The 57671-nt window shown below is 74.6% G+C and carries 42 protein-coding genes, 1 pseudogene and 1 riboswitch (1 of these 44 running past the window's edge); of the genes and pseudogenes, 19 read left to right on the top strand and 24 right to left on the bottom strand.

What is annotated here, in order from left to right:
• On the top strand, positions 1-649 hold the 3' end of the coding sequence (locus tag ABZ721_RS30435; protein WP_358791974.1) for an MAB_1171c family putative transporter. It extends 767 nt beyond the left edge of the window; only the last 649 of its 1416 coding nucleotides appear in the window; its start codon lies beyond the left edge, outside the window; the stop codon is at positions 647-649.
• 22 nt (positions 650-671) lie between these two features.
• Here ABZ721_RS30435 and ABZ721_RS30430 read toward each other — a convergent pair whose 3' ends face one another.
• From ABZ721_RS30430 to ABZ721_RS30420, 3 genes are all read right to left on the bottom strand, one after another.
• Positions 672-1079, bottom strand: coding sequence for a (2Fe-2S) ferredoxin domain-containing protein (locus tag ABZ721_RS30430; protein WP_358791973.1), 408 nt, complete (start codon positions 1077-1079; stop codon positions 672-674).
• A 92-nt stretch (positions 1080-1171) separates the two neighbouring features.
• Entirely contained in the window at positions 1172-1954 is a 783-nt protein-coding gene (locus tag ABZ721_RS30425; RefSeq protein ID WP_358791972.1) for a CbtA family protein, read from the bottom strand.
• Positions 1955-1969: 15 nt separating this feature from the next.
• Positions 1970-2191 carry a CbtB-domain containing protein gene (locus ABZ721_RS30420; RefSeq protein ID WP_358791971.1) on the bottom strand — a complete coding sequence of 74 codons (222 nt, stop codon included), beginning with the start codon at positions 2189-2191 and terminating at the stop codon, positions 1970-1972.
• Positions 2192-2250: 59 nt separating this feature from the next.
• Positions 2251-2316: riboswitch (cobalamin riboswitch) on the bottom strand.
• Positions 2317-2454: 138 nt separating this feature from the next.
• Here ABZ721_RS30420 and ABZ721_RS30415 point away from each other — a divergent pair.
• Entirely contained in the window at positions 2455-3027 is a 573-nt protein-coding gene (locus tag ABZ721_RS30415; protein ID WP_358791970.1) for a histidine phosphatase family protein, read from the top strand.
• Positions 3028-3085: 58 nt separating this feature from the next.
• On the opposite strand, the gene ABZ721_RS30410 is transcribed toward ABZ721_RS30415, so the two are convergent.
• Positions 3086-4069, bottom strand: a complete 984-nt coding sequence (locus tag ABZ721_RS30410) for a LuxR C-terminal-related transcriptional regulator (protein WP_358791969.1) — start codon at positions 4067-4069, stop codon at positions 3086-3088.
• 759 nt (positions 4070-4828) lie between these two features.
• On the opposite strand from ABZ721_RS30410, the gene ABZ721_RS30405 reads away from it, so the two are divergent.
• Together ABZ721_RS30405 and ABZ721_RS30400 are read left to right on the top strand one after the other, a co-directional pair.
• Positions 4829-4990 carry a hypothetical protein gene (locus ABZ721_RS30405; RefSeq protein WP_358791968.1) on the top strand — a complete coding sequence of 54 codons (162 nt, stop codon included), beginning with the start codon at positions 4829-4831 and terminating at the stop codon, positions 4988-4990.
• Between the two features lie 39 nt (positions 4991-5029).
• On the top strand, positions 5030-5713 hold the full coding sequence (locus ABZ721_RS30400; RefSeq protein ID WP_358791967.1) for a response regulator transcription factor: 684 nt from the start codon (positions 5030-5032) through the stop codon (positions 5711-5713).
• A gap of 22 nt (positions 5714-5735) precedes the next feature.
• On the opposite strand, the gene ABZ721_RS30395 is transcribed toward ABZ721_RS30400, so the two are convergent.
• From ABZ721_RS30395 to ABZ721_RS30360, 8 genes are all read right to left on the bottom strand, one after another.
• Positions 5736-7301 carry a SagB family peptide dehydrogenase gene (locus ABZ721_RS30395; RefSeq protein ID WP_358791966.1) on the bottom strand — a complete coding sequence of 522 codons (1566 nt, stop codon included), beginning with the start codon at positions 7299-7301 and terminating at the stop codon, positions 5736-5738.
• Between the two features lie 21 nt (positions 7302-7322).
• Positions 7323-9644, bottom strand: a complete 2322-nt coding sequence (locus ABZ721_RS30390; protein WP_358791965.1) for a TOMM precursor leader peptide-binding protein — start codon at positions 9642-9644, stop codon at positions 7323-7325.
• 70 nt (positions 9645-9714) lie between these two features.
• Positions 9715-13113 carry a type 2 lanthipeptide synthetase LanM gene (locus ABZ721_RS30385; RefSeq protein WP_358791964.1) on the bottom strand — a complete coding sequence of 1133 codons (3399 nt, stop codon included), beginning with the start codon at positions 13111-13113 and terminating at the stop codon, positions 9715-9717.
• Position 13114: 1 nt separating this feature from the next.
• A complete protein-coding gene (locus ABZ721_RS30380) occupies positions 13115-15370 on the bottom strand; it encodes an ATP-binding cassette domain-containing protein (protein ID WP_358791963.1) in 2256 nt (751 codons plus the stop codon).
• A complete protein-coding gene (locus tag ABZ721_RS30375) occupies positions 15367-17685 on the bottom strand; it encodes an ATP-binding cassette domain-containing protein (protein WP_358791962.1) in 2319 nt (772 codons plus the stop codon). The genes ABZ721_RS30380 and ABZ721_RS30375 overlap by 4 nt, the downstream gene beginning before the upstream one ends.
• On the bottom strand, positions 17682-18545 hold the full coding sequence (locus ABZ721_RS30370) for an HlyD family efflux transporter periplasmic adaptor subunit (RefSeq protein ID WP_358791961.1): 864 nt from the start codon (positions 18543-18545) through the stop codon (positions 17682-17684). The genes ABZ721_RS30375 and ABZ721_RS30370 overlap by 4 nt, the downstream gene beginning before the upstream one ends.
• Before the next feature lie 5 nt (positions 18546-18550).
• On the bottom strand, positions 18551-19786 hold the full coding sequence (locus tag ABZ721_RS30365) for a cytochrome P450 (protein WP_358791960.1): 1236 nt from the start codon (positions 19784-19786) through the stop codon (positions 18551-18553).
• Positions 19787-20035: 249 nt separating this feature from the next.
• Positions 20036-20197: a hypothetical protein gene (locus tag ABZ721_RS30360; protein ID WP_164292920.1), complete on the bottom strand. Its 162-nt coding sequence runs from the start codon at positions 20195-20197 to the stop codon at positions 20036-20038.
• Between the two features lie 281 nt (positions 20198-20478).
• Between ABZ721_RS30360 and ABZ721_RS30355 the strand changes: the two genes are divergently transcribed.
• Entirely contained in the window at positions 20479-21450 is a 972-nt protein-coding gene (locus tag ABZ721_RS30355; protein WP_358791959.1) for an ABC transporter ATP-binding protein, read from the top strand.
• The gene (locus ABZ721_RS30350; RefSeq protein ID WP_358791958.1) at positions 21447-22256 is read left to right on the top strand and encodes an ABC transporter permease; all 810 of its coding nucleotides are present in this window, start codon (positions 21447-21449) and stop codon (positions 22254-22256) included. Before ABZ721_RS30355 ends, ABZ721_RS30350 begins: the two co-directional genes overlap by 4 nt.
• A 23-nt stretch (positions 22257-22279) precedes the next feature.
• Here ABZ721_RS30350 and ABZ721_RS30345 read toward each other — a convergent pair whose 3' ends face one another.
• The 4 genes from ABZ721_RS30345 to ABZ721_RS30330 all read right to left on the bottom strand — a co-directional run bounded on the left by ABZ721_RS30345 (position 22280) and on the right by ABZ721_RS30330 (position 31065).
• On the bottom strand, positions 22280-23284 hold the full coding sequence (locus ABZ721_RS30345; RefSeq protein WP_358791957.1) for an alpha/beta hydrolase family protein: 1005 nt from the start codon (positions 23282-23284) through the stop codon (positions 22280-22282).
• Positions 23284-27633 (bottom strand): beta-ketoacyl synthase N-terminal-like domain-containing protein, encoded by a 4350-nt coding sequence (locus tag ABZ721_RS30340; protein ID WP_358791956.1) that lies wholly within the window; start codon positions 27631-27633, stop codon positions 23284-23286. The genes ABZ721_RS30345 and ABZ721_RS30340 overlap by 1 nt, the downstream gene beginning before the upstream one ends.
• Positions 27626-29431, bottom strand: coding sequence for a fatty acyl-AMP ligase (locus ABZ721_RS30335; protein ID WP_358791955.1), 1806 nt, complete (start codon positions 29429-29431; stop codon positions 27626-27628). Before ABZ721_RS30335 ends, ABZ721_RS30340 begins: the two co-directional genes overlap by 8 nt.
• 86 nt (positions 29432-29517) lie before the next feature.
• The gene (locus ABZ721_RS30330; RefSeq protein ID WP_358791954.1) at positions 29518-31065 is read right to left on the bottom strand and encodes an acyl-CoA carboxylase subunit beta; all 1548 of its coding nucleotides are present in this window, start codon (positions 31063-31065) and stop codon (positions 29518-29520) included.
• Positions 31066-31291: 226 nt separating this feature from the next.
• Between ABZ721_RS30330 and ABZ721_RS30325 the strand changes: the two genes are divergently transcribed.
• The 4 genes from ABZ721_RS30325 to ABZ721_RS30310 all read left to right on the top strand — a co-directional run bounded on the left by ABZ721_RS30325 (position 31292) and on the right by ABZ721_RS30310 (position 36054).
• The gene (locus tag ABZ721_RS30325; protein WP_358791953.1) at positions 31292-32752 is read left to right on the top strand and encodes an MFS transporter; all 1461 of its coding nucleotides are present in this window, start codon (positions 31292-31294) and stop codon (positions 32750-32752) included.
• A 104-nt stretch (positions 32753-32856) separates the two neighbouring features.
• A complete protein-coding gene (locus ABZ721_RS30320; protein ID WP_358791952.1) occupies positions 32857-34047 on the top strand; it encodes a helix-turn-helix domain-containing protein in 1191 nt (396 codons plus the stop codon).
• Positions 34048-34234: 187 nt separating this feature from the next.
• On the top strand, positions 34235-35206 hold the full coding sequence (locus tag ABZ721_RS30315; RefSeq protein ID WP_358791951.1) for a fatty acid desaturase: 972 nt from the start codon (positions 34235-34237) through the stop codon (positions 35204-35206).
• Positions 35207-35307: 101 nt separating this feature from the next.
• Entirely contained in the window at positions 35308-36054 is a 747-nt protein-coding gene (locus ABZ721_RS30310; protein WP_358791950.1) for a DUF4232 domain-containing protein, read from the top strand.
• On the opposite strand, the gene ABZ721_RS30305 is transcribed toward ABZ721_RS30310, so the two are convergent.
• From ABZ721_RS30305 to ABZ721_RS30275, 7 genes are all read right to left on the bottom strand, one after another.
• The gene (locus tag ABZ721_RS30305; RefSeq protein WP_358791949.1) at positions 36035-36703 is read right to left on the bottom strand and encodes a class F sortase; all 669 of its coding nucleotides are present in this window, start codon (positions 36701-36703) and stop codon (positions 36035-36037) included. The two genes, ABZ721_RS30310 and ABZ721_RS30305, sit on opposite strands and share 20 nt — an antisense overlap.
• A gap of 5 nt (positions 36704-36708) precedes the next feature.
• Positions 36709-37560: a DUF4397 domain-containing protein gene (locus ABZ721_RS30300; protein WP_358791948.1), complete on the bottom strand. Its 852-nt coding sequence runs from the start codon at positions 37558-37560 to the stop codon at positions 36709-36711.
• A 42-nt stretch (positions 37561-37602) separates the two neighbouring features.
• Complete coding sequence (locus ABZ721_RS30295) at positions 37603-38793, bottom strand: hypothetical protein (protein ID WP_358791947.1); 1191 nt, start codon at positions 38791-38793, stop codon at positions 37603-37605.
• Between the two features lie 183 nt (positions 38794-38976).
• Positions 38977-39426: a hemerythrin domain-containing protein gene (locus ABZ721_RS30290; protein WP_358791946.1), complete on the bottom strand. Its 450-nt coding sequence runs from the start codon at positions 39424-39426 to the stop codon at positions 38977-38979.
• Positions 39427-39564: 138 nt separating this feature from the next.
• Positions 39565-40614, bottom strand: a complete 1050-nt coding sequence (locus ABZ721_RS30285) for a TolB-like translocation protein (RefSeq protein WP_358791945.1) — start codon at positions 40612-40614, stop codon at positions 39565-39567.
• Between the two features lie 71 nt (positions 40615-40685).
• Positions 40686-42062: an MFS transporter gene (locus ABZ721_RS30280; protein WP_358791944.1), complete on the bottom strand. Its 1377-nt coding sequence runs from the start codon at positions 42060-42062 to the stop codon at positions 40686-40688.
• A gap of 206 nt (positions 42063-42268) precedes the next feature.
• Entirely contained in the window at positions 42269-43153 is an 885-nt protein-coding gene (locus ABZ721_RS30275) for a glycosyltransferase (protein WP_358791943.1), read from the bottom strand.
• A gap of 801 nt (positions 43154-43954) precedes the next feature.
• Between ABZ721_RS30275 and ABZ721_RS30270 the strand changes: the two genes are divergently transcribed.
• The 7 genes from ABZ721_RS30270 (at position 43955) to ABZ721_RS30240 (ending at position 53898) form a co-directional block, all read left to right on the top strand.
• Positions 43955-45067 carry a Gfo/Idh/MocA family oxidoreductase gene (locus ABZ721_RS30270; protein WP_358791942.1) on the top strand — a complete coding sequence of 371 codons (1113 nt, stop codon included), beginning with the start codon at positions 43955-43957 and terminating at the stop codon, positions 45065-45067.
• Between the two features lie 52 nt (positions 45068-45119).
• A complete protein-coding gene (locus ABZ721_RS30265) occupies positions 45120-46142 on the top strand; it encodes an NAD-dependent epimerase/dehydratase family protein (RefSeq protein WP_358791941.1) in 1023 nt (340 codons plus the stop codon).
• 8 nt (positions 46143-46150) lie between these two features.
• Complete coding sequence (locus ABZ721_RS30260; protein ID WP_358791940.1) at positions 46151-47296, top strand: DegT/DnrJ/EryC1/StrS family aminotransferase; 1146 nt, start codon at positions 46151-46153, stop codon at positions 47294-47296.
• Complete coding sequence (locus ABZ721_RS30255) at positions 47293-48114, top strand: NeuD/PglB/VioB family sugar acetyltransferase (RefSeq protein WP_358791939.1); 822 nt, start codon at positions 47293-47295, stop codon at positions 48112-48114. Before ABZ721_RS30260 ends, ABZ721_RS30255 begins: the two co-directional genes overlap by 4 nt.
• Positions 48111-49226 (top strand): DegT/DnrJ/EryC1/StrS family aminotransferase, encoded by a 1116-nt coding sequence (locus tag ABZ721_RS30250; protein WP_358791938.1) that lies wholly within the window; start codon positions 48111-48113, stop codon positions 49224-49226. The genes ABZ721_RS30255 and ABZ721_RS30250 overlap by 4 nt, the downstream gene beginning before the upstream one ends.
• A gap of 183 nt (positions 49227-49409) precedes the next feature.
• A complete protein-coding gene (locus ABZ721_RS30245; protein ID WP_358791937.1) occupies positions 49410-52706 on the top strand; it encodes a DUF4082 domain-containing protein in 3297 nt (1098 codons plus the stop codon).
• Between the two features lie 145 nt (positions 52707-52851).
• Positions 52852-53898: a glycosyltransferase gene (locus tag ABZ721_RS30240; protein ID WP_358791936.1), complete on the top strand. Its 1047-nt coding sequence runs from the start codon at positions 52852-52854 to the stop codon at positions 53896-53898.
• Positions 53899-53933: 35 nt separating this feature from the next.
• On the opposite strand, the gene ABZ721_RS30235 is transcribed toward ABZ721_RS30240, so the two are convergent.
• Positions 53934-54617: a hypothetical protein gene (locus tag ABZ721_RS30235; RefSeq protein ID WP_358791935.1), complete on the bottom strand. Its 684-nt coding sequence runs from the start codon at positions 54615-54617 to the stop codon at positions 53934-53936.
• A 74-nt stretch (positions 54618-54691) separates the two neighbouring features.
• On the opposite strand from ABZ721_RS30235, the gene ABZ721_RS30230 reads away from it, so the two are divergent.
• Positions 54692-56740 carry an O-antigen ligase family protein gene (locus ABZ721_RS30230; RefSeq protein ID WP_358791934.1) on the top strand — a complete coding sequence of 683 codons (2049 nt, stop codon included), beginning with the start codon at positions 54692-54694 and terminating at the stop codon, positions 56738-56740.
• Positions 56740-57483, top strand: a pseudogene (locus ABZ721_RS30225) (glycosyltransferase family 2 protein); the annotation flags it as partial. The gene ABZ721_RS30230 and the pseudogene ABZ721_RS30225, both read left to right, overlap by 1 nt.
• Between the last annotated feature and the right edge of the window lie 188 nt (positions 57484-57671).

Raw genomic sequence — 57671 nt, 5'->3', positions numbered from 1 at the left:
CTACCGCTGGATCGGGCCGCCCTGGAGCGCGGCGCACCAAGCGGCCGCCGGGTTGCGGCACCTGATGCCGTCCGGGCGGTCGCTGCCCACCCCGGGCGGCTGGCTGCGCGCGTGGCACGGCTACCGCAGGATCGGCCCGCTGTGGACCGCGATGCACGCCGCGCTGCCGGAGATCTCCCTGACCGGGCCCGCCCTGCGGCTGGGCCTCATGCTGCCGCTCGGTGCCCGGTTCGCGCTGTACCGCCGCATCATCGAGATCCGGGACGGGCACCTGGCGCTGCGCCCGTACTTCCATCCTGAGGTCGCGGCCTGGACCGCCGAGGCGGAGGGCGCGGACCTCGGCACGGACGCGGAACGGCTGGCCCCCATCGTGGAGGCGGCGACCATCGCCGCCGCCCTGGAGGCCGCCCGCGCGGGCCGCCGCTCCACGGCGGGCGGTTGCGAGGCGTACGTCCCGCCGCAGGTCCGGGCGAGCGTCGAGGCGGAGACGGCCTGGCTCATCCAGGTCTCGGACGCCTTCGTGGGCTCCCCCGCGGTCGAGCTGGTGCGCGCCCGCGTCAGAGCGGGCCTCGGCGCCGGACCCGGGGGCTCCGAACCGCACCCGGCCACGCTCCCGGCCGCCGACATCGCGGCCCCCCAGCGTTCCTGACGGCCTCCGGCGGACACGCCGCTCAGCGGCTGCGGCGTGACGGGGTGGCGGGGCGCGGGGTCACGATCTGCAGGGCGAGGGTGGCGGGCGGGGCGGTCTCGCCGGGGCCGCCGGCGGCCACCCAGGCGAGGATGTCGTCGGTCGAGCCGTCGTCGGTGGCGAAGCCGATCCACACCGCCCGGCCGCCCTTGCGGCGGCCTTCGGCGGACGGCTGGACGACGACGATGTTCGCCTGGTCGCACGGGCCGAGGCAGTCGGTGGTGCGCAGGGCGAGCCGGCCGCCGGAGTCGGCGGCCGCAGCACGCAGCCGGTCCAACTGCCCCTGGTGGTCGGTGCCCGGGTGCTTGCCGGCGTTGCCGCAGCAGCACCCCCGGCAGACCACCAGGGTGCAGGGCCGGGCCGCGAAAGGCCGGGAGAGGGGGGTGGTCACGCGGGCTCCTTCGGCGCGGTGCCGGGGCGCGGCAGGGCGCGACGGCAGCCCGCCGGGGTGGCCCCGGCGGGCTGCGGTCGTGTCGGTCGGTGTCAGCCGGCGGAGGCGGCCGTGCGGGCGGCGGTGCTGCTCTCGCCGTTCACGTCCGCGTCCGCGCTCCGGGCGGGCCGGGGCGTGAGCACGCGCTCGGCGAGGTAGCCGAAGGTGAGGGCGAAAGCGGTCCACAAGGTGAGTTGGACCGCGATGGCGGACACCCGGAACTGCCACAGCACCGTGGGTGGGAAGTCCGCGGGCACTTCGTTGATCGCGGGCAGGAAGACGTAGGCCAGCCCGATGGCGACCAGGTACGCGGCCCCGGCAGCGACACTGGCGTTCCAACTGCCCAGCCGCGGTGCCAGCCGCTTGCCGAGGATGACGGCGGCCACCGCGAGGAGCACGCTCAGCGCGATCATCAGGAAGTACAGGGTGGTCCGTTTGGCGATCGTGTCGTGGTCACCGACCGCCGGCGGGTTGGCCGGGTACTTCAGGAACGGCACCAGGAAGACGGTCAGGAGCGCCGCGCCCGAGATGAGCACGGCGGTCGCCCGCGGGGTGAAGCGGCCGACGCGGCCCAGGGCGAAGCAGAACGCGAGGGCCGCGATCCCGCCCAGGCAGACGCCGAAGACCAGCACACCGGTCGCCAGTCCTGCCGTGGACTGCAGGGAGCGGCTGACGATCTCCATCTCGTGTTCGTGGGAGTGGGAGTCCTCGAAGGCGATGGCCGCGTCGATCCGCGGTTCGCCCAGGAAGTAGGCGACGACGAGGGCCAGCAGGCCCGCGCCGAGGCCGGCGAGCATCCCCCGGACCAGCAGGGAGCGCACTGTGGTGGAGTTCATCGGTGCGGCTTCCGATCAGTGGCAGGGGAAGCCGAGCAGGTGGCGTCCGTCGTGGACCCACTCGTGAACGCCCGTTCCGGCGACCAGGGACGTGGCGCCCTGCTCCGCACCGACGAAGTACAGCAGGACGAGCGCCAGCATGCCGAAGAACACGGCCCAGGGCAGGATCGCCTTGAGCGGCAGCGGGGTGATCGGTAGGGCCGGACTGGCGGCCGCGGGTGCAGCGGACTGGGCCATGGCAGTGCCTCCTCGGGAACACGCGTCCCACTTGGTGGTGCTGATGACGAAGGTGCCGGGTCTGACTTACCGGGCTGGGCCGGGTTCACAGTGGCGCGACCGTGCCGGATTCTCACCGGGCTTCCGTTCACACCGTCGTCGTGTCGGGCTGAACCGTACCGTGTAGCCCTACCCGCGGCCAAGGCCGTGCACACGGCGTTACGCGCCAACCTGCGACGATGTGCTCCACTGCGGGGCTGCTGGGGCAAGGGAGGGCGGCGGGGATGACGGTGCGTGTGTTCTTGGTCTCGTCGGCGGAGAGCGAGGCCTTCGGGCAGGCGCGCTTCGACGACGGAACGAGCCCGCTGACGGCCGCCGGAGAGCGGCGGGCGCGTGCGGGAGCGTCCGAACTGCCGGGCGCGGGCGCGTACTCGACCGCCTCGTCGGTGCGCTGCCGCCGCACGGCGCACCTCCTCGGGGTCGACGCCGCGGAGCAGCCGGCCTTGCGGGACTGGGACTTGGGCCGCTGGCGGGGGCTCCGGCTGGACGAGGTCTCGGCCGCGGAGCCGGAGGGCGTGGCCGACTGGCTGGCGGACCCCGGCGCGGCCCCGCACGGCGGCGAGGCGCTGGCGGAGCTGTGCGCCCGGGTCGGCGGCTGGCTGGACGGCCGGGCGCCGGACGGCGGGCGGGTGCTCGCGGTCGTGGAGCCCGCCGTCGTGCGCGCCGCCGTCGTGCACGGCCTCGGCCTGCCGCCGCAGGCGTTCTGGCGCATGGACGTGCTGCCGCTGACGGTCACCGAGCTCTCCGGCCGCGCGGGCCGGTGGAACCTGCGGTGCGGGCGGCCGCTGACCGGCTGACGGCGGGGGGTCGGTCCCGCCGGCGCCCGCCCGCCGGCAGAGCGGCCGCCGCCCGCCGTCACTCCACGGGCACCGCGGCGATGTCGACGCCGAGCGGGGCGGGTGCGCGGGCACCGAGCCAGCCCATGGCCGCGATCTGCACGCCCGCCTGGAAGCGGCTGCGCGCGTCCACGCGGGTCATCAGGTCCGCCATCATGCGGCGGATCGTGCGCAGCGAGACCCCCAGCCGCTGCGCGGCCCGCTCGTCCGTCAGGCCGCACGCGAGCAGCCGCAGTAACTGGCGTTCCTGGACGGTCAGTCCGGTCGTGTCCCGGGTCGGGGTCTCACCGAGCGCCCGCGCCTGGTCCCACACCTGCTCGAACAGGGCCCGCAGCGCCGCGATGACCCCCGGGCTGTGCAGCAGCACCGCGCCCTTGCGCGGGTCCTCGGGGTCGACGGGGACCACGGCGGTCCTGCCGTCCACGATGATCATGCGCAGCGGCAGGGTCGGCGTCGTCCTGACGCTGCCGCCCAACTCGCTGAGCCAGCGCGCGTACTGCACGGTGGCGGGGTCGTTGCGGACGCTGTCGAGGTAGACGGTCCGCATCCGCACCCCGCGGTCGAGCGTCTCCTGGTCCAGGTCGCGGCTGGCCTCCATGACGTGCGCGGGCTGCGGCCCGCCGGGAGCGAAGGAGAGCACCTCACCGGCCGCGTCGGCCGCCAGTTCCTCCAGCCGGACCCGCACCTCCCCCAGGTCGCAGAGGATCTCGACCCCGGAGGAGCTGTTGGCTGGCCGCGCCGTCGCGAACTCGGTGATCAGACTGGCCATCGCGTTGCGACTGCGGTCCATCTCGTGCTGCCTGCGCTGTGCCTCCGCCTCCTGGCGGGCCAGCATGGCGGCCAGCCCCAACTCCGGATTCACCGCTCGCCAGCGCCCGGCCGGTCCTGCCGGGCGGACCAGCGCGAGGTCAGCGAGCTGGTCCAGCGAACCGTGTATGGCTTCCACCGACTGCTCCAGCAGGTCGGCCACGTCGGGGATGTCCAACTCGGGATGCATGAGCATCGTCCGATAGACCCCCTCGGCCACCGCGTCAAGAACTAGCCGTTCACTCAACTGGTACCCCCCGAGCTCCCCTGGGTGGCCAGCTTTCGACGCACCCGCCCGTGACAAAAACGCCGCCGAGGAACACCCCGCTGAAGGTGTTCGACGCACGACTCAGGGCGTCAGCGTAGCCGTACAGCAACCTTAGGTGAGGGCTTCGGAAGCTCGGATTCTGGGGAAAACGCGTGGCCGGACGGGGTGCGCGGACATATCGATCCCGGGCCGCCCGCGGGCGCGCGGTAAAGACGCAGTTCAGAGAGTTGTAAAGGGAACCCCTTCTACCGCTCCTGCACCCCCTGTTCCCCCGCGGTGTCACCTTCCTGCCATACGCCATGGACCGGCCACTGTGGGGGCTTCGGCGCGGGGGCTTGGGACGGGTGGTGTTCGTGGTGTTCCAGGGGTGGTTGGGGCCCCAGGGCCGTTCGAGCCGCTCGTCCGGCGTTCGAGGCTGGCCCGAGAGTGCCAGTGCAGCTTGGTGACAGCTCTGGCTACTGACAGCCGGGCCGCCCGCGGGCCACTCTCATGGTGTCGGAAGAACGGCACGGCAGCCGGATCATCCGCAGCGGGAACCACCAGCACCACCAGCCGGTTTCACACCGGTTCGACCATGACCCCGGCGGGAGTCCGGGATCCCCACGAACGGAAGGCTCGGGCATTCCTATGCGCAAGCTCGCGGTATCCATCGCCTCTGTCGCTGTCATCCTCGGTGCGTCCGTCTCCGTGGGAAGCTCCCTGGGCGCCGCGTCCCCCGCCACCGCTCCCGCCCACTCCGTCAGCGTCGTCGCCGACGGCCCCACCCCGGCACCGACGCCCACCCCGGCGCCCACCCACCCGCCGGTCACGCCCGACCCGACGCACCCGGACACCTGGGGCTGGGGCTGAGCAGCGGTTCGCATCCGGGGACGAAGGGAGCAGGGACACATGACCACGGCACTCGACCGACCGCAGGACCTCCCGCCCATCCCGCAGGCCCCGAGCACGGTCGCCGCGCCGACCACGACCACGAGCGTCCTGCTCGCCGACGGGCACCACCTCTTCCGCTCGGGCCTGAGCGCCCTGCTCGACCGCGAACCGGACCTCACCGTCAGCTCCGAGGCGTGCGACGCGGACAGCGCCGTCGCCCAGGCCGCCGGGGGCCGGCCCGACATCGCGATCGTCGACCTCGACGTACCGGGAGCGGGCGGACTGCGGACCGCCGAACTGATCCGGTCGCTCTCCCCGCGCACCGCCGTCCTGCTGCTCGGTGCGGCGCCCCGCGCCGACGAGGTGCAGCGCGCCTACGCCGACGGGGTGCACGGCATGCTCCGCAAGGACGTCCGGCCCGAACGGCTCATCGGCACGGTCCGCGAACTCGCCGCGGGGCGCCGGGTCTTCGACCCGGAACTGGTGCTGGTGGCGATCCGGCCGAGCCCCGGCACCCCGACCCGCAGGGAACTCGCCGTCCTGCGGCTGGTGGCCGCCGGCAGCACCATCGGCGAGGTCGCCCACCAGCTGTCGCTGTCCCCGGGGACGGTGCGCAACTACGTCTCGTCGGCCATCGCCAGGACCGGCGCCCGGAACCGGTGCGACGCCATACGGATCGCCCGCGAGAACGACTGGCTGTAGGGCGGCCCGCCCCGGCCCCGCCTCAGCCCTGCTCCCGCGTCGTGTCGACGATGTCGCAGAAGCCCTGCGGCAGGCTGCCGGACCCCGACGCGGGGCGGCTGCCGATCAGGAACTCCCCCACCGAGGACTCCGACGTCCAGTCGAGCCCCAGGGCGCGCGCCGCCGCGTCGGTGTCGCCGGAACCCAGGCCGCACGGCGCCAGCCCCATCGCCGTCGCCACCAGGTACAGCGTCTGGTAGAGCACTCCCACGTGCTTGAGCGTCAGCGCGTACGCGATCTGGCTGTACTTCCACGACAGCCGGCCGAACCGCGAGGTCACCGTCAGCAGCACCTGCGGGTTCACCGTGCAGTTGGTCGCCCGCCAGGCGGCCGTCAGCAGTTCCCTGAAGGCCGCCTCGTCAGCCGCGCCGTTCCAACGGCGCGGCTGCAGCCGGTGGGCGGCCGCGTCGTAGCGGTAGACCCCGGTCGGCAGCCCCTCGCAGGCGGCGACCGACAGGTAGATCTCCAGCTCGCCGGTGGCGCCGCCCGCCGGGTAGGGGCGGTCGATCGCGTCGTAGGAGTTCGGGGAGGACGGGTCGCGCGGGATCACCTGCCGCACCCGTGCCGCCCGGTAGAGCAGTTCGGCGAGCTGCTCCAGCGTCACCGGGGTCTCCGCGTAGGTGCGGATCGACCGGCGCCCCTCCAGCACCTCGGTCAGCCGCGGGTCGCGGCCCGTCACCTCGTCCCAGTCCGGCACCGGAAGGTCGATGCCGGGCTCGTCCTCGTTGCTGCCGGCGCCCGGCAGCGCCGGCGGGTGCGGTACGTCCTGGTGGGCGAAGACGCCGCCGCTGGTGTAGTCGTGCCGCCCGGCCCGGCTGCGGGAGTGGAAGAGCAGGTCGTGGAAGTCCCACAGCGGCGGGTCCGCTGCCGGCAGCGCCGGGACGGCGTCCACCGCGGCACCGGCGGCCGGCTCCATGAACCCCGTCCCCGCCAGCAGCGCGGCCAGTGCCGCGCCCGACTGCTCGGGCAGCCCGGCCAGCGTGGCGGCCTCCGCCACCGTGCGCGGTGTGGTCAGTGCCGCGACGAACGCCGCCGCGGCGGGCTGGTGCAGCGTCACCCGGTAGGGCGCCAGCGGGGATTCCATGACGCAGCCCTGGCCGATGGTGCCCCCGACGCCGTCGGCGGGGCCGTCGGGCAGCCGGCGCAGGTACGCGAACCGGGACAGCACCACGGCGGCGCCGCCCAGGTCCGGTGCGCCGGGGGTGGCCGCCGAGCGGGCGATCGGCACGGCGGTGGCGAGCGGTCCGGTCAGCGGGTCGTCGAGGATGCTGGTCACCAGATAGGGGAAGCGCCCCAGCAGGCTCAGCAGCCGGCCGGCCCCGCGGTCCGCGGCCAGCGCGTCGGCGTCGACCGGGCCGACGCCGAGCGCCAGCAGCCGGTCCACGGTGGGGGCGCCGAGCGCGTGCACGCGCTGGCGGCCCCAGGGGTGGGTGAGTTCCACGTCGTCGCCCTCCGCCGCCACCTTCACGTCCTGGCGGAGCGTCAGCATCCGTCGCACCCGCGACAGTTCTGCGGCGGCGGGGGTCAGCGGCTGTTCTGTGATGGTCATGGCGCGCCTTCCGTCCTGCGGTCAGATGAAGATGGCGGTGGGGTTGAGGTCGGCCTCCGCGGTGGGCGCGGCCTGCCACCCCAGCCGCACGGGGACGTCGTAGAGCCGGCCGGGCGCGAAGCGGGCCCAGAAGTGCCGCATCCCGGGGACGACCACCTTGGCGACGGGCAGTCCCACGTCGGGGCGGGTCTGGTCCAGGACCAGCATCTCCATGCCGTGCTCCGCCACCAGGCGCTGCACCGTCTCCAGGTCGGTGCGCAGGTCGTCGGCGGCCAGCGGGTCCCAGCGGCCGGGCGCGGCGGGCGCGTGGCCGTCGAGGGGCCGCAGGTACGGCTGGTTGGCCAGCGTCGCGCTCGTCCACCAGGCCTTCTGCTCGTGGTCGGCGCCGGAGTACGCGCTCTCGCCGGGGCCGGCGTCGGCCACCGGGGACAGGAACTGGTTCATCTCCGTCAGCGCCCGGGTCAGCGCGATGTGCGGGTCGAGGTGGGCGCCGAACGCGATCAGGATGTCCTCGGCGGGCTTGTCGGTGCGCCGGGAGAACGCGCCGACCACCGGGATCCCGAAGTCGGCCGTCAGGTCCAGGGCCCACATCTCCCGGTTCAGACCCGCGTAGACCTCGCGCATCCGGTCGATGTACGGGTCGCCGAACGAGTCCAGGTCGACGGCCGGGCGCTGCACGCGGTTGTACCACCACAGGGCGACCGCGTCGCGCTCCACCAGCTCCAGGAAGCCCTGCAGCGTCGCGTCCTCGAACGAGGTGCCCGCGGCGGCCCCGTTGGAGTCGCCCATGGCGAAGAACGGGCCGGTGTGCCGGTAGCCGTAGTACAGCGACATCGTCGGCAGCCAGCGGGTGCGCTCGGACGTCAGCGACCAGGCGGGCGACCACTCGATGACGGAGTCCTCGCGGAACCGCTCGGGCACCGTGTTGAACATCGACTTCTTCGCGTTCCACAGCTCCCGCTCGCGGTACTGCCGGTCGCTGAAGAGCAGGCTGGTCGACGGGTGCACGGCCTGCTCGCCGAGCTGCTCGTAGCTGGCGGTGCGGCGCGCCTCGTCGCCCTGGAACACCCCGGAGTAGCGCTCCATCGCCTCGCCCATGGCGCTGGCCCGCGCCTGCGAGTCCGTGCGGCCCTTGCCGCAGCTGATGCTGCGCAGCCCGGTACGGAGCTGGCGCAGGTCGCCGACCTGGCGGGCGAGGTTCTGGCCCGCCACGTAGACCCGCAGGCCGCCGGGTGTCCGCTCGGCGGGCACCAGGGTGGTCACCACACCGGTGACCGGGCTGAGTTGCGGCCGGTACTTCAGCAGCATGTCCTCGGGCGAGGAGGAGCGGTGGCCGCCGTCGGCGGTGAACGCCTTGGCGCGGCTCTCGAAGCGCACCGGCGCGAGCTGGCGGCGCTCCATGGTCGCGGCGTCGCCGCAGGACGGGCACTGCGGGCGGCGGACCAGCTCGTGGCGCTCCGCCTCGGCGAGCACGGTGTCGAACGTCAGCACGTGGGCCTTCGCCGGGCGCACTCCCCCGGCCCACTTGGCGGCCTCCAGCGCGGCCAGCTGCACGCCGAGGGCGGCCGTGGGCGCCAGGTGCGCGCCGACGGTCGGGACCGGCTGGTCCCGGCCCAGCCGGTGCTGGAGGTAGCTGAGCGACTGCCGGTTGGCGGAGAGCCGGTGCGCCAGGCACTCCCAGCAGCCGGTCCCCGCCACGGGCTCCGCGTCCGGGGCCGCGCCGGTGGCGGGCGCGTCCGGGACGAAGACCGGGCCGGCCCACACGATCGAGCCGACCGGCCGGGCGAGCATCCACGGGGTGCCGGAGGCGAGGGCGGCCGCGTTGCGGGCCGCGAGGCCCGGGTTGAGGTAGTCGTCGGTCAGCGCGACCACCAGGTCCGCGCCGGTGGCGTCCGGCTCGGCCGCCGCCAGTTCCACGTGCGCGGCGCCGGCCGCCCGCAGCGCCGCGAGGAACGGCTCCGGCGCGACCTTCCCGTAGACCTCCACCCGCACCCGGGCGTCGCGCAGGGCGGCGACGGCCGTGTCGCCGTCACGGCCCGCCATCTCGAAGAACCCGGCGGCGGCCGGGTCGGTCGCCGGGTCGGAGGCGGCGGCCCAGCCCCCGGCGACGAGCCGGTCCAGGGCCACGGTGACCCGGTCGGCGGGGACCGCGGGCGCCAGTTCCGCACCGATCTCGTCGGCGCTCCTGGTGCCGTCCAGCAGCGGCGCCAGCCGTTCGGCCAGCGCGCCGTTGACGACGCTGACGCCGCGCTCGGACACCAGGTAGACGGCCTCGCCGTCGATGACGTAGGGGGTGTAGTGCCGCTTGAAGCCGATGCCGGGCGTCGGCCGGGTACTGGTCATGAGGACTCCGTGATCCGTGGGTGGTCGGGCGGGCCGGGCTGCGACCCCGGGGCGGCGGTGGCGCGGAGCGTCAGCGCAGGGTGGCGAGCGGGGCGGTGGCCGGGTCGATCAGCCGCAGCAGCAGCAGGCCGACGGCGGCGCCGCCGTCCAGCGCGCCGAGGTTGACGCGGTCGTCGGCGGCGCGGTCGCCGAACCAGCTGCCGGTGGCGCGGTGCCGGCGCAGCAGCTCCGCGACGAGGACGCCGGCCGCCTCCCGGCCGTCGAAGAACGGTCCGGGCACCAGCGCTTCGCCGGCGCCGCCGCCGAGGTCGTCGTCCAGGGTGTGCAGCAGTCCGGCCTCGGCCGAGGTCAGTGCCTCGCCCGCGGCGGCGACCAGTTCGCGGGTGCCCAGCGCCGCGACCTCGGCGGCGGTGACGGGCGGGGTGAGCCCGGCGAGGTCGCCGGGGTGGACGGCGCCGGTGCCCAGCGAGACGGCGGTGTCCAGGCAGGCCAGCCGCCCGCCGCGGTCGGTCGTGGTGAACCGGTGCGCGCGCAGCAGGGCGCGGGCTCCGTCGGGGTCCGCCAGCAGGCCGGGCGCCTCGGCGACGGTACGGGCGAGGGCCGCGGCGATGCTGTCGGCGCCGGTCGGCACCAGGTCGAGGAAGGTCGCCGGGCTGGTGCGGCGGCCGGTCGGGGCGCCGGCCGCCAGGGCCTGCCGGGCGGCTTCCGCGAGGTCGCGGATGGCCGCGTCGGCGTCGGTGGCGGCCCCCGTGCCGGTGGCGCGGCGCAGCCGCAGCAGGTTCAGCAGCAGTCCGGCCGTCCCCAACGGACCGTCCTGGTACGGGAGCCGGTCGGCGTCCCGAGCCGAGGACCGGCCGGCGGGCGCCGCCGCGAGGGCCGCCGCCCCGGGTACCAGCGCCCGCGCCACGTCCAGGAAGGCGGGCTCGGCCAGGGTCTCGGCGCCGCGGGCCAGGGCGTGGATGAGGGAGCCGGGTCCGGCGAGCCCGCCGGGCACCGGGACGCCCGAGGCCAGCCGGGTGTCGCGGGCGAAGCCGAAGGAGGCCGGGTGGCGGGGGTCGATGAGCGCGGCCGCGGCCCACAGCGTCTCGTGCGCCGCCTGCCGGAAGCGCGGTGAGCCGGTCGCCGACCAGAGCTCGGCGAGGAAGAGCGCCACGCCGACGCCGCTGGTGACGAGGTCGACCCCGCTGAGCACCTCGACCTGGCGCAGCCCGGTCGCCGGGTACCAGCTCAGCCCGATCCAGCCGCCGCCCGCGGCGGTGCGCTGCCGGTCGGCGAGCATCCGGTCGCCCAGCCGGACGGCGTGGTCGAGCAGTTCGCCGGAGGTGGGCACGGTGAGCGGGGCCTGGGGGCGGGGGGCGGCCGGGCGGGCGGGGAGCTGGGTGCCGGAGCGGGCCGCGTCGACGCAGCCGGACAGCACCGCGGTGTGCAGGTCCAGGTCGAAGCGGTCGAGTTCGGTGATCCGGGCGTGCAGCCGGTCCCAGGCGGTGCTCTGGAAGTGGCCGGGGATCTCGTGGCCCTGGGCGGTGAACACCGAGGACGAGGTGGTCAGCGAGCGGAAGAAGGGGATGTCCAGGACGCGGTAGGAGTCGAGTTCGCTGAGCACCACCTCCAGCAGGTCGCCGCGCGCGCTGTCGCCCGCCCGGGCGGCCACCGCGCCGCGCAGCGCGCCGGCGATCACCGTCTCGCGGGTGGCGCCGTCGGACAGCGCCAGCGGGCTCGTCGAGGTCCGCAGGATCTTGTAGCCGTCCCAGGTGTGCCGCCAGATGTAGCGCACCCACACGCCCTTGAAGCCGGCCAGCGGGCCGTCGGACGACGCCAGCCGCTCCCGCATCCCGGCCAGCGTGCGGTGCATGTCGCGGTAGCCCGCGACGACCTCGTCCGTGTACTCCCACGGGTCGGCCTTCTCGCCGTCGTGCACCGGCCGGTACGGCGGCAGCGGCAGCGCCGGCTTGCCGGGCTCGATCTCCAGGTCGTCGGCGCGCGACAGGCAGCCGATGTCGACCACCGGGCGGTCCTTGGACGGCACCCACGGCTGCACGGCCATCGCCGTGCGCACGACGGTCGACTCCAGGACGTCCAGCAGCCCGCCTTGCCCGGCGGGCAGCGCCGGCGGGGTCTGCACCCGCGGGTAGAGCAGGCACTCCAGGTCGGTGATGACCGGGTACTCGCCGCTCGCCAGCAGGTTGTCGGACCACAGGTCGCGGCCTTCGAGCAGCTGCACCAGGCGGACGGTCATCCCGAGCCGGCGGTAGAAGCGGGCGAAGCCGTCGCGGTCGGCGCACGGCAGGGCGGGGACGAGCTCCTCCCAGCCGTAGGCGTCGCCGTGGTCCGGCGCGTGCTCGGTGACCGGGTCGGCGGCCGGGCCGGTCGCGGCGGTGTCGTCGGGCGCGCTGCGGTCGCTGCGCACCAGCACGGTGCGGACGTGCAGCGCGGGCGACAGGCCCGCGGCGTTGAGGTCGCGCACCAGGTCCATGTAGGCGGTGGCGTGCCGCAGGTCCTTCGGCTTGTAGACCACCCCCTGCCCGTCCGCGAAGTGCAGCAGGGCCACCGACCGGCCGCCCGCGTGGCGGTCGCCCGCGTCGCCGTGCACCGCGGCCAGCGCGCCCGGGTCCGCGCCGTCCCACATGCGGGTGCGCAGCAGCTGCCGGTCGGAGGCGAGCCGGGCGAACATCTCGGTGTAGACGTGCTGCCAGTGCCGGCAGGCGGTGCCGACGAGGAAGGCGAGCGCGGGCAGCCGCTCCAGCCGGGCCAGCCACCCCTCCTGCGACGCGTCGGGTCCGCCCTGCGCGTCCCAGTCGCCGCCGCCGGGGTGCGCGGACGACGACTGGACCTCGTAGCGCATCGGCAGGTCCAGCGCCTCGGTCAGCCGCCGCACCAGGGTCTCGGCGAGGTCGGCCCGCGCGGAGTCGAGCACCCGCACGCCGAGCACGGACGCGGTGTCCGCGGGGCCCGTCGCGTCGTAGGGCAGCAGGGCGCCGGCGGCGGTGCGGAACGAGGCGGTGATGGCGCCCGCCGCGGTGGTCTCCGCGGTGGGGGCGGCGGGCTGGGCGTGCAGGAAGCCGAGGAGGGCGTGCGCCCAGTCCGGGACGACGGACGGGTCGCGCAGGACCACCGGCCGCAGCCCGTCGCCGAGTTCCCGGCCGGTGGCCGCCAGGTGGTCCAGCAGCACCCCGGCCGCCGCCGGGTCGCCCGCCGCCCGCCGCAGCCAGCCGGCCACGGCCGTGGAGCGGCTGTGCTGCTCGTCCTCGGCCGCGGTGAAGACCGGTGGTCTGCCGCCGTCCGGAAGCGGGGCGGCGGTCGCCGAGGCGGCGCTGCGTTCGGGGAAGGACGCGGCCAGGGCGATCACGGCACGCAGCCGGTCGTCGCCGCGCGGGACGCCCGGCAGCAGCGTGCCGTCGCCCGCCGGGGACCCGGTGGCCGTTCCCGGCACGGCGGGGGTGGTGAGCCAGGCCTGCAGGTCGAGCGTCATCTCAGATCTCCTGGGGTCGGACGAGGCGGGTGAACAGCGGGTCGTGGTCGAGCAGTTCGTCGTAGGTCCCCGAGGCGGCGACCCGCCCGGCGTCCAGGACGTGGATGCGGTCGGCCCGGCGGATGGTGCTGAGCCGGTGGGCGATGACGACGCGGGTGGTGGCGAGGGCGGCCACGGCGTCGGCGACGTGGGCCTGGGTGGCGTTGTCGAGGGCGGAGGTCGCCTCGTCGAGGAGGAGCACGGCGGGACGCCGGACCAGCGCGCGGGCGAGCAGGATCCGCTGGATCTGGCCGCCCGAGAACCCCTGGGCGTCCTCCCCGATGCGGGTGCCCAGGCCGAGCGGCAGGGCCCGCAGTTCGGCGGCGATGCCGGCCTGCTCGGCCGCCGCCCAGACGTCGTCCTCGGTGACGTCGGGGTCGGTGCCCGCCAGGTTCTCCAGCAGGTTGCCGCGCAGCGTCCGCCCGTTCTGCAGGACGGTGCCCAACTGGCCGCGCACCAGGCGCAGGTCGAGGGCGGCGAGGTCCTGCCCGTCGTGGCGCACGGTGCCGGACTCGGGGGTGTCGAAGCCCAGGATCAGCCGGATCAGGGTCGACTTCCCGGCGCCGGACGGTCCGACGACCGCGACGAACTCGCCCGCGTCGGCCCGCAGGCTGACCCGGTCCAGGGCCGGCACCGCCGCGCCCGGGTAGCGGAAGGTCACCTCGTCGAGGGCGACCGCGCCGCCCAGCACGCCGGGGTCGCGGCGGTGCGGCCCGGAGTCGGGGACGGCGGGCGCCGCGAGCACCGGCCGCAGCCGGTCGAGCACCGGTGCGATGCCGTACGCGGTGGCCGCGGCGTGGGTCAGCTGGCCCAGCGCCAGCGCCACCTGGCCGGCCGCGATCCCGGCCGCCATCAGGTGCCCGGCGGACACGCTCCCGGTGCCTCCGGCGGCGGCCGCGGCCAGCAGCACCGCCAGCAGCAGCGGTTGCAGGGCGGCGGTGACGGCGCCCGAGGCGGCGTCGGCGCGCATGGCGGCGGCGTCCGCGTGCTTCTGCCGGGCGAAGGGGCCGGCCCAGCGGGCGAAGGCCTGGATCTCGCGGCCCGCCGTCTGGAGCTTGTCGATGCCCAGCAGCAGCCCGTAGAGCACGCCGTGCAGCCGGCCGTGCAGCGCGTACACCTCGGACTCGTGGCGCTGCCGGCGCCGTCCCAGCAGGAGCAGGACGGTGACGGCGGCGATCGCGGCCACCAGCAGCACGCCGCCGAGCCGCAGGTCCACGGTGAGCAGCAGGAGGAGTCCCGACAGGGAGAAGAACGCTCCCAGCACCGCGGAGACCAGCACCTCCGACAGGGCCTGGCGCGCCTCGGCCACCGCGTTGGCCCGGTGCACGAGGTCGCCGGTGGAGAAGTCCCGGAAGAAGCGGGCGTCCTGGGTGAGCAGCCGGTCCCAGACGGCCGGCTCCAGCGCCGCCTGGATGCGCCCCGTCAGCCGTACGGCGGCGGTGTTGCGGACCAGCAGGAGCAGCAGCCCGGCCGCCGAGGCCGCGCCCAGCAGCAGCGCCAGCCAGCGCAGCGGGTGCTGCCCGGCGGCCAGCAGGCGCGGCACGAGCAGCCCGGCGCTGAGCGGCACGAGCAGTGTCAGCACGGCGGTGAGCAGCCCGGCGCCGGCCAGCACCGCCAGGTCGCACCGGGTGCCGGGGGCGCCGAGCGCGAAGCGCAGCAGCGAGCCGGGGGTCGGGGTGCCGGGCGGCAGCGGCCGGTAGAGCAGCAGCGCCTGGCGGGCGCAGGCGGGCGCCGGGTGGCGGCGCCCCCGGCCGCCGTGCTCCGCCGCCGGGTCGTGCAGCAGGTGGCCGCGGCCGCGCGGCACGAGGGCGAGCGGGCGGCCGTCGTCGGAGGCGAAGGCGATCATCGCTCCGGCGGTGCCGCCGGGATCGCCGTGACCGTCCGCGTCCGCCGGCAGGGTGACCTGCCGCCAGCGCACCCCCAGCCGGCGCAGCAGCGCGACCAGCGGGTCGCGGGCCGTGCGCACCGCGGCGGGCAGTTCGGCCGGCACCGCGATCCCCAGGGCGGGGGCGAGGGCCGCGAGCACCGCGAGCGCGTGGGCGGCGGGGTCCGACGGCGGGACGGCCGCGGTGCGGACCGCCCGGCCCGGACGGGTCCCGCCCGGGGCGAGCCCGTCGAGCGCGGCGGCCAGGGTCGCGCGGTTGGCCGCCGCCGTCGCGTCCAGTGCGGCCGTCGCGGCGGCGGTCCGCCCGCGCTCGGCCTGCTGAGTGGGCGTCATGACTGCTCCTGAGCGGTGCGGTTCGGGGAGGGTGTCCGGTCCTGGCCGGCGGCCTCGGACAGCAGCGTCCGGTAGCGGCCCGGTACCGCGGCCAGTTCCGCCGGGGTGCCCTGCTGGACGACGCGCCCGCCTTCCAGGACCACCACCCGGTCGGCCGACCGCACGGTGCTCAGCCGGTGCGCGAGCACCAGGCAGGCGGTGCCGCGCCGCCGGAGGTGCGCGTTGACCTGCGCCTCGGTGCGGGCGTCCAGCGCGGAGGTCGCCTCGTCCAGCACCAGCAGCGGCGGGTCGAGGGCCAGCGCGCGGGCCAGCTCCAGCCGCTGCCGCTCGCCGCCGGACAAATTCCGCGCGTCCTCCTCGACCCGGCCGGCGTCCAGGCCGCCGCGTCCGCGGACCAGGTCGGCGGCCTCGGCGTCGGCCAGCGCCCGGTGCAGGGCGCCCTCGTCGGCCGCCGGGTTCCACAGTGTGAGGTTGTCGCGCATGGTGCCCTCGAAGAGCCGCAGCCGCTGCTCCACGTAGGCGACCTGGCTGGTCACCACCGCGCGGGGCAGCGACTCGCGCGGCACGCCGTCCAGCAGCACCTCGCCGGTCCAGGGCCGCAGCACCCCGGCGGCGAGCCGGGCCAGCGTGGACTTCCCGCTGCCGCTCGATCCGACGACCGCGACCCACTCCCCCGGCCGCACCGTCAGCGAGACGCCCTCCAGCGTGGCCGGCCGGTTGGGGTCGTACCCGAAGGACACGTCCCGCAGCTCCAGCAGACCGCTGAGCGCGACCGGCCCCGACGCGCCGTCCACGGGCTCCAGGACGGCCGTCAGGTAGGGGTCGGGCTCGGAGAGCTCGACGTCGTCGAGGAGCGCGGACTGCGCCCGCGCCATCGTCAGCTCCGAGCCGGTGCCCACCAGTTGGGTGACCGGCAGCAGGAACCCGTTGAGCAGCAGCAGGAAGGCCAGCAGGGTGCCGACGGTCACCCCGCCGTCGATCAGCAGCGCGGTCCCGGCCACCACGACGGCCGCGGTGCCCGCCGTGGTGAGCGCGGTCGGCAGCGAGAGCGGTACGAGGACGGCGGTGGCGACGCTCTGCGCGGTGTCCATGGCCCGCGCCTGCCAGCCGGACCAGGAGCGGAAGAACGAGTCCTCGGCCCCCTCCGCCTTCAGCGTCTCGATGGCGGAGATCCCGGCGAAGGCGACCCCGTCGCGCTTGTGCTGCTCGGAGTGGAGCTGGTGCAGCATCCCGCCGCGCCGCCGGTCGGCGAGCTTCAGGGCCGCCACGTCGATGACGGCCACCGCCACCGGCACCAGGGCGAGGCGGGGTTGCAGCCAGATCAGGGCGGCCAGGTGCGCGGCCGCGGTGGCGGCGGCAGCCGCCGCTCCGGCGGCCCGGTACGACAGCAGGGCCGCGAGCCCGTCGTTGATCTGCACCCGGGTGACCAGGCCGCCGAGCTGCCTGCGGTGGAAGAACGCTCCGGGCAGCCGCAGCATGCGCCACAGGAACCCGGTCGAGGTGCGGGCCGCCATGTGCGCCAGCACCCGGTTGACGACGCTCTGCTGCAGCCAGGTGCCGAGCAGCACCGCGGCGGCCGCACCGCCGGTGGCCAGCACCAGGGGGGTCGCCCAGGCGCCGGTGCCGCCGATCGTCACCGAGGTGAGGTAGGCCCGCAGCAGGAACGCGGCGGCCATCGCGGGAACGGTGAGCACCACCGCGACCAGCACGGCGATCAGCAGCGCGAACCCGTAGGGCCGCACACGGGACAGCAGCCCGCGCAGGAACGGGAAGCGGGCGCCGCCGCGTTCGAAGTCGGGACCGGGCTCGAAGCCGACCGCGATGCCCGCGAAGGAGTCCCAGAACTCCGCGGGGGTCGCCGAATGGCTGCCCAGGGAGGGGTCGTTGACGCGGACCCGGCCGCGCTTGATGCCCTCGAAGACCGCGAAGTGCGGTCCGGTGACGAGCACCATCGAGGGCACCGGCACGGCCCCCAGGCCCAGCAGCCGGTCCTCGCCGCGCACCACCCGGCGGCCGCGGGCCACCAGGCCGTAGCGGCCGGCGGCGCGGGCCACCGCGGCGGCGCTCACGCCGTCGCGGGAGACCCCGCAGGAGCGCGACGCCTCGTGCAGGGTCGTGCGGCGGCCGAAGGCGCCGAGCACGATCGCGAGGCAGGCGGCCCCGCAGTCCTGCTCCTCCATCTGCGGGACGACGGGCGTGCGCAGGTGGCGGCGCCGGCGGGGCGTGCGGCCGGCCTTCGGTTCGGGGGCGGGGCTCACGGGGGCGGCCGGCGGCCGGTCCCGCTGCTGCTCCGCGGTGCGGGTGTCGAGGCTCATGCGCCGGCCCCCGCACCCAGGACGACCTGGTAGGGCCGGCGCGATCCGAGGTCGACGGAGGCGTCCACCGACACCGGGCCGTACGTCGCGGGCAGCGCGGCGGCGGACGCGGCGTCCGGCACGGCGGTGATCGTCCAGACCCGGTCGGCGCCCGTCCCCAGGGCGTCCCCGCCGAGCGGCAGCACGGCGTCGAGCGCGTCGGCGCGGGCGGGATACGGGTCGACGGCGGTGATGCGGGCGCGCACCGTGCCGGACGGCAGCGGCAGCAGGACGGACTGACCGGGTCGCAGCCGTGCCAGGTCCCGGGCGGAACCGGTGTAGAGCCGCAACGTGGCCGGTTCGCCGGCCGGATCGAGGGCGAGCAGCGCCGCGCCCGCCGTCAGGGTGCCGCCGGGCGCGGTCAGCACCCGCGCCACCGTGCCGTCGGCCGGGGAGCGGAGCTCCACGGTGCCGGCCGGGCCGGCGGCCGGAGTGCGCAGCAGCGCGAGCAGCTGCCCGCGGATGACCCGGTCCCCCGGGCGGACCCGCAGGTCGAGCACGGTGCCGGCGGTGTCGGCGCGGGCGAGGACCGGCGCGGCCCCGTGGGCCAGCACGCCGGGCAGCGACAGGGTGTTGGGGAGCGATCCCCAGGCCGCCCAGGCGCCGCCCGCCCCCAGGGCCAGGAGCAGCGCGACGAGCGCGGCGCCGAGCCGGCTGCCGATGACCCGGACCGGGCGGTCGAGGCCCGGTTCGAGCTGGGCGGCGGCCGCCGCCGCGGCGATCGTCACCGCCCGGGGGGACGGACCCGTTCGCTCCGCTCGCGCGGGCGGTTCTCCGTCGGGGACGGCGGCGGGTGTGGTGGCGGTGGTCGTGGTCGTCATGGCCGTCACACCCCCGCGCCGAGGGCGGTGAGCTGCCGGGCCTCGACGGGCAGTTCGCGCAGCCCGCCGAAGACGAACTGCTCGCTCCACCGGGCGGTGTCCTCGTCGAGCGGGGTGCTCAGTTCCCGCTCGGCGCCCGCCGCGGCGAGCAGGGCCAGGACCGTTCCGCCGGCCATCAGCGACAGCGGAGCGCCCAGGCAGTGGTGCGGCCCGTGTCCGAAGGCCAGGTGTCGGCGCTCCGCCCGGGCCGGGTCGAATCGGTCGGGGTCGGGGAAGCGGCGCGGATCGCGGTTGGCCGCCGCGTACAGCAGCAGTACCACCCGTCCTGCGGGCAGCAGGGTGTCCCCGACCCGGACGTCCCCGCCGAGGCCGCGGGCGCTGGCCCGGACCGGGCTGCCCAGCCGCTGGCACTCGTCGAAGACGGCCTCGGCGGTGTGCGGCGCGGCGCGGATCCCGGCGGCGAGCTCGGGGTTGCGCAGCAGTTGCCAGGCGGCGACCGCGAGACCGGAGGTGAGGGTCTCGAGCCCGTTGGCGAAGAGCATGACGACGAAGGCGAGCAGGTCCTCGTCGTCCAGCCGGCCCGCGTCCCTGGCCTGGACGAGGCGGCTGATGAGGTCGTTGCCGGGGCGCGCCGCGCGGGCCGCGCACAGCTCCTCGACCCACGCGCGGAACCCCTCGAACTCGGCGTCGAGCGCGGCGGTCCGCTCCGCTCCGGCGAAGGGGTCGAGGAGGGAGCGGGCGACGAGTCCGGCCCAGCCGGTCACCCGCTCGCGCTCCTGCGGCGGCACGTCGAGGATCGCGCAGGAGACCGCGACCGGCAGCGGTACGGCCAGGTCGGCGACCAGGTCGAAGGAGCCGGCCGCCAGCAGGGGCGCGAGCAGTTCCTCGGTGGTGGTCTCGATCCTGGCGCGGATCTCGGCGAGCCGGCGGGCGCTGAACGCGGCGGTGGCGAGCCGCTTGAGCCGGGTGTGGTCGGCGCCGTCCCGCATCGGCAGCGTGCGGGCGAGTACCTGGGCCAGTGCGGAGGAGCCGGGGCGGTCGAGCCCGATCGCGGCGGGGTCCACCGCGGTTCCGGGGTGCATGAGGACGGTGACGATCTCCTCGTAGCCGGAGATGACGTGCACGCGTCCCAGGTCGAGTACCGGGGCCTCGGTCAGCAGCCGCCGGTAGAGCCCGGCGGGGTCGCGTCGCGCGGCCGGGTCCTGGATGAACCGCGTGAGCTGGTGGCGGAGGCCTTCCATGCCCGGTTCTCCTTGTCGGTCCGTGGGTCGGGGAGTGCTTGGGTCGGGAGGTTCTTGGCTGGGGGTTCTTGTCCGGCGGGTTCTTGGCCGGGCGGAAGAGGGGCGCCCCGGTGGGACCGTGTGGGTCCCACCGAGGCGCGGATTCCCGCGGCCGTGGCGGGCCGGCGGAGCGGTGACGCCCGCCGGCCCGGCCTCAGTCGGCCGCTACTGCGTCAGGCTCGGAGGCCTTGCCAACCGGTGACCGTGAGGTCAGTTGGAGACCGAGCTGAAGGACGAGACCGGGCAGGCCGCCGAGAGCAGCGAGCTGACGCTGATGCCGCCGGAGACGGTGTCCAGCTCCTCGACCTCGATGTCGAACTGCTCGGTCTCGGCGACAGCGGCGGTCTCGGTGATGTCCTTGTTGTCAGCCATGGCCGACTCCTCTCGATGCACGGCGCCGAACCCGGGTGGGCCGGTCCGCCGTTTCCCTCGTCCCCTTCGGCTTCCGGTTTTCCCGGCCGCTTCCGGCGATGAGAGAAATATGCATCAGGGGGCCGCCGGCACATCAGTGGAGAATGTCAGGAACACCGCCTGCAAAATGTCATACCGCTTTCTTATGACGTTTTACATGGTCACCAAACCTGCAGCTCAGAGGAGTTCGGAGAACGTAGGGCCCCTTGCGGAGCCTCTCCCTTTCCGCGCACCATGTGCCTATGAAAGAAATTCCTGAAGTCATAGAAGTCGCGGAATTGCGGCAGTCCTACGGGGATTACGAGGCGGTACGCGGAGTCTCCTTCACCGTCCGCCGCGGAGAGCTGTTCGCGCTGCTCGGGACCAACGGCGCCGGCAAGACCACGACCCTCGAGGTGGTCGAGGGCTACCGGCCCCCCACCTCGGGTTCCGTACGGGTGCTGGGCCTGGATCCCTACGCGGACGGGCCCGCGCTGCGCCGCAGGACCGGGGTGATGCTCCAGGAGGGCGGGTTCTTCCAGGAGTTGACCGTCCGGGAGACGGTCGACGCCTGGCGCCGCTTCACCGGGCGGGCCCGCGCCACCGCCGACGTCCTCGGGCAGGTGCGGCTCGACGCCAAGGCGGGCACCCGCGTCGGCCAGCTCTCGGGCGGCGAGCGCCGCCGGCTGGACCTCGCGCTCGCCGTGCTCAACGACCCCGAACTGCTCTTCCTCGACGAGCCCACCACGGGCATGGACCCCGAGGCGCGCCGCACCACCTGGCAGCTCGTCAGGGACCTGCGCGCGGCCGGCACCACCGTGGTGCTGACCACGCACTACCTGGAGGAGGCCCAGCAGCTGGCCGACCGCGTCGCCATCATGGACGCGGGCCGCGTCACGGCCGCCGGCACCGTCGCCGAGGTGCTGTCCGGGCAGCGCAGCCGCATCACCTTCCCGCTGCCGCCCGGCACCGCCGCCGCCGACCTGCCGGGCCTTCCCGGCGCCGACCTGGCCGTCCGGGGTGCCGCGGTCTCCTACGCGGTGGCGCGGACGGCGCCCGCGCTGGCCGCGCTGCACGCGTGGGCCGGCGCGCGCGGTGTCGAACTCGACGGCATCGAGGTGCGGCAGGCCTCGCTGGAGGACGTCTTCCTCGCCCTGGCGGCCGGCGGACCGGACGCTGCTTGCGGCCACGGCGCCGTCCGGCCCGCGGCCCGCGGCAAGGCGGTGGCCCGATGACCTGGACCCGCTACGCCCACGGCCAGCTCCTGCTGTCCTGGAAGGTGTTCTGGCGCAACCGCCGCTCCACCTTCATCGGCTTCCTGCTCCCCGTCCTGCTGGACCTGTTCGTCGCGGCCCCGCTGCGCGACAAGGAGATCGGCGGGGTCGGCGCGGCCGGCTACGTCACCGTCGGCTTCATCGGGCTGGCGCTCGTCACGTCCTTCGTCAACCTCCTCAACCAGGTCGTCGCACGCCGCGACGACCTGGTGCTCAAGCGGCTGCGCGGTACGGAGGTGCCGCCCAGCGCCGTCTTCGCCGGGCAGATCGGCGCGAGCGGCATCGTCGTCCTGCTGCAGACCGCGGTGCTGGGCGCGCTCGCCGTCGGGCTGTTCCACGCGCCGCTGCCCGCCGACCCGGCGCTGCTGCTGCTCGCGCTGGCCGCGGGCTACCTGCTCTTCGCCCTGCTCGCCGTGGCGCTGTCCGGGGTGACGCCGAGCGCCGAGACGTCGCCGCTGGTGGCGACGCCGGTCCTCATGCTGTGCATGTTCGGCGCGGGCGTCGCCACCCCGCTGTCCTCGCTCCCGTCCTGGCTGCAGGGGCCGGCGCACGTCCTGCCGCTGACCCCGGTGGTGCAGGCGCTGCGCACCGCCTGGTTCGGCCGGACCTTCGGGCACGAGAGCTGGAACGGCGGTCCGCTGGCCGATCTCTCCTTCCTGCACACCTGGCAGTCCGCCGGTCCCGCCCTGCTGGTCACCGCCCTGTGGACGGCCGGGGTGCTGCTGGCCGCCCGCCGCCTGTTCCGCTGGGAGCCGCGACGCGCCTGAAACCCGCGCTCAGCACACCGCGTTCACAGTCCCAGCGCCTGCGACAGGAGCGGCCAGGACGTCTTGTACTCGTTGCGCCAGTAGGTCCAGCTGTGCGTGCCACCGAGGTAGAAGTGGGTCTGCGCGGGGATGCCGAGCTGCTTGAGGCGGGCGGCGAAGGCCTGCGAGGCCGGCCACAGGGTGGTCTCCAGGGCCTCGGCGCTCAGCTCACCGTTGCCGCCGACGACGCCGGTGCCGGAGGAGAGGTAGAGGCTGGTGCCGGTCAGCTTCGAGGCAAGGGCGTACGGGTTCTGCGCGTTCCACAGCGGGCTCTGGAAGATCGGCGAACCCCACAGCGCCCACGGCAGCAGGCCCTCGCGGCTCACGATGAGCTGCACGACGACCGGCATCCCGGGCAGCGTCGTGTGCAGGACACCGCTGTACGAGGCCGCCGCCCTGAACGTTCCGGCGTGCCGGGCGGCGAACGCGACCGCGCCCCAGCCGCCGGTGGACACCCCGCCGATGGCCCGTGCCGCGCCGGCCCGGTAGTTCTGCTGCAGCAGTTGGACCAGCTCCGTGACCTGGAAGGTCTCGTAGTCCGGTTTGTTGGAGCCGAAGTTCCACCAGGTGCTGGGGATGCCGGTGGGGCCCGACGACGGCATGGCGACGATGAGTTGCTTGTCCGCGGTGAACTGCTCGATGTCGGTCTCGCGGGTCCAGGAGGTGTAGTCGTCGTGCGCGCCCTGGAGCAGGTACAGCACCGGCCAGGTACGGGTGGCCTGGGCCGACCAGCCGGTGGGCAGCAGCAGCCGGGTCGCCACGGTGCCGCCGACCGCCGGGGAGTTGATCTGCAGGTCGACGGTCCGGGCGTCGAGCCAGGTCTCGGAGACGATGGAGGCGCCGTCCAGGGCGGTGCGGGCCGGGGCCGCCGCCGGGGCGGCGGCGGGGGCCGGGGCGGCGGGGCCGATGGTCAGGGCGGCGGTCGCCGCGAGGACGGCCGCCGCGGTGACGGCGGCGCGGGAGGCAAGGCGACGGCGCGGTGTGTGCATCAGTTCCCTCTTGTCGTGTCCGGTGTGAGGTCGCGGGTGAGCAGCGCGGCGAGGTCGTCGACCGCGGGCGGGTCGAGCAGCGAGAGGTGGTCCCCCTCGACGGGTGTGACGGACAGGTCCGCGCAGGACCCGTCCCAGCCGAGCGCCTCGTCGGTGCGCGTGTAGCGGGCGTCCTGGACGGTGTGCGGCGCGCTGCGCGTGGCCCGGTAGAGCAGCGTGCGGCCGGCGTACGGGAGCGGGGTGTGCCGCTCGCCGCTGCGCAGGTCCAGGTAGGAGGTGCGCTGGTGTTCCAGCACGGCGGCGGGCAGGTCCGCCGCCTGCTCCAGCGCCTTGACCACCAGCTCGATCTGCCCGGCGTCGTCGAGCGCGGCCAGCTCGTCGTACGGCAGCGGCAGCGGGCTGCCGTAGGTGCGCTCGACGTACGCGGCGAAGTCCGCGAACCGGCGCCGGGCCTCCTCGATCGGCGGCAGTTCGGGGACCGGCAGCGGCAGCACGCTGTCGATCAGGACCAGCGCGGGCACGCTCCCGTCGGCGGCCAGCAGCCGCGCCGTCTCCTGGGCCACCACCCCGCCGTAGGACCAGCCGCCGAGCAGCCACGGCCCCCGCGGGCGGACCTCGCGGACGAGCCGCGCGTAGGCCGCCGCCCGCTCGGGCACCGCGTCCGGGCCGGGCAGCCGCTCCAGCCCGTAGCAGGGCTGGTCGTCGCCGAGCCGCCGGACGAGGGCGCGGTAGACGGCGGTGGAGCCGCCCGCGGGGTGGATCAGGAACAGCGGGGGGCGGCCGCCGCCCTCCCGCAGGACGCGCAGCGGACCGCTGACGGGGGCCTCCAGCCGCGGGCGCAGCAGCCCGGCGATGCCCGCGACGGTGGCCGGGCCCGCCAGCAGCTCCGCCGCCGGCACCTGCCACCCGGCACGCTCGGACACTTCCCGGGCCAGCAGGTCCAGTTGCCGCTCCGGCAGTTCCCGCAGGCCGAGGTCGTCCTCGGCGCCGGGCGGGGGGCCGCCCGCGACGTGCTGCCAGGCCCCGGCGACCAGTCGCTCGGCGGCGTCCCGGGGCAGCACCCCGGTGGGGCCGTCCGCGAACGGCGGCCCGGCCTCGTCCGGCGCCTCCAGCCACGCGGCGAGCGCGGCGACGGTGCCGCCCCGCAGCAGCAGCCGCGGTTCGACGACGGTGCCGAAGTCCCGGGCGACGGCGGCCAGGATGCGGGTGGCCATCAGGGAGTCGAGGCCGAGTTCGGTCAGCGGTGTCGCCGGGTCGATGTGCTCCGGCGCGTACCCCATGACCTGCGCGACGTGCTCCCGCAGCCGGTCGAGGACGGTCCTGGGGCCGGCCGCCGGTGCTACGGGTTCGGGGAGGGATTCGGGTGCGGTGTCGGCTTCGGGTACGGGTCCGGCTCCGGGTGCCTGCCGCCGTGCCGCGAGACGCCCCTTCACCCAGTAGGGGCGGTGCCGCCAGCCGGCGCTGGGCACGTCCACGATCCGCCCGCCGCCGTGCAGGGCGTCGGCGTCGACCGCCACCCCGCGGACCAGCTGCCCCGCCAGGGCGTGCCGGAAGGCGAACGCGTCGTCGGCGTTGCGGCGCAGCGTCGCGAACGAGGTGGCGTCCGCCGCGTCCGAGGCGCGCAGCGTCTCGGCGAGCGGGTGCAGTTGCGTCGGGTGCGGGGAGACCTCGACGAACAGCCGGTGCCCGTCCGCCGCCGCGGCGGCGACCGCCTGCGCGAAGCGCACGGGTCGGCGCAGCCCCGCCACCCAGTACCCGGTGTCGAAGGCGGGCACCTCGCGGGGCGAGTCCAGGACCGTGCCGTAGAAGGGGACGCGCGGCCGGGCGTGCCGTACCGCGCCGAGCTGTTCGGCCATCGGGCCGAGCAGCGGCTCGACCTGCGGGGAGTGCCCGGCGGCCGCGACCCCCAGCGACCGGGCGAGGCCGCCCTCCCGCTCCACCTGGGCGATCAGGGCGCCGATGTCGTCCGCCGTGCCGGTCACGACGCTCTGGCCGGGCGACGAGTGGACGGCGACCTGCAGGCTGGGCCACGTCACGGCGTGCGCCCGGATCTGCGCGGCGGAGCGGTCCACCACGGCCATCGCCCCGCCCGACAGGCCGTCGAGCAGCCGGGAGCGGATCGCGATGACGCGGGCCCCGCTCTCGGTGTCCAGCGCGCCCGCGACCACGGCCGCGGCGACCTCGCCCATGGAGTGGCCGATGACGGCCGCCGGTTCGATCCCGTACGCGCGCCAGAGCCCGGCCAGGGCCACCTGCAGCGCGTACAGCACAGGCTGGACGACCGAGGGCGACGCCAGCTCCGCGCCAGGCTCCAGCAGTGCGCGCAGCGACAGGCCCGCGTGCTCGGCCAGCAGCGGCTCCAGTACGTCGACGGCCTCGGCGAACGCGGGCTCCGCCGCCAGCAGCCGGCGCGCCATGCCCGGCCACTGGGAGCCGTAGCCGGAGAACACCCAGACGGGCCGGGCGGTCTCGGTGGCCGGGCCGCCCGTGACGACCGCCGGATGGGGCCGGCCCGCGGCGAGGCACGCGAACGCCTGCGCGGCGTCCTCGCGGCTGCCCGCGACCACCGCCGCCCGGTACCGGCCGCGGCCGGTGCGGCCGTGCAGCGTGCGGGCCACGTCCTCCATCGCGGTCCCCCGGGCCGCGGGCGACGCCAGCCAGTCGCCCAGCCCCGCCGCGTCCTCGCGCAGCCGGGCGGCGGACAGCGCGTCCAGGACGGTGATCGACGGCGCTCCCCCGGACGCCGGCGCCCGCCGGTGCGGCGCGGGACGGTACTCCTCCAGCACGACGTGCGCGTTGGTGCCGCCGAACCCGAAGGCGGAGACGCCCGCGGTGGCCCGGCCCGAGTACCGCGGCCAGGGCTCGGCTGAGTCGACGACCCGCAGCCCCAGCGCGTCGAAGTCGATGAGCGGGTTGGGGGCGGTGTAGTTGCGGTGCGGCGGCAGTTCGTCGTGGTGCAGCGCCAGCACCGTCTTGACCAGCCCGGTGATCCCGGCCGCGGCCTCCAGGTGGCCGACGTTGGTCTTCGCCGAGCCGATGAGCAGCGGCTGGTCCGCTGCGCGGCCCCGCCCGAGCACGGCCCCCAGGGCGTGCGCCTCGATCGGGTCGCCGAGCGCGGTGCCGGTGCCGTGCGCCTCGACGTAGTCCAGTTCGGTGCCCTCGCCGGCGTGCGCCTGCTCCAGCAGGGCCCGCTGGGCCTCGGGGTTGGGGGCCAGCAGCCCGTTGGAGCGGCCGTCGGAGTTCACGGCCGTCGACCGGATGACGGCGAGGACGCGGTTCCCGTCCCGCTCCGCGTCGGCCAGCCGCCGCAGGACGACGACCGCGCACCCCTCGCCGCGCACCATGCCGTCGGCCGCGGCGTCGAAGGTCTTGCAGCGCCCGTCGGGTGCGAGCGCGCCCGCCCGCTGGAAGGCCAGCGTCAGCGCGGGCGACAGCAGCAGGTTCACGCCGCCGGCCAGCGCCGTGTCGGTCTCGCCGCACGCCAGGCTGCGCACGGCGTGGTGCACCGCGACCAGCGACGAGGAGCAGGCGGTGTCGACGGCGAGGCTGGGGCCGCGCAGGTCCAGCGCGTACGAGAGGCGGTTGGCCGCGATGCTCAGGGCGGCGCCCGGCGGGGTCCACGCGTCGACCGCGTCCAGGTCGGCGGTGGTGAGCTGGGCGTACTCGTTGCCGCTGATCCCGATGAACACCCCGGTACTGCTCCCGGCCAGGGCGGGCGCGGGGAGGGCGGCGTGGTCCAGGCTCTCCCGGGCGACCTCCAGCAGCAGGCGCTGCTGGGGGTCCATGAGGGTGGCCTCGTGCGGGGAGATGCCGAAGAACTCGGCGTCGAACCCGGCCACGTCGGGCAGGAAGGCGCCGTGGCGGCTGATGCCCTCGGGCGGCGCGCCGTCGGGGAGGAAGGGCGCCCAGCGTCCGTCGGGCAGCGTGCCGACCGCGGCGCCGCCCGTGCTGAGCAGGTCCCAGAACCCGGCCGCGGAGGTGATGCCGCCCGGGAGCCGGCAGCCGATGCCGATGACGGCGACCGCGTGCGGCCCGGCCTGCGGCGGCCGGTCCGGCGCAGGCCGGGGAGCGGGCGCCGCGGCGCCGGGCTCCCGCTCCGCGGCCTCGACGACGGCGAGCAGCCGGCCCAGTGTCGGCGCCTCCCACAGCAGGGTCGCGGGCAGGTGGACGGAGGTGAGGGCGCGCAGTTCCGCGGTGAGCGCGACCGCGTCCCGCGAGGTGATGCCGAGTTCCGCGAACGGCCGGTCGTCGTCGATGTCGGCCGGATCGAGCCCGTACCACTGGGAGAGGCGCGAGACGATCGTGCGGCGCATCGCGGACTCCCCCACGCCGGCGGTGCCTTCACTCACCGGCCGCCGCCTCCTTCTCACGGGAACCCGCGCTGGAACCCTCGTGGGGACCTTCGTACGCGCCCTCGTGGGCGCCCTCGTACGCGCCCGCCAGGTACCGCTCGCGGCACGCGGAGCGGGACACCTTGCCGCTGGAGGTGCGCGGCACCGCGCCGGGCGGGACGAGGAGCAGCCGGGCCAGCCGTACGCCGTGCCGGGCGGAGATCCGGGCGCGGGCGGCCCGTTCCGCCGCCGCGCCCACCTCCGCGGTGACGTCGAGGTCGCGGACGTGCTCGGCGACGGCGACCACCTCCTCCGGCCGGCCGTCGCCGCCGACGGTGAACAGGGCGAGCCGGTCGCGGCGCACGCAGTCCAGCGAGGACTGCACGGTCTCCTCCAGGTCCTGCGGGTAGTGGTTGCGGCCGTCCACGATCAGCAGGTCCTTCAGCCGTCCGGTGACCTGGAGCCGGCCCTCGTGCAGGGCCCCGAGGTCGCCGGTGCGCAGCCAGTCGCCCTCCTCGCCGGGGATGCGGGAGGCGAACGACGCCTGCGAGCGGCCGGTGCGCTTCCAGTAGCCCAGGCCGATGTTGGGGCCGCGCAGCCGGATCTCCCCGATCCGGTCCTCGGGCAGCACCAGCCCCGTCGCCGGGTCCGTGATGCGCAGCTCCTGCCCCACCGGCATGCCGCAGCCGACCAGCGCGGTGGCCAGGGCGTCGTCGTCCGCACACGGACGGAGCTCCCCCGCCGCGAGCGCCTCGCGGTCGCAGACCAGCGTCCGGGGCGGGTCGGCGGGCGGGTCGGCGGTGACGAAGACGGTGGCCTCGGCCAGCCCGTACGAAGGGCAGTGCGCCTCGGGCGGCAGCCCGGCGTGGCCGAAGGCGCGCTGGAACCGCTCGACGGTGCCCGGCCGGACCGGTTCGCTGCCGTTGATCATGACGTGTACGCGGTCCAGCCGCAGCGGCGCGGCCTGCTCCTGGTCGATGCGGGTGGCGCAGTAGTCGTAGGCGAAGTTGGGGGCGGCGCTGATGGTGCCCGGGTACGCACCGAGCAGCCGCAGCCAGCGCACCGGCCGCTCCAGGAAGGAGACCGGGTCCATGAGGACCGACGGCAGGCCCGCCAGGACGGGCGCGGCGACGCTCAGCACCAGGCCCATGTCGTGGAAGAGCGGCAGCCAGCCGACGCTGGTGTTGCCGTCCGCCGTCGCGTCGAACGCCGCGACGGCCTGCGCGGCGTTGGCGACGACGTTGCCGTGGCTGATCATCACCCCGGCGGGGACCCGGGTGGAGCCCGAGGTGTACTGGAGGTAGGCGATGTCGTCCGGTTCCGGGACCGGCAGCGGCCGGTCCGGGTCCGGCGGCTCGGTGTCGGCCGGCCGGTCGATGCGCAGCACCGGCACGTGCGGGATCCCGTGCTCGGCCGCGAAGGCCGCGATGACGGGGGCGGTCGCGCTGTCGGTCAGGACGCAGGACGGCTCGCAGTCGTCGAGCACGGCGGCGAGCCGGTCGGCGTGCCCCGGCAGGTCGGGGCTGAACAGCGGGACGGCGATCACCCCGGCGTACAGGCAGCCGAGGAAGGCCGCCACGTACCCCAGCCCCTGCGGCAGCATCAGCGCGGCCCGCTCGCCGGGCCCCACGTCGGCCCGCAGCCGCCGGGCGATCGTGCGGGCCTGCTCGTCGAGCCGCTTCCAGGTCAGGCTGCGGTGCCGGCCCGGTGAGTCCGGGGTGGGGAAGTCGACGAAGGTGAAGGCCCGCTGGGTGCCGCGCTCGGTGGACCAGCGGTGCAGCGACTCGGTCAGCGGGAGGGGGCGCGCGGGGGGCATGGCACTCCAGAGGGGTGGGGGGCGCGGGGGCCGCTGTCAGCGGGGACGGCGGTGGGGGATCCGCGGCGCCCGGGAACGGGTGGCGGTCACAGGGGGATGTTGCCGTGGTGGCGCTGCGGCACGGGCCGGTGCTTTCCGTGCAGCGCGCGCAGCCCCCGGGCGATCCGGCCGCGGGTCTCGTGCGGGAGGATGACGGCGTCGAGGTAGCCGCGCTCGGCGGCGAGGTACGGGGTGGCGTACTCGTTCTCGTACTCGGTGGTCAGCTGCTTGCGCAGCAGCTCCGGGTCCTCGGCTTCGCGCAGTTCCTTGCGGTGCAGCACGGCGACCGCGCCCTGGGCTCCCATGACGGCGATCTGCGCGGACGGCCACGCCAGGTTGAGGTCGGCGCCCAGGTGCTTGGACCCCATGACGGCGTACCCGCCGCCGTAGGCCTTGCGGACGACGACGGTGATGGCGGGGACGGTGGCCTCGGCGTACGCGTACAGCAGCTTGGCGCCCCGGCGGACGATGCCGCCGTGCTCCAGCCGGACGCCGGACAGGTACCCGGGGACGTCGACGAAGGACAGGATCGGGATGCCGAAGGCGTCGCAGAACCGCACGAACCTGGCGGCCTTCTCGGAGGCGTCGATGTCCAGGGCGCCGGCCGAGTGCAGCGGCTGGTTGGCGACGATGCCGACCGACGAGCCCTCGACACGGCCGAAGGCGCAGATGATGTTCGGCGCGAACAGCTCCTGCATCTCCAGCAGTTCGCCGTCGTCCACCACCCGCCGCACGATCTCCCGCATGTCGTAGGCGTGCCCCAGGTTGTCGGGGACGATCTCGTCGAGCTCCCGGTCCCGCGCGGTGATGCCGGGCTCGCACTCCTGCCGGTAGCGCGGTGGCGCCTCCTGGTTGTTGGCGGGCAGGTAGGAGAGCAGCCCGCGGACGAAGTCGAAGGCGTCCGCCTCGTCGTGGGCGAGGTAGTGGGCGGTGCCGCTGACGACGGAGCTGGTGCGGGCGCCGCCCAGTTCCTCGGCCGTGGTCTCCTCCCCCGTCACCGAGTGGATCACGTCGGGACCGGTGACGAACATGTGCGAGATGTCCTTCACCATGACGGTGAAGTCGGTGAGCGCCGGCGAGTACGCGGCGCCGCCCGCGCACGGGCCCAGGATCATGGACAGTTGGGGGATCACCCCGGAGACCATGACGTTGCGGTGGACGAGTTCCGCGTAGTGGGCGAGGGCGACGACCCCCTCCTGGATGCGCGCCCCGCCCGAGTCGTTGAGGCCGATGACCGGGCAGCCGACCTTCAGCGCGTGGTCCATGATCTTGAGGACCTTCTCGCCGAAGGCCTCGCCCATGCTGCCGCCGAACACGGTCGCGTCCTGGGCGAACACCGCGACCGGGCGGTCGTCGACGGTGCCGTGGCCGGTGACGACCCCGTCGCCGTCGGGACGTGAGGCGTCCATGCCGTACGCGGTGCAGCGGTGCCGCACGAAGGCGTCGGTCTCGGTGAAGGAGCCGGGGTCGAGCAGCAGGTCGATGCGCTCCCGCGCGGTGAGCCGGCCCCGGCTGTGCTGACGGGCCACGGCCGTTGGTGAGCCTCCTCGCAGAAGCTGGGCGCGACGGGACTCGAACTCGGCGAAGCGGGTCATACGCGGCTCTCCTTACCGGAGGGGGGATCCGGAATTCCGAGCGTCATGGGGGCATCAGGTTCCGCTTCCGGGTGGCGGGCCACTAGAGCGGGGCGTGACAGCCGCCCCGCCGCGTTCTGTCACTCCGATGACAAGGCCGCCGGCACGGGCGAAGGCTAAGGTCGGACGGCCCCGAGCAGACGGGCCGTCAGAATCGATGCTCCCCGCCCCCGGAAAGGAGCCGCCGGTGGACCGGGTCAGGACGCTGCCGATCATGCTGGGGATCGCGGTGACCGGGTTCATCACGACGCTCGACAACACCGTCGTCAACGTCGCCCTGCCCTCCGTGCAGCGCGCGTTGGGCCTGGACCTGCAGGATCTGGAGTGGGTGGGCACCAGTTACGTGCTGAGCTTCGGCGCCCTGCTGCTGGCCGGCGGCCGGCTCGCCGACCTGCTCTCCTGCCGCCCGGTGCTGGTCGCGGGGCTGACGGTGTTCACCGCGGCCTCGGTGGCCGGCGGCCTCGCGACGGACGGCGGCACGCTGATCCTGGCCAGGACCGTGCAGGGGGTCGGGGCCGCGCTCGTGATCCCCGCCACACTGGCGGTGATCACCGGCCATCTGCCCGCCGCACGCCGGGCGCTCGCGGTCGGACTGTGGACCGGGGCGCTGGCCGTCGCGCTGGCCCTGGGCCCGGTGCTCGGCGGGTTCCTCACCGAGCACTGGGGCTGGCGCTGGGTGTTCTTCCTGAACGTGCCCTTCGGCGTGCTGGGACTGCTGCTGGCCGGCGCCGTCCCGGCCGCCGTCCGCCGCCCGGGACCGTCGCCGCTGCGCCGGCTCGACGTGCCCGGCGTCGTGCTGTCGGCGGCAGCGCTGTACCTGCTGGCCTACGGGCTGCTGGAGGGCGGGGCGCACGGTTTCGCCCGGTGGCCGGTGCCGCAGTGCCTGTTCGCGGCGGCGCTGGCCGCCCGGCTGTTCGTCGCCCGGGAGGTCCGCGCGGCGGCGCCACTGCTCGACCTGGGCCTCTTCCGCGACCGGCTGCTCAGCGGCGGCACGGCCGCGCAGGTGCTCTGGGGCATCGGCGTCAACGGCGTGTTCTTCTTCACCACGCTCTACCTGCAGCAGGTGCTCGGCTTCTCCGCCACCAGGGCCGGGCTCGCCTTCCTGCCGCTGGCGCTCGCGCTGCTGGCGCTGACGCCGTTCGCGGAGCGGCTCTGCGCGCGCTGGGGCGCGCACCGGGTGATCGCGGCCGGGCTGGTGCTGGTGGCGTGGGGTCTGGTGCAGGTGTCGATGACGGGTCTGCGCACCAGCTATCTCGGTCTGCAGCCGGGCCTGCTGCTGATCGGCGTGGGCTCCGCGCTCACCACGCCGCTGACCATCCGCTCCCTGGCCGCGGTGCCGCCCTCCCGCAACGGCATGGCGTCCGGGGTGGTCAGCGCGGCCCGGGAGATCTCCGGGGTCTTCGGCATCGCGCTGGTCGGCGTCGTCCTGACGCACACCCGGCGAGCGGAACTGGCCGCCGGCTCCGATCCGCGGACCGCGTTCCTCGACGGCTACGCGGCCGGGCTGCGCCTGGCCGCCGGCTGCGTGCTGGGGGGCGCCCTGGTGACGTTCTGGGCGCTGCGCCACCGGGCCGGGGCCGCGCGGCGCCACCGGGCCGGGGCCGCGCGGCGCCACCGCCGCACAGGGCGCTCGTTGTCACACAAGTGACAATCGGCCACTGTCTGATACTCCGTCAGGCACCGTGGCGGCAGTGGCTACTGGGGAGTACCGTCGCATCACTCGAGCCACTCAGCGGAAGGAACTCCGCCACGGTGCGACAGACCCTAGAACTGGCCGATGAGCCGTTCAGCCAGATCCCCCCGGAACTCGCCCACCACCTCCGGCCCTTCCTGGACGCGATCCGGAAGGAGGTGGTGACCGCCATCCAGGCCGAGATCCCCGAGTACGACCGCCCCACGAACGACACGTACACCAAGACCATCCACACCGGCGTGGAGCTGGGCCTGAACCTGCTGCTGGACCGCCTGTCCACGCCGGGCATCAGCGCGCAGGAGGTCATCGGGATCTACCGCGGCATCGGCCGCGGCGAGGCCAGGGAGGGGCGCAGCCTCGACTCCTTCCAGGGCGCGCTCCGCATCGCCGCCCGCATCTCCTGGCGCCGCATCGTCACCCTCGCCGACGCCGACGTCCTGCCGCGCGAGGTCCTCGGCCTGCTGGGCGAGGCCGCGCTCGTCCACATCGACGAGATCGCCACGGCCACCTCCGCCGGGTACGCGGAGGCCCAGTTGCACCTGGCGGGCGAGTTGCAGCGGCGCCGGCTGCGGCTGTTCGACATGCTGATCGCGGAACAGCCGCCCACCGAGGAGGCCATCCGCGACCTCGCCCACGCCGCCCACTGGGCCGTGCCCACCTCGCTGGCCGTGGTCGTCGTGGACCACCACTGGGAACGGGACACCCTCTACCCGATCCTGCCGCCCGACTTCCTGGCCCGCTTCGACCAGCGGCCCGGCTGCGTCGTCGTCCCCGACCCGGGCGGCCCCGGACGGACCCGGGCGGTGGACTCGGCGCTGCAGGGCCACCGCGCGGCTCTCGGCCCCACGGTCGGCCTGACGGAGGGCGCCAGATCGCTGCGCTGGGCGATGGACGCGCTGAGCCTGGCCCGCCGGGACGTCCTGCCGGGCGGCGAGGTCGTACGCTGCTCGGAGAACCTCGCCACCATGCTGCTCTTCCAGGACGAGGCCCTGGTGGACGCGCTGGCCGAACGCCATCTGGGCCCGCTGGAGCGGATGCGCCCGCCGTACCGGGCCCGCCTCGCCGACACCCTGCTCTGCTGGCTGCAGTGCAGCCGCAACGCCAACGAGGTGGCCGGGCGGCTCGGCATCCACCCGCAGACCGTCCGCTACCGGCTGCGCCAGCTCGACGAGCTGTTCGGCGACCGGCTCCAGGACCCCGACGCGCGCTTCGAGATGGAACTGGCACTGCGGGTGCAGCAGTTGCGGTGAGCCAGGCCCGGTGAACCGGCCGCGGTGAGCCGGCCGGCCCCCACGCCGCCGGTCCGCGTTGTCAGTCGGGTGATGAGCGACTCCTTCCGGTTGCGCCGCCACCGCGTAGCACCCCTGCTTACCCGTGAGTAAGGTGCCGCCCACCCGACCGCACAGCGCCCGAAGCGCAGCGTCAAGGAGGGTCCCGATGACTCAGCCGAACCCCAGCGCGCCCGCCGGCCCCACCCCCGCTTCCGAGCCACCGTGGGGTGAGCGGATGGGCACCTCCGACCGGGTGGTCGTGGGCGTCTTCGCCGGCATCCCCTTCGTCGCGGTGATCGCCTCGGTCGTCGTCCTGTGGGGCTGGGGCATCGGCTGGCACGAGGTGGTGATCGGCGCGGTGATGTACGCCGTCGTCATGCACGGCGTCACCGTCGGCTACCACCGGCTCTTCACCCACAAGGCGTTCCGCGCCGCCCGGCCGCTGAAGATCGCCCTCGCCGTCGCGGGGATGATGGCGGTCGAGGGCGACGTCATCACCTGGTGCGCCGACCACCGCCGCCACCACCAGTTCGCGGACCAGCCCGGCGACCCGCACTCCCCCTGGCGGTTCGGCACCTCGGTGCGCGCGCTGCTCAAGGGCATGGTGTGGGCCCATGTCGGGTGGACGTTCAACAACGAGAAGACGAACCAGGCGCGCTACGTCCCCGACCTGCTCGCCGACCGCGACCTGGTCCGGCTCGCCCGCTGGCAGCCGCTGATCGTGCTGGCCTCGTTCGGCCTGCCGGCCGTGGCGGGCGGCCTGTGGGGGCCGGGCACCTGGGACAGCGGAGCCGCGTGGTCGGCGTTCTTCTGGGCCGGGCTGGTGCGCATCGGCCTGCTCCACCACGTCACCTGGTCCGTCAACTCGATCTGCCACGTGGCCGGGGCCCGCCCCTTCCGGTCCCGGGACCGCTCGGGCAACGTCTGGTGGCTGGCCGTGCTCTCCGGCGGCGAGTCCTGGCACAACCTGCACCACGCCGACCCCACCTCCGCCCGGCACGGTGTCCTGCGCGGCCAACTCGACTCCAGCGCCCGCCTCATCCGGATCTTCGAGAAGCTCTCCTGGGCCCGCGCGGTGCACTGGCCCGACGAGCGCCGTCTCGCCGCGCGCACGGTGACGGCGGACCCGGCGCCGTGACGGACGAAGCGGCAGGCCGCGTTCCGCTGGAACCGCGGCCCGTGCCCCGCGCGTGATCGCTCAGAGAGATCACCGCGCCGCACGCAGAGAGCTGGGGACCCATGACCGCATCGCTGAACCGACTGCCCCGCCACGGGGTGGCGATCCTGGCCATGGCAGTCCTGAGCGCGGGCGCCGTGGCGTGTTCGTCCTCGGTGGAGGGCGCACGGTCCAGCGGAGTCCCCAACCACGCCCCGAACACCCCGGCCCCCGCCAGGGCCACCCCGAAACCCGCCCCCACCCCGACCGCCACGCCGTCGGCCACCGCCCCCGCCCCCACCGCGGCGGGCGAGACGCCCGGCAGCCTCTCGGCACAGGACGACACCACCGCCGCCACCACGGACACCACGTCCACGGTGGTCGACCTCGCGTCGATCCCCCGCTGCCGCACCGCCGACCTCAAGGCGGGCTTCGACGCGGCCGGCGGCGCCGCCCCGGACATGGGCTCGACGCAGCAGACCCGCGCCTCGGTCTACTTCACCAACATCAGCCGCCACACCTGCTCGCTGATCGGCTTCCCGGGCGTCGACATCATCGGCGACCGCGACACGGACGGCACGTGGTCGCTGACCCGCTCCTCGATCGCCCCCACCAAGATCCTGCTCAAGCCCTCCAACACCACGAGCTTCTCCATCACCCTGCTGCCCACCACGCTCCCCGCCGCCGAGTCCTTCCAACCCGCCCTGGTCCGCATCACCCCGCCCGACGAGGAGACCCCGTTTTCCCTGAAGTGGCCCTGGGGCGGTTCCATCACCCGCCAGGACGCTGCCACCCACCCGGGCACCTTCGTCAACCCGATGGGCTCGTGACCCGGAGGGCGCGCTCCGGGCTGTCGAGGACGGCGAAGGCCACCGTGTTGTCGGGGTAGTGGTGGTTGGTCCAGGGGCCGGCGCAGGTGATCAGGCGGAGTTGCGGGGTGGGTCGCGGGCCGTAGACCTCGGTGGTGGGGAAGCGGTTCTTGGCGTACCGCCGGATCGACGTCACGCGGAAGCGGACGCTGCTGCCGTCGTGGAGGCCCACGGTGATCAGGTCGCCGGGGCGCAGGGACGACAGGCGGGCGAAGACGGCGGGGCCGTCGCGGGAGTCGATGTGGCCCACCAGGACCGCCGGGCCGATCTGCCCGGGGGCGGGGCCGCCGCCGAACCAGCCCGCGCGCTCCGGGCGCACCGGTACCTGGAGCGCTCCGGTGGGCGACAGGCCGAGGGTCTCCAGCGAGGTGCGCACCGAGATGGCCGGGATGGACAGCGACGTGGGGGCCGGCGGCGCCGTGGCGGAAGGGTACGGATCAGGGGCCGGGGCGGCCGTCCGGACGGTCCGGGCGCCGCCGGCGGACGCGTCGGCGTGCGTCAGGTGCGGGCCGAGCCCCACCGCGCCGCCGACCGCCGACGCCGCACCGAGCAGGGCCAGCGCCCCGAGCGCGACCCGGTGCGGCGGGCGGGGCCTGGCGTGGCGTCCCATCGGGCTCAGGTCCGCCGCAGACGCCGCACGGCGAAGAGGGCCGCGCCCAGCCCCAGGACCAGGGCGGCGCCCCAGCCTGCCACCTCCGCCGCGGACGTCGTGGCGGCGGGCTCGCCGAGACCGCCGAGCCCCGCCTCGACGCCCCCGCCCGGCTGCGTGGCGGGCCCGCTGGAGTCGGTCAGGTCGAGCAGCTTCGGCGCGGCGCCCGTCGAGGACAGCACCACCAGCGTGTGGGTGCTGCGCCCCGCCAATTGCAGCGTGCGGCTGACGCTGGCGGTACCCGCGGTGACCTTCACGGCGGTCGCCCCGGCCCGCACCGTGCTGTACGGGGTCGAGGTCGGGAAGCGCAGCGGGCTCGGGTCGTTGCCCGCGACCTGCACGGCGACGGAGGGCTGGTTCAGCGACGCCTGGATCACCCGTATCCCGGCCCGGTCCTGCGGGGCGGAGAGCTGGTCGGCGAGGGTCCGCAGTTCGAGCGCGGTCCCCGGGCCCAGGCCGGCCACCGTGTAGGCCTTCCCCTGCTCGACCCGCACGGTGGTGGAGATCACCGGGGCGACGGAGGGCGCCGCGCCCGCCACCCGCATCGCCACCGTGTACTGCCCGCCGTCGACCGTCTCGTACGGCGAGGCGTCACCGTAGGCGACGTTCTTGAGCACCAGCGCGGCCTTCGAACCGCCGAACGGGTACAGGTAGACGTCGACGGCGGGAGCGCCCGGGGAGAAGTGGGCGAGCCGCAGCCAGCCGCTCGACCCGGCGGGGGCCGCGTTCGCGGTCGCGGCGGCGGGACCGGCCAGCACGGCGGTGCACAGCGCGGCGGAGAGCAGGACGGCCGCGGGCCTGCGGACGGAAAGCGTCATACGAGGAAGCCTTTCTGGCGGGCTGACGGTGATCGGAGGTGGTCACGGCGCCGGGTCGGTCCGCTGGGTGACCGGCGCCGGCTGGGAGTACAGGAGGCTGAGCACCGCGGCGGGCCCCGCTCGCGTCTCCGTCCGCAGCGGCCGGTAGGGCGCCTGCTGGGCGGCGATCAGCGTCCGCAGGGCGACCGCCGGCTGCGCCGGGCCCGCCGCGGAGACCGTGTCGATGACGGAGATCTCCACCCCGTTGCGCGGGACGCCGGCGCCGGCTCCCGGCGCGGCCGGGGCGAAGGACACCACGGTCAGGGTGTGCCCGCTGCTCAGGGTCGCGAGCAGGGCGCAGATCCGCATGTCGACCAGGCCCCGCTCCAGCGGGGCGCGCGCCGCGCCGGTGAAGGTGAGGCGGCTGTTGGCGGCGAGTGCCGCGCCCGCGAGTCTGCGGTCGGCGAGGTCGGCGGCCGACGCCCGCTCGTAGGAGGCCCGGCCGGCGTGCGCGACGGCCTGGATCGTGACCGCCCGGGACCCGGTGCCGAACGTGGCGAGCGGCTGCGCGGCCGTCACCGCCGTGAGGGCGGACCCCATGCGGGCCCGCAGCGTCGAGGTGAGGACCGCGACGTCCGCGCTCTGCAGCTCCAGCGCGCTGTCCTTGACCCACACCGTCGAGGAGGCGGGGAAACCGAGCGCGGCGAGGGAGCCGCACATGGCCGCGTCGCAGGCGACCACATGGCCGGGGCCGACGTTGCTGATGATCCACCGGGCGGTCGCGGCACGGACGTCGGACGACGGCCCGGTGTCGAGGAGCACCGGCGGCCCGTTCGGGACGGGCACCGCGCGCGGCCGCGCCCCGACCGGGTCGCTGTTCACCGTGGCGAACACGACCCCCGCCGAGATCAGCCCGACGATGGCCGCCACCGCGGCGCCGACGAGGAACCGGCGGCCCGCCGAACTGCCGGTGCCGCGGGCGGGAAGGCGCGGTGCCGACCGGGGGCGAGCGCGCACGAAGGGCGCGGAGGGGAGGGCGGAGCGGAGGCCGCGCAGGCGGGCCCGCAGGGGCCGCGGCCGTCCGGCGGGCTCCCCCGGTAGGCGGGCCCGCAGGTGCGGCGGGGCCGCGAGGATCACTTCGTCGGGCCACCCGGAGCCGCCGTGGTCACGGCGCGACGGCTCGGACCTCGCGGGCGTGCCCGGCGGACGCGCCCGGTCGGCCGGCCGGCGCGGTTCGAAGAAGTCCTGTGGCATGGCACTCGTTTGAGGGAGGGCGGCCGGGCGGGCTGAAGCGCCGTACGGGCGCTCCCCGTTCGCCCCGGCGTGTTCGTGAGGACACCCGCTGTAACTGCAAGCAGGTTCGAATATCAGCACAGTTGGCGGTGGCTGGCAAGGGTTGCCGCACACCTCGCCCGGCCACGGTCGCGGTGCGGCGGATCAGGCGTGCGCCGCACGCCAGGCCGCCATGGCGACGTTCCACTCCTCGCCGCTGAGGGCCGTGAGCGCCGCCGGGAAGAGGCCGTCCTCCTCCTTGCTGATGTGCAGCGCGAGTTCACCGATGGCCGTGCGCACGAGCGTTCGGTAGCGGAGGTCGGCGAGATCACCGGCGGCGAGCAGCGCGCCCAGCTCCCGGTGTTCGGCCTGGAGCGCCTCGATGTAGTCGCGGTACTCCTCGTCCCGGGCCATCACCGCGAACAGGCCGTCCTCCTCACCGCGCCAGTGGTCGCGCAGCTCGGCAGCCATCAGGTCGAGGTGGGCGCGGGCGACGGACAGCTCGCCGGCGTCCAGGGCGCGCACCACCGAGCCCGCGTGGTCGGTCACCGACTCGTGCTCCGCGATGAAGTCCCTGATCAGCGGGATCTCGCGGCAGCCGCAGTAGTGGCACACCCCGCGGTCCTCCCTCCGGTAGGCCGGCGCGTGGACCGCTCCGTGGACCTTTCCGTGGACCGCTCCCCGCCGTCCGAGCCATCGGAGCACCGGTCGCGGCCGGCGGTGCCGAGACCGGGCCGCGCGTGGCCCCGGTTTTCACCCGACCGGGCGCCCCGGGGCGGGGCCCTGCAGCGGGGCCGGGGAGGAGGCGCCGTGGATCAGCAGGCGGGGCGTGCCGGTGCCGTCGGCGGGAACGGTCCACAGGTCGGTGCTCCCGACCGTTCCCTCCGTGGGCAGCGCGTAGGCGACGGTCCGCTCGTCGAGCCAGGTGGCCTGGTCGTCCACGCTGTGGTGCTCGGCGAGCGGCGTCTCGCGCAGCGTGCGCAGGTCCAGCACGTACTCGCGCCACAGCGCGGCCCCGCGCAGCGCGCGCTTCTTGAACGCGATGCGGGTGCCGTCCGGGGAGAGCGAGGGGCACTCGACGTTCTGCGTCACGGTGGCGACCGAGCGCCCGGAGACGGACCCCTTGACGAGATAGGTCTTGCCGCCGGTCGCCAGCGTGGCGTAGAAGGTGTCGTCGTCCGCGGCGAAGGTGACGCCCCAGAAGTTCACGTCCACGGCGTGGTACTTCCGGCCCTCCAGGGAGATGCTGAACTCCTCCAGGTTGGCCGTGAGCTGCCAGGTCCGGGTGTCCAGGATCGCGGTGCGGGTGGAGAAGAACGCGGAGCCGTACGACTCCCCGCCGACGAAGACGGTCCAGGCGGCCAGATGGCCGCTGGGTGAGACCCGGGCGCGGCTGGGCGTGCCGGCCAGCGGGAAGCTGCGCCGCGTCTTCAGGTTCGCGTCCAGGATCAGGGCCCGGTTGTTCTGCGCGAGCGCGCCGGGGGTGGACTGCAGGCAGACGCCCGTGCCGGCCGCGGCGTAGAAGCGCTGGCACTTGACGCCGGATGCGGTGCGTCCCGCCGCCGGTTCGGTGGCCGGCACCGTGGCCATCTCGGTGAGGTGCGGGCCGCGGGCGCCGTTGAGGAACGCGACCTTCCCGGACTGCGTCAGCGCCACCTTCCCGGAGCTGACCGAGGGCCCGCCCGCCTGCGGCTGGTTCTTCCGGTCCGCCCGGTCGGCGGCGTGCAGGACCAGCCCGATGCCCAGGCCCGCGAGGAGCAGCACCGCCGTGGCGAGGATGAGCAGGCGGCGTCTGGGCGTCATCGGAGTCCTCGCGGGTGTCGGTTCGGAAGGGGCGGCCCTGGATGCCGAGGGCGTCGGGGCGCGCTGCGGGCTCATGGCCGGCCGCCGGACGGCCGCAGCACCACGCCCGCGACGAGGGCGCAGCCGAGCAGGCCCACCGCGGACCCGGCCAGTGCCGGGGCGTCCCCCCAGACCGTCCAGGCCGCGCCGAACGCGATCGAGCAGCAGAATCGGGCCAGCGCCTGGCCGGTTCCGACCAACGCCAGCCCACTGGCGCGCAGTTGCTCGGGGACGATGGCGGAGACCGCGGCCGGCAGCACGCCGTCGGTCGCGGCGTAGAACATGCCGTGCAGCGCGAGGACGAGATACGGCAGGGCCGGCAGGTCGGGGGCCCAGAGCAGCAGGGTGTACGCGACGAGCAGCAGGGCGTGCCCCACGAGGAAGACCACCCGCCGCCCGACCCGGTCGGCCAGGGTGCCGACCGGCACCGCCAGCAGCAGGAACACCGCGGCCGTGCCGAGCGGCATCAGCGGGAACCAGTACTCGCTGATGCCGGTCCGGCGCTGCAGCAGCAGGTAGACGAAGGCGTCGCTGACGGTGGTCAGGCCGAGCAGCACGGCGCAGGCGGCGAGTCCGCGCAGCCGCGGCAGGCGCAGCAGCCGCAGCGCCTCGCGGATGTCGACGGGCCGTTTCCCGACCGTATCGGCATCGGCATCAGCATCGACATCGGCACCGGCACCGGCACCGGCAGGACGCCCGTCCCCGGCGTCCTTGATGTCCGGGTCGCCCGTGCTGTCCGTGTCCTTCGCGGCACCCGGGACGGCACGCGCGGTGCGTGTCTTCCCCGGGACGAACAGCACCAGCACCAGCACGCCCAGCACCGCAACGCAGGCGCTGACGCCGAAGACGGCGTCGTAGCCGTCGGTCGCCGCGCGCAGGATCAGGAAGGCGGCGACGGGGCCGAGCACCGCGCCGGTGGTGTCCATCGCCCGGTGCACGCCGAAGGCCCGGCCCTGGAACTCCGCGGGCGTGGACAGGGAGATCATCGCGTCGCGCGGCGCGGTGCGCAGCCCCTTGCCGGTGCGCTCCAGCGCGAGCACCACGCCCAGCGGCCCCAGGCTGTGGACGAGGAGCAGCAGCGGCTTGCAGACCGCGGACAGTCCGTAGCCGATCCCGGCGATGAGCTTGTGGTTGCGGACCCGGTCCGCGAGGTGGCCGCCGGTGAGCTGGACCAGCGCGCTGACGCCGTTGTAGACGCCGTCGAGGGTGCCGAAGCCCAGCGGGCTGAGGCCGAGTCCCACCACGAGGTACAGCGGCAGCACCGCGGTGACCATCTCCGAGGAGATGTCGGTGATGAGGCTGACCGCGCCCAGCGCGAACACCACGGAGGAGACCCCGAAGCGGCGTCCGCGCGTACGGCCCGGTGCGGTGGTCCCCTCGGCGGGGGCGGCGCGGTCCGCGAGATACATGCTCAGGTGCTCCCGTTGCCGTGGTGGCGGAATCGGCGGAGGAGTGACCGGCGCAGCCGAGGCCGTCCCTGTGCTCGAACCCTTACGTGAACGCGAACTCGCACGCGAACCCGGTGCTCGAACGTGCGAATGACACTTTAATGGCTGTATGTGAGGGCGGAGGTGCTTCTCGGAGAACGCGGGGTGGAACGGGCGTTAACGGCAGGTCAGCCCTGCCGGCTGCTCTCGTCCCGCAGCCAGGTGCCGAAGTCCTTCGACCGGATGGCCTTCCGCGACCCCCGCCGGGCCACCAGGGCCGCCCAGAGGAAGACCACCACGCCGGGGGCCAGTCGGGGTTCGGCGCGCAGGATCGCCAGCAGGTCCTTCGTGCCGGTCCGGGCGGACGGCGGGGCCGCCGCCTCCCCCGCGCCCCCGGTGCTCCCGGCGCCCTCCTGCCGCTGGTGGTGCTCCAGTTGGGCGGACGACGTCGCCGCCCGGATCCGCCGCTTGATCAGGTCGGACCAGGTGCGCGGCGGATGGACGACGACCCGGGCCGTGTGGACCACGAGCCGCTCGTCGGGGGCGAAGGCGAGCGAGGCCGCGAGATCGTCGGCCATCAGCGGGGGCAGCGCCGCGATCCGGGCGTGCCCCGCCTCGGAGACCGCGATGACGCCGCGGCCGAACAGTCCCTGGCGCACGGCCGGCAGCCGCTGCCAGACCCGGTAGTAGGCCCGGACCCGCCACGCGCAGCCGGCCAGCGGCAGGTCGCGTTCGGGAGCGGTGGCCAGGATCGTCGACGAGTCGTCGAGCGACTGGACCAGCGCCCTGACGTCCGAGGTCGTGATCACTACGTCGGCGTCCACGTACAGCCGCGGAAAGCCGCGCGCGTGCTCGTCGCCGACCCGCAGCGCGCGGTGCTTCGAGGGCTCCGCGATCTCGACCACCCGGACGTCGGTGCCCCGGCGCGCCGCGACCTGCGCGGTGTCGTCCGTACAGCCGTTGCACACCACGACGATGTCGAACTCGTCGGCGCAGGACTCCGCGAGGAGCGCGTCGAGGAGTCGGCCGATGACCCGGCCCTCGTTGTGCGCCGGGATCACGATGCTCGTCACCCGGGCAGTATGACCGCAAGCGCGACGGGTGCGGAGTGTTTCGCCCAACTGTCCCCCCGGCTGCGTCCGGTGGTCTAGATTGAGCGTCGGCGGACCGGTTTGGGCGGGCAAAGTGACCCCGGACGGACAGGTTCCGGCAATGCTGCGGCCAATCCTGGGAAACTTGGGGTGGATTGGGTGCAGCAGTGGCTCCATCGGGCCCGGGTGTGCTTCACCGGATCCGTCGCACCGCACGCGCGTCAGGGTTCCGTCGTGGGGACGACACGGCGGCACTCGTCACAGCAGGTCAGCACGGACTCCGGCTGCGGGGGGCAGGTTGCAGCGGGTGGTCCGTCATCGTCCGGTCAGGTGTAAGACCCACGTACTCACGCCCAACCACCGGTGCCCGCACCGCACTTCCGCCATCCGCACGGACGGCGGACACGAACGCGGGGTCGCCGGCGGTCGGGCGGAGTACGTAGAGCACCGTGGTGGGGGGAGCATGACCGTTGAGCAGGTCACGCATGAGTCACAGGTTGTGGAACGCGGGAGTCCGGACATCCGCCGACGCCGTTCGGCAGGAGATCACCCGGGCATCCCGCTGGTCGCGGACGGCCTCGCCGCCGCGGTCGCCGCTCCGGGCGGGCGTACGCCCCGCCATCGGCTGACAGCACGCCGGGCACCGGACCGCGCCGGGAGCACACCGCTCCGCGCCGGGCCGCCGCACGGCTGCGGCGATGTGCCCGCGGATCCCCCGCACCCCACCCACGCCTCTGAACTGTCGATGCGTCAGCCAACGTGCACGAAGGGACGTCGAACACTGTGACGGACACTGCGAAGGACGCCGTGAAGGGCGCCGTGAAGGACACCGGTGCTCCCGCCGCGGGACCGGCCGAGCCACTGGGCGTCGCCGTGGTCGGCGCCGGCTACTGGGGGCCCAACCTCGTCCGCAACTTCCAGTCCAGCCCGAAGTTCCGGCTCCGCCACCTCTGCGACCTCGACGTGGAGCGGGCCGAGCGGGTGCTCGGCGCGTACTCCACCGTCAACGCCACCGCGGACTACGCGGCGGTCCTCGCCGACCCGGCCGTGGACGCCGTCGCCGTGGCCACACCCGCCGGCACGCACCTGGACGTCGCCCTGGCGGCGCTGCGCGCGGGCAAGCACGTCCTGGTCGAGAAGCCGCTGGCCGCCACGTACGCGGACGGCCTGCGGCTGGTGACCGAGGCCGAGGAGCGCGGCCTGACGCTGATGTGCGACCACACCTACTGCTACACGCCCGCGGTGAGTCACATCCGCGACCAGGTCCGTTCCGGGGAGCTCGGCGAGATCCACTACGTCGACTCCGTCCGGATCAACCTCGGGCTCGTCCAGAAGGACATCGACGTCATGTGGGACCTCGCCCCGCACGACCTGTCGATCCTCGACTTCATCCTCCCCGACCACGTCGAGCCGGTCGCGGTCGCCGCGCACGGCGCCGACCCGATAGGCGCCGGCCAGGCCTGCGTCGCCTATCTGACGCTGCAGCTCAACACGGGCGCCATCGCGCACGTGCACGTCAACTGGCTCTCCCCCACCAAGGTGCGCACCACCATGGTCGGCGGATCGAAGCGCACCCTGATCTGGGACGACCTCAACCCCGCGCAGCGCGTGGCGGTCTTCGACCGCGGGGTGGAGCTGTCCACGCCGCAGGAGATCGGTGTCGACCAGCGCCGGGACATGCAGATCTCCTACCGGACCGGCGCCATGGTGGCGCCGGCGATCGGGGAGAAGGAGGCGCTGCGCAGCATGGTCGACGAGTTCGCCGCGGCCATCCGCGAGCGCCGGGCGCCGCTGACCGACGGCCGGGCCGGCCTGCGGGTGCTGGACATCCTCGAGGCGGCCTCCCGGAGCCTGGAGTTCCGCGGCGCGGTCGTCGGGCTGCGTTCCGGCCGGTGAGCGTGCGGACAGTTGTGGGCCAGACGATGACCGAATCTGTGGGGGAAGAGCGTTGAGCAGCGTACGAGGCAAGAAGATCCTGGTGACCGGCGGGGCGGGCACCATCGGTTCCAACCTGGTCGACCTGCTGGTCGACAACGGGGCACGCGAGATCGTCGTGCTCGACAACTTCGTGCGGGGGCGGATGGCCAACCTGGCCCAGGCGCTGCCGAGCGGAGTCGTGGAGGTCGTCGAGGGCGACATCCGCGACCTGGCGACGGTCCGCAAGGTCACCGAGGGCGCCGACCTGGTCTTCCACCTGGCGGCGATCCGCATCACGCAGTGCGCGGAGGAGCCCCGGCTGGCCAACGAGGTGATGGTCGACGGCACGTTCAACGTGCTGGAGTCGGCGGCCGCGGCCGGAGTGGGCAAGGTGATCGCGTCCTCGTCGGCCTCGGTCTACGGCCTGGCCGAATCGTTCCCGACGACCGAACGCCACCACGCCTACAACAACGACACGTTCTACGGGGCGGCGAAGGCCTTCAACGAGGGCGTCCTGCGCAGTTTCCACGCGATGTACGGGCTGGACTACGTGGCGCTGCGCTACTTCAACGTCTACGGGCCCCGGATGGACATCCACGGCCTGTACACCGAGGTCCTCATCCGCTGGATGGAGCGCATCGTGGGCGGCGAGCCGCCGCTGATCCTCGGCGACGGAACGCAGACCATGGACTTCGTCCACGTCCGGGACATCGCGCGGGCCAACCTGCTGGCCGCGGAGTCGGACCTCACCGACGAGGTGTTCAACGTCGCCAGCGGGACCGAGACGAGCCTGCGCGACCTCGCGCTCGCCCTGCTCGACGCGATGGGCGCCGACCTGGAGCCGGAGCACGGCCCCGCCCGCTCGGTGAACGGCGTCACCCGCCGCCTGGCGGACACCACGCGGGCCGCCGAGCGGCTCGGCTTCACCGCGCAGATCGACCTGCGCACCGGGCTGCGCGACCTGGTGGACTGGTGGCAGGCGGAGCGGGCCTCCGACGCCGCGGCTGCCGCTGCCGCCGGCACGCCGGCCACCGACCCGGCGGCCGCGCGATGAGCGCCCCGGTGGAACCGGAGCTCGCCCGCATCCCGGTGATGATGCCGTGGCTCGGCGCGGAGGAGGCGGACGCGGCCGCCGCGGCCGTGCTGTCCGGCTGGGTCGCCCAGGGGCCGCGCGTCGCGGAGTTCGAGCGCGCCTTCGCGGAGCGGGTGGGCGCCGAGCACGCCGTCGCGGTCAGCTCCTGCACCGCCGCCCTGCACCTGGCGCTGGTCGCGCTGGGCCTGGGCCCCGGCGACGAGGTCGTCGTCCCGTCGCTGTCGTTCATCGCCACCGCCAACGCGGTGCGCTACGTCGGGGCCGAACCCGTCTTCGCGGACGTGGAGGAGGCCACCGGCAACCTGACGGCGGCCACCGTGGACGCGGTCAGGACCGCGCGCACCAAGGCAGTCCTCGCCGTCCACCAGGGCGGCGTGCCGGCCGACGTGCACGCGCTGCGCTCCGCGTGCGCGGACTGGGACGTGGCGCTGGTCGAGGACGCGGCCTGCGCGATCGGCTCGACCGTGGGCGGCAAGTCCGTCGGCCACGGCGCGCTGCTCGCGGCCTGGTCCTTCCACCCCCGCAAGGTGATCACCACCGGCGAGGGCGGCATGCTGACCACGGACGACGCGCAGTGGGCGGAGCGGCTGCGGCGGCTGCGCGAGCACGGGATGAACGCGTCCGCCGCCCAGCGGCACGCGAGCAGCACCCCGATCCTGGAGAGCTATCTCGAGGTCGGCTACAACTACCGGATGACCGACATCCAGGCCGCGGTCGGCCTGGTCCAGCTCGGGAAGCTGGACGCGGTCGTCGCCCGCCGGCGCGCGCTCGCGGCGCGCTACGAGGCGCTGCTGCGCGACGTTCCCGGGCTGTCGCCGGTGCGCGACCCGGCCCACGGCCAGGGCAACTTCCAGTCCTACTGGGTGCTGCCGGCCGCGGACTTCCCGGTGGGCCGGGACGCGCTGCTCGCCGCGCTCGCCGCGGCCGGGATCTCGGCCCGGCGCGGCATCATGGCGTCCCACCTGGAGCCCGCGTACGCGGGGCACCCGGCGGCGCCGCTGCCCGTCACCGAGCGGATCAGCCGTGACTCGCTCATCCTGCCGCTGTTCCACACGATGACCGAGGCCCAGCAGGACCGGGTCGTGGCCGTCCTCCGTGAGCAGGCCGGCGGATGAGCGGGGCAGCGGGCCCGGACCCCGCCAGATCCGGGCCCGCCGCCACGGACCTCGTGATCGTCGGGGCCGGCGGGTTCGCCCGGGAGACCGCGCAGGCCGTGCGGGCGGTCAACGCGGACGACGCGGCCCGCGGTCGCGCCCCGCGCTGGCACCTGGCCGGCCACCTGGACGACAACCCCGCCCTGCACGGGCGGGACGTGGACGGGGTGCCGGTGCTGGGCGGGTGCGAGCGGGTGCACGACCTGCCCGGCGCCCGTGTGGTCGTCTGCGTCGGCAGCCCGCGGGACTACGCCGCACGGGCCCGGCTGGTGCGGCGGCTGGACCTGCCGCAGGACCGTTTCGCCACCGTGGTGCACCCCACCGCGGCGGTGTCGGACTCCTCGGTCCTCGGACCCGGCACGGTCCTGCTGGCGCACAGCGTCCTGACGGCCGCCGTGCTGGTGGGCGCGCACGTCGCGGTGATGCCGCACGTGGTACTGACCCATGACGACGTGGTCGGCGACTTCGCGACGCTCGCCTCCGGGGTCCGGCTCGGCGGGGGGACGCGGCTGGGGAGGGGCGCCTATGTGGGATCGGGCGCCCTGGTCCGCGAGGCCACGACGGTCGGCGCCTGGTCGCTGGTCGGGATGGGGAGCACCGTGCTCGGCGACGTACCGCCGGGCGAGGTGTGGATCGGCAGCCCCGCGCGCCGGCTGCGCGAGGCCGGGGGGCCGGCGCTCGACGAGCTGCGGGCCGAGGCTGCCGGGAGTGACGCGAGTGCCGAGGGTCAGGACGCCGGCAGGGGGCCGGCGACACGGATGGGGAGTCCAGTCACATGAACCAGATACCGCTTGTCGACCTCAAAGCAGCACATGCCGAAGTCGCCGACGAAGTGCGCCGTGGATTCGAGCGCGTCCTGGCCGGCACCGCCTTCATCGGCGGTGACGAGGTCAGGGAGTTCGAGCGCGAGTACGCCGGCTTCGGCGGCGTCGCGCACTGCGTGGGCGTCGCCAACGGCACCGACGCCCTCGAACTGGCCCTGCGCGCCAGCGGGGTCGGCGTCGGCGACGAGGTGGTGCTGCCGGCGAACACCTTCATCGCCACCGCCGGCGCGGTCGCCAGGATCGGCGCCCTGCCGGTGCTGGTGGACTGCCTGCCCGACAGCTTCCTGATGGACCCCCACGCCGCGCTGGACGCGGTCGGCCCGGCCACCCGCGCGGTGGTCCCGGTGCACCTGTACGGGCAGTGCGCCGAGGTGGGCGAGCTGGCCGCAGCGCTTCCCGCGCACGTGCGGGTCGTCGAGGACGCGGCGCAGAGCCAGGGCGCGACGCGCCACGGCCGCACCCCGGGCAGCGGCGGCATCGCCGCGACCAGCTTCTACCCGGGCAAGAACCTCGGCGCCTACGGCGACGCGGGCGCGGTGCTGACCGACGACGCGGAGCGGGCCGATCTGGTGCGCGCGCTCGCCAACCACGGCGGTGTCGCCAAGTACCGCCACGACGTGGCCGGGTTCAACAGCCGGCTCGACGGGCTGCAGGCCGTCGTGCTGCGGGCGAAGCTGGCCCGGCTCGCCGACGGGAACGCGGCCCGGCGGGCCGCGGCGGCCCGCTACGACGCGCTGCTGGGCGACCTGGCGGCGGCCGGGCGCGTGGTGCTGCCCACCACGGTCGACGGCAACGCGCACGTGTGGCACCTGTACGTCGTCAAGGTCGCCGGGGCGGACCGCGACGACGTCGTGGGCAAGCTCAACGCCGAGGGGATCGGGGCGGGGGTGCATTATCCGGCCGCGGTTCACCTGACCCCGGCCTTCGGCCATCTCGGCCACCGGCGCGGGGCCTTCCCGCACGCGGAGGACGCGGCGGACCGGATCCTGTCGCTGCCGCTGTTCCCGCAGATCACCCCCGAGCAGCAGCAACGGGTCGTGGACGCTCTCACCGCCGCCCTGCGCTGACGCCCGCCGCGGACGGCCCGCCGGCGCCCGTCCCCGACCGGGAGCGGGCGGCGGCTCCCGTCCCGCCGCTCCACCTTCGTCCCGCCTCACCGAGCCGGGTCACTGCACTGCCGCTGAGAGGTACAGATGCACAGAAGGAGCAGATTGCTCCGGGGCGGATTGTTCGCCCTGGCCACCGCATTGATGACAGCCGTCCTTCCGCCGCTGGCCGTGGTCGCCACCGCGGCCGATCCCTGCGGATCGGGCGGCAACCCCGTCGCGTGTGAGAACTCCAAACCGGGCACCCCGATGGAGGAGTGGTTCTCACCCAGCGCGTACGGCAACGTCCAGGGGTTCACCACCCAGGTCAGCTACCAGGCCGGCGAGACCGTCCAGTTCAAGGTCCAGTCGCCGACGCCCTACCATGTGTCGGTCCTGCGGCTCGGCTACTACGGCGGCAACGGCGCGCGGATGCTGTCGACCGCGGCCCAGGCGGCGGTGACCTACCCCGCCAACTTCACCAAGGACGGCACGCCCAACACCCCCATCGACACGACGGTGGTCGACGGGGTGCCGGACGGCAAGCCCCGCAACTGCGTCACCAAGCCGTCCACCGGCCTGGTGGACTGCGGCAACTGGCCCGTCACCGCCAGCTTCGCGCTGCCGGGCGACGCGGTCTCCGGCCTGTACGTGGCCAACTTCGACCAGGCCGACGGCGAGGGGGTGATGCCGTACCCGTTCATCGTCCGCAACGACTCCAGCCACTCCGACATCGTCGTGCAGGCCGATGACGAGACCTGGCAGGCGTACAACCGCTGGGGCGGGCAGAACCTCTACGACGGCGCCGGCCCCGCGCCGGACGGCCGCGCGTACGAGGTCAGCTACAACCGGCCGATGGACATCGGCGGCGACAACGGGATCTACGGGTCCGAGTACGAGATGATCTCGTGGCTGGAGCAGAACGGCTACGACGTCAGCTACATGAGCGGCCTGGACGTCTCGACCCGCGGCTCGCAACTGCTGAACCACAAGATGTTCATGTCGTCGGGCCATGACGAGTACTGGACCCAGGACCAGTTCACCAACGTGCTCAACGCGCGGCACGCGGGGGTGCACCAGACGTACTTCAGCGGCAACGAGGTCTTCTGGAAGACCCGGTTCACGCCGAGCAACGACGGCACCAGCACCGCCAACCGCACCCTGACCTGCTACAAGGAGACCAAGCGGTTCCTCGCGACCCCCGACGGGATCCCCGACCCCAGCGGCATCTGGACCGGGACGTGGATGGACCCCAACAGCACCGCGGGCGGGCAGCCCTTCCAGCCGCAGAACATCCTGACGGGCACGATGTTCACGGTCAACGGCTACCGCAGCGACGCGATCACCGTGCCCGGCACGTTCGCCAAGCAGCGGCTGTGGCGCAACACCACGGTCGCGAACCTGACCCCGTCCCAGACCGCCACCTTCCCGACCGGGACGCTCGGCTACGAGTGGGACAGCGACCTGTCGACCAGCACCCGGCCGGCGGGGCAGATCAACATGTCGTCGACCACGGTCGACATCAACGACGGCAAGCTCCGCCTCGACTACGGCAACACGTACGGCAACGGGACCGCGACCCACAGCCTGGTCGCCTTCCGCGACCAGACCTCGCACGCGCTGGTGTTCGGCACCGCCACCGTGCAGTGGTCGTGGGGCCTGACCAACATCCCGACGAGCAACCCGAACGACACCGTGGTGACCGCCGACAAGCGGATGCAGCAGGCCACGGTGAACATCCTGGCCGACATGGGCCTGCAGCCGAAGACGCTGCAGAGCGGCCTGGTCCTGGCGTCGGCCTCCACCGACACCGTCGGCCCGACCATCAGCGTCACCAGCCCGGCCGCCAACGTCACGGTGCCCGCGCTGAAGCCGATCACCATCAGCGGGACCGCCGCCGACTCCGGCGGCGGCGTGGTGGCGCGGGTGGAGGTGTCCACCGACGGCGGCGCCACCTGGAACCCGACGACGGGCCTGACGTCCTGGAGCTACAGCTGGACGCCGACGGCCCCGGGCGCGGCGCAGATCAAGGTGCGCGCGGTGGACGACACCGTCAACATCGGTGCCACCACCACGGTCCCGCTGACGGTGGGACCGCAGCAGTGCCCCTGCACCGTGTGGCCGGCCGCGGCCGTGCCCGGCACGGTCAACGCCGGTGACGGCAGCGCGCTGGAGCTCGGGGTCAAGATCCGCTCCTCGGTGCCCGGCGCGATCACCGCGGTCCGGTTCTACAAGTCCCCGGCCAACGTCGGGACGCACACCGGCAGCCTGTGGAGCGCCAGCGGCCAGCGCCTGGCCACCGGGACGTTCACCAACGAGACGGCGTCCGGCTGGCAGCAGCTGAACTTCTCCTCGCCGGTGCCGGTGAAGGCGAACACCACCTATGTGGCGTCGTACTTCGCGCCCGGGGGCGGGTACTCCTACGACAACACCTTCGCCGGGAACTCCGCGGGGCTGGCACCGTTCACGGCGCTGCAGAACGGCACCGACGGCGGGAACGGCGTGTACCACTACGGGGCGACCAGCGCGTTCCCGTCGACGGCCGCGGCCGGCAGCAACTACTGGGTGGACGCGGTCCTGGACACCTCGACCGCGAGCACCGTCCCGCCCACGGTCACCATCACCACCCCGCAGTCCGCGGCGACCGGTGTGCCGATCACGTCCACGGTGAAGGCCACCTTCAGCGAGGGCATCGAGGCCGAGTCGCTGGTGTTCACCCTGAAGGACTCGGGCGGGGCGACCGTGCCCGGCAGCAAGGTGCTGACCTCGGTGAACAGTGCGACGTTCACCCCGTCCACCGAGCTGGCGCTGAACACCACGTACACGGCGTCGGTGCAGGCCTCCGACCTGTGGGGCAACACCATGGCGGCGCCGACGACGTGGAACTTCACCACCAGTCCGACGCCACCCGCGGTGAACTGCCCGTGCACCCTGTGGAACACGAGCACGGTGCCGAGCACGGTCAACGTGACCGGTGACGCCAACTCCCTGGAGCTGGGCACCCGGTTCCAGTCGGCGGTCAACGGCTACATCACCGGCGTCACCTTCTACAAGGGTCCGGGCAACACCGGCACCCACACCGGCAGCCTGTGGTCGTCCACCGGCACGCTCCTGGCGACCGGCACGTTCGGCAGCGAGACCACGTCCGGGTGGCAGCAACTGCTCTTCGCCACCCCGGTCCCCGTCACCGCGGGCACCAACTACGTGGCCTCGTACCACGCGCCGAACGGCAACTACGCGGTCGACGGGGCCTACTTCACCGGGGCCCACCAGTCGTATCCGCTGGTCGCTCCGGCCGACGGCAGCGGCGGGTCCAACGGGCTCTACGCGTACGGGACCACCTCGTCGTTCCCGAACAACACCTTCGGGTCCGTGAACTACTGGGTCGGTCCGATCTTCACCACGACGCCGCCGACCCTGGACCAGAGCAACGGGTCCACGGAGGTGGTCCCCACCCAGTAGTCCCGCCGCCGGTCCGGGGCCCCGCGCCCCGGGCCGGTCCGCCCGACCACGTCTCCTCTCCGTACCCACCGGTCCGGGCCGGGGGAGGCGGCCAGGCAGCTCTGGCCGCCTCCCCCGGGGCCGACCGGGGATTGGCTTCCCACCGATGAGCACTGTCAGCGTCGTGATCCCCTGCTACAAGTACGGCCACTTCCTGGCCGACTGCGTGCGCAGCGTGCTGGACGAGCAGGAGGGCCTCGACGTCCGGGTGCTGATCATCGACGACGCGTCGCCCGACGACTCCGCACAGGCCGCGCACGCGCTGGCGGCCGCCGATCCGCGGATCGAGGTCCGCGTCCACGCGCGGAATCAGGGGCACATCGCCACCTACAACGAAGGCCTGCTGGAGTGGGCGGACGGCGACTACGTCGTCCTGCTCTCGGCGGACGACCGGCTCGTGCCCGGGGCGCTGGTGCGGGCCGCGGCGCTGCTGGACGCCCATCCGGAGGCCGGTTTCTGCTACGGCCGGCCGCTGCGCTTCCAGCACGGCGGCCCGCTGCCCGCGGCCCGCACCCGCAGCACCGGCTCCGTGGTCTATCCCGGGCAGTGGTGGCTGGAGCGGCGCTTCCGCGAGGCGACCGGCTGCATCACCTCGCCCGAGGTCGTCGTCAGGACCAGCCTGCAGCGCAAGGTGGGCGGCTACGACCCGGCGCTGCCGCACGCGGGCGACATCGAGATGTGGATGCGGCTGGCGTCGCACGCCGACGTCGGCTACGTCCAGGGGGCCGACCAGGCCTTCTACCGGGTGCACGGCAACAACATGTCCACCACCGACTTCGGCGGGCAGCTCGACGACCTGCGCCAGCGCCGCGTCGCGTACGACGCGGTGCTCGACAAGTGCGCGGACCTGCTGCCGCACGCCGACGAGCTGGCGGACGCGGTCCACACCCGGCTCGCCCGCTTCGCGCTGCGGCGCGCCTACCGGGCCTACGACCGCGGCCGCACCGCCGTGGTCCCGGTCGACGAGCTCGTGGCGTTCGCCGCGGAGTGCCTGCCGGGCTACGAGAAGCTGCCCGAGTACCGGGCGCTGCGCCGGCGGCAGCGGATCGGGGCGCGCACCATGCCGTACCTGCAGCCGCTGGTGCTGTCGGCGGTGGCCGACCGCGGCCGGGAGTGGCTGTGGTGGCAGTCCTGGAAGCGGCGGGGCGTGTGATGCTCGCGCTCCGACTCCGGCGCTGCCCGACCGCCTCAGTGCGGCAGTGCGACCGCCGGGACGCGGTCCTCGGCCGGCCCCGGCCGGCCGGCGCCCGCGGCGCGCCGCTGCCGGCGCCGGCTGACCAGCTGGTCGGTCCACACGGCGGCCAGCACCCCGCCGACGGCGCCCAGCAGCGCCACGCCCGCCAGGGCCCGGCTCCTGGTGCCGGTCTGCGGCGCGGCGCTGGGCGGCACCAGCAGGTCCACGCTCATCCGGGACGCGATCGGGATCCGCTGCGCGGCCTGCATGTCCTGCAGGTGCTTGCCATAGACCTCGACGATCTGCCGCACGGCCGCGTCCGCCGCGACCAGCTGCGCGTGCTCGGCCTGGATCTGCAGCGAGGGGATCAGGTACCGCGGGGTGGCGCTGGTGCCGCTGTTGCGCGGGATGAGCCGGTACTTCCCGTGCACGCCCGCGGCCGCCAGCTCGGCCTCGCCGGCGGACGACTGCAGCTGCTGGATGATCGCGTAGGAGACCGCGGCGAGCGGCGGCTGCAGGTTCGCCAGCTGGTTCGGGTGGTTCCCGGTCACCGGCGGCTTGATCACGACGACCGCGGTGCTCAGGTACGACTGGGGCGGCTGCAGCACCCGGTAGGCCCCGGCGGCGGTCAGCAGCACCGCCAGCGCGAGGACGTACCAGCGGCGGAGCAGCACACGTACGAGCTCGCCAGGCGACACGGCTCTTCCTTCCGTCAGCACCGATACTCGCAGGACGGCGCGGAAGCCGCTACCGGATCCCTGGGGGTGGGGCGATGAGCCTGAGTCAGATCTTCGCGGTGCTGTGCCGGCGCTGGTACCTCATGGTGCCGATCACCCTGCTCAGCCTCTTCGCGGGCCTGTACCTCAACCGGACGGTCCCGGTGTCCTACCAGTCGCAGAGCTCGGTGGCGCTGCTGGATTCGCGGGCGGTCGCCAAGCTGGCGCCCACCTTCGGCAATCCCATCTCGAACGCGGGCGGCTCGCTGGTCGTGACGGCCGACGTGCTGATCAGGACGCTGGCGTCGACCGACGCGGCCCGGGACCTGCACAGCCGCGGGGTCGACGACCCGTACACGGTGGCCTTCGCGGCCAACACCGCGGGCCCGCTGCTGACCTTGACGGTGACCGGCACCGACCGGGACAAGGTGCTCGCCGAGACCACCACCATCACCGACTTCGCCGGCGAGCAGCTGCAGGCCCTGCAGGCCCAGGCCAAGGTGTCGCCCGCGTACTACATCCAGGCCGCGCCGATCGTCCTGCCGCAGGTACCGGTGTCGCAGCTCAAGAGCCGCTACCAGCAGGTGATGGGCGTCATCATCCTGGGGACCGCGACCGCGTTCACCCTCTCGTTCGTGACCGAGAGCGCCGCGCTGACCCGGCGCCGGCGGCGCGCGGGCGCGGACATCGACCCGTGGCCCGCGAAGAAGGTGCCGCGGGGGCTGTGGGGCCGGCAACTGGACGCCACGGCGGTGCTCACCGGGTACCTGGCGCTGGCCCTGTTCATCCCCTCGGACCTGGCGCTGCCCGGCCTCGGCGGGGTCGGCACCCCCGCCAACGTCTTCGCCCTGCTCGGCCTGTTCTGGTACCTGGCGGCCTGGCTCACCGGCCGCATCCGCCCGGCTCCCGGCACCCGGCTGCCCCGGGTGGCGATGTGCGTGCTGGCCGCCGCGATCCTGCTGTCCTACGTCGCGGACGCGACCCGCAGCAGCACCCACAAGGAGGTGCTGGCCGCCGACCGGGGACTGATCGGGCTCCTGGTCTGGGTCTCCCTGGTGGTGCTGGTCTCCGCCGGGATCCAGGACCGCGCCCGCCTGGACGTGCTGCTGCGCCGGGTCGTGGTGATGGGTGCCGTGGTGGCCGCGATCGGCTACTACGACTTCTTCACCGCGACCAACATCGCGGACAAGATCCGCATCCCCGGGCTGAGTTCGAGCGTCGCCCAGATCACCACCCTGGACCGCGGCTCCTTCACCCGGCCGCGCTCCACCACCGCGCAGCCCCTGGAGTTCGGCGGGATGCTGGCCATCCTCGTGCCGTTCGCCATCCAGCAGGCCTTCGACCCGGTGCGCAGGCACCTCAGCGCGCTGCGCCGCTGGGCGCCCGTGGCGCTGATGGGCGGCGCGCTGCCGCTGACGGTGTCGCGGACGTCCATCATCGGCGCCCTGCTGGTCGCCGTCATCATGATGCCCCGCTGGAAGCCGCAGCGGCGCTGGACCGCGATCGGCCTGCTGATCGGCGCGATCGGCTGCTTCAAGGTGATCATCCCCGGGCTGATCGGCACCATCACGACCCTGTTCGCGACGTTCCTGAACAACTCCGACAGCAGCACCCAGGCCCGCACGGTCAAGTACAGCGCGATCGTCCCGTACCTGACCGAACGCCCCTGGTTCGGGCGCGGCTTCGGGACGTTCATGCCCGACCTGTACTTCTTCACCGACAACCAGTACATGCTGACCCTGGCCGAGATGGGCGCCGTGGGGCTGGTCGCGCTGCTGACCTTGTTCATCACCGGCATCCACCAGGGCGGCGCCATCCGCCGCCTGGCGCGGACGGAGTCCGACCGCGAGCTGGGGCAGGCGTTCTTCGCCTCGGCGGTGGTCGCCCTCGTCATCAGCGCGACCTTCGACGCGCTCGGCTTCGCGATGTTCGCGGGCATGTTCTTCCTGACCCTCGGCGCCGGCGGCAGCTACCTGGGCTTCATCCGCCGCGACGCGGCGGCCGGGGCCGCGAAGGCGCCCACGACCACCGCACCCCCCGTACCCGCGCCCCGGACCGACGCGCCCGTCCGGCGCGAGGCCCCCTCCCAACTCGTGGAGTCCTGATGTCCCCCACGCCCCCGCACGACCCGGCGGCCCCGGCCACCGGCCCCGTCGCCGTCCTGGTCGTCACCTGGAACAGCGCCGCGGTGCTCCCGGAGTTCATCGCCTCGCTGCCGGACGGCATGGCCGGGCTGGACTGGCGGCTGGTCGTCGCCGACAACGACTCGGCCGACGACACGGTGGCCGTGCTGCGCGCCCTGGCCCCGGACGCCACCGTCGTGCAGACCGGCCGCAACGCCGGGTACGCCGCCGGGGTCAACGCGGCGCTGGACGCCGCCGCGGGGTGGGACGGCGGCTTCCGGGCCGCGCTGGTGTGCAACCCCGACATCCGCATGCGGCAGGGCTGCGCGAAGGTGCTGGTCGACGCGCTGGGCACCGCGCTGCCCGACGGCGACCGCGTCGGGATCAGCGTGCCGCTGCTGTACGAGGAGGAGGACGGCGCGCCGCTGCACTCGCTGCGCCGCGCGTCGAGTGTGACCCGGGCGCTGGGCGAGGCGGTCATCGGCAACCGCCGGGCCGGCCGCTTCCCGCGCTGGAGCGAACTGGTCACCGACCCGGCCGCGTACGCGGTCCCCACCCGCGCCGACTGGGCGACCGGGGCGCTGATGGCGCTGTCGGCGCAGTGCCTGGAGGAGTGCGGCCGGTGGGACGAGTCGTTCTTCCTGTACTCCGAGGAGACCGAGTACTGCCTGCGGGCCGGGGACCGCGGCTGGGCGACCCGGCTGGAGCCCGCGGCCGGCGCCCTGCACCTGGGCGGCGAGTCGCAGGTCTCACCGCGGCTGTGGACGCTGCTGACGCTCAACCGGGTCCGGCTCTACGGGCGCCGGCACGGCCCGGTGGCATCCTCGGCCACGTCACCGAGAAGCCCAACAGCCGGGGCGCGCTGCTGGACCTGACCGCGGCCCGCCGCGACACCGAGCGGATCGTCAAGGAG

Source organism: Streptomyces sp. NPDC006733 (assembly GCF_040636125.1).
Taxonomy (GTDB): Bacteria; Actinomycetota; Actinomycetes; order Streptomycetales; family Streptomycetaceae; genus Actinacidiphila.
Note: the sequence above shows the minus strand (reverse complement) of the source record. Positions and strands in the feature narration are given on the sequence as shown.

Excerpts from the sequence above, each read along its gene's own strand:
- ABZ721_RS30250 (WP_358791938.1), top strand. The coding sequence starts at position 48,111 with ATGAACCAGATACCGCTTGTCGACCTCAAAGCAGCACATGCCGAAGTC.
- ABZ721_RS30300 (WP_358791948.1), bottom strand. The coding sequence starts at position 37,560 with ATGACGCTTTCCGTCCGCAGGCCCGCGGCCGTCCTGCTCTCCGCCGCG.
- ABZ721_RS30245 (WP_358791937.1), top strand. The coding sequence starts at position 49,410 with ATGACAGCCGTCCTTCCGCCGCTGGCCGTGGTCGCCACCGCGGCCGAT.
- ABZ721_RS30395 (WP_358791966.1), bottom strand. The coding sequence starts at position 7,301 with ATGACCATCACAGAACAGCCGCTGACCCCCGCCGCCGCAGAACTGTCG.
- ABZ721_RS30400 (WP_358791967.1), top strand. The coding sequence starts at position 5,030 with ATGACCACGGCACTCGACCGACCGCAGGACCTCCCGCCCATCCCGCAG.
- ABZ721_RS30285 (WP_358791945.1), bottom strand. The coding sequence starts at position 40,614 with ATGACGCCCAGACGCCGCCTGCTCATCCTCGCCACGGCGGTGCTGCTC.
- ABZ721_RS30345 (WP_358791957.1), bottom strand. The coding sequence starts at position 23,284 with ATGCACACACCGCGCCGTCGCCTTGCCTCCCGCGCCGCCGTCACCGCG.
- ABZ721_RS30375 (WP_358791962.1), bottom strand. The coding sequence starts at position 17,685 with ATGAGCCTCGACACCCGCACCGCGGAGCAGCAGCGGGACCGGCCGCCG.
- ABZ721_RS30230 (WP_358791934.1), top strand. The coding sequence starts at position 54,692 with ATGAGCCTGAGTCAGATCTTCGCGGTGCTGTGCCGGCGCTGGTACCTC.
- ABZ721_RS30305 (WP_358791949.1), bottom strand. The coding sequence starts at position 36,703 with ATGGGACGCCACGCCAGGCCCCGCCCGCCGCACCGGGTCGCGCTCGGG.
- ABZ721_RS30310 (WP_358791950.1), top strand. The coding sequence starts at position 35,308 with ATGACCGCATCGCTGAACCGACTGCCCCGCCACGGGGTGGCGATCCTG.
- ABZ721_RS30240 (WP_358791936.1), top strand. The coding sequence starts at position 52,852 with ATGAGCACTGTCAGCGTCGTGATCCCCTGCTACAAGTACGGCCACTTC.
- ABZ721_RS30385 (WP_358791964.1), bottom strand. The coding sequence starts at position 13,113 with ATGACGCTCGACCTGCAGGCCTGGCTCACCACCCCCGCCGTGCCGGGA.
- ABZ721_RS30350 (WP_358791958.1), top strand. The coding sequence starts at position 21,447 with ATGACCTGGACCCGCTACGCCCACGGCCAGCTCCTGCTGTCCTGGAAG.
- ABZ721_RS30330 (WP_358791954.1), bottom strand. The coding sequence starts at position 31,065 with ATGACCCGCTTCGCCGAGTTCGAGTCCCGTCGCGCCCAGCTTCTGCGA.
- ABZ721_RS30360 (WP_164292920.1), bottom strand. The coding sequence starts at position 20,197 with ATGGCTGACAACAAGGACATCACCGAGACCGCCGCTGTCGCCGAGACC.
- ABZ721_RS30410 (WP_358791969.1), bottom strand. The coding sequence starts at position 4,069 with ATGCTCATGCATCCCGAGTTGGACATCCCCGACGTGGCCGACCTGCTG.
- ABZ721_RS30420 (WP_358791971.1), bottom strand. The coding sequence starts at position 2,191 with ATGGCCCAGTCCGCTGCACCCGCGGCCGCCAGTCCGGCCCTACCGATC.
- ABZ721_RS30365 (WP_358791960.1), bottom strand. The coding sequence starts at position 19,786 with ATGGAAGGCCTCCGCCACCAGCTCACGCGGTTCATCCAGGACCCGGCC.
- ABZ721_RS30425 (WP_358791972.1), bottom strand. The coding sequence starts at position 1,954 with ATGAACTCCACCACAGTGCGCTCCCTGCTGGTCCGGGGGATGCTCGCC.
- ABZ721_RS30415 (WP_358791970.1), top strand. The coding sequence starts at position 2,455 with ATGACGGTGCGTGTGTTCTTGGTCTCGTCGGCGGAGAGCGAGGCCTTC.
- ABZ721_RS30370 (WP_358791961.1), bottom strand. The coding sequence starts at position 18,545 with ATGACGACCACGACCACCGCCACCACACCCGCCGCCGTCCCCGACGGA.
- ABZ721_RS30255 (WP_358791939.1), top strand. The coding sequence starts at position 47,293 with ATGAGCGGGGCAGCGGGCCCGGACCCCGCCAGATCCGGGCCCGCCGCC.
- ABZ721_RS30355 (WP_358791959.1), top strand. The coding sequence starts at position 20,479 with ATGAAAGAAATTCCTGAAGTCATAGAAGTCGCGGAATTGCGGCAGTCC.
- ABZ721_RS30335 (WP_358791955.1), bottom strand. The coding sequence starts at position 29,431 with ATGCCCCCCGCGCGCCCCCTCCCGCTGACCGAGTCGCTGCACCGCTGG.
- ABZ721_RS30280 (WP_358791944.1), bottom strand. The coding sequence starts at position 42,062 with ATGTATCTCGCGGACCGCGCCGCCCCCGCCGAGGGGACCACCGCACCG.
- ABZ721_RS30380 (WP_358791963.1), bottom strand. The coding sequence starts at position 15,370 with ATGACGCCCACTCAGCAGGCCGAGCGCGGGCGGACCGCCGCCGCGACG.
- ABZ721_RS30295 (WP_358791947.1), bottom strand. The coding sequence starts at position 38,793 with ATGCCACAGGACTTCTTCGAACCGCGCCGGCCGGCCGACCGGGCGCGT.
- ABZ721_RS30315 (WP_358791951.1), top strand. The coding sequence starts at position 34,235 with ATGACTCAGCCGAACCCCAGCGCGCCCGCCGGCCCCACCCCCGCTTCC.
- ABZ721_RS30390 (WP_358791965.1), bottom strand. The coding sequence starts at position 9,644 with ATGACCAGTACCCGGCCGACGCCCGGCATCGGCTTCAAGCGGCACTAC.